Origin of the sequence: Vibrio sp. WZ-1, assembly GCF_052037695.1 — a bacterium.
Lineage (GTDB): Bacteria > Pseudomonadota > Gammaproteobacteria > Enterobacterales > Vibrionaceae > Vibrio.
In genome coordinates this window covers 1-57,671 of record NZ_JBQEQR010000054.1, presented here as the reverse complement: position 1 = coordinate 57,671, position 57,671 = coordinate 1, and the positions used below count along the sequence as shown (strand labels likewise).

The following is a 57,671-nucleotide window of genomic DNA, read 5'->3' as shown; positions in this document are numbered from 1 at the left end:
ACTTTCTCAACGCGTGCTTCGTGCATCTTCTCTTGCACTTCTTCACGTGTTGCACCTTCTTTTACTGCTGCAAGGTTTTCTTTTGCTGTCATTACTGAAGACACTTTCTTAGAAAGGTCAGTAACAAAGCGCACATCACGACCAGTGATAATGCCTACAAGCTCGTTGTTCTCTGTGATTACAGGGAAACCAGCGAAGCCGTGTTTGTCAGTCAGTGCAACCACGTCAGCGATAGTCGCGTCAGGGTTAACCGTTACAGGATCAGAAACGACGCCTGCTTCAAACTTCTTAACTTTACGAACTTCAGCAGCTTGCTGCTCAATAGACATGTTTTTGTGGATAAAGCCAATGCCACCCTCTTGCGCTAGCGCTATAGCTAGACGAGCTTCAGTAACAGTGTCCATAGACGCTGAAATCATTGGGATGTTTAGGGTGATGTTCTTAGTCAACTGAGTGCGAAGATCAGCTGTGTTTGGGAGAACAGTGGAGTGAGCTGGCACGAGTAGTACGTCATCGAATGTCAGCGCTTCTTTGGCAATTCTTAGCATTTGCAATATCTCACAATAATAGGAGTAAAAAGAACAATCCAATCTCATCGTTTCGCATAATGAGGGTAACCAATTTTAGGTTGTTGGCTACATTTGGATTAGATATTGCGGAGGGATTATACGGTTAACGCAATCGCTTGACCACAAATTTTTTAATTTTTTTCTTGCAATTACCCCCTTGCTATGTATTATATTGCCGCTAATTTCCATACTCACGTCTACGGAATTAGCTGTGCTCTCCCAGACCAATCAAAACATCTTCACTGTTTCTCGTCTCAATGCCGAAGTGCGTCTGCTACTCGAAAACGAAATGGGGATCGTCTGGCTTGTCGGAGAGATATCCAACTTCTCAGCTCCCGTCTCTGGTCACTGGTACCTCACTCTTAAAGATTCTCGCGCTCAAGTTAAATGTGCCATGTTCCGTGGTAACAATCGTCGCGTCACTTTCAAACCTGCTAACGGCAATCAAGTTCTAGTTAAAGCACGCCTGTCTCTGTACGAGCCGCGTGGTGACTATCAATTGATCATCGAAAGTATGCAGCCAGAAGGCGATGGTCGTCTGCAACAAGAGTTCGAAGCACTTAAGATGAAACTGGCAGCAGAAGGTTTGTTTGCTCAAACCAATAAGCAGCCTTTACCTGAGCACCCAAAACGCGTTGGTGTGATCACCTCTAAAACCGGTGCCGCACTGTACGATATCCTAGATGTATTGAAACGCCGAGATCCTTCCCTACCCGTGGTGGTTTACCCAACTATGGTGCAAGGTGAAGAGGCTGCTATTCAAATTGCGCAGGCAATCGGCCGTGCAAACAGTCGTGATGAATGTGATGTATTGATTGTTGGTCGTGGTGGCGGCTCGTTAGAAGATCTCTGGTGCTTCAACAACGAAATTCTTGCTCGTACCATTGCAGCAAGTCAAATTCCGATCATCAGCGCAGTTGGTCATGAAGTTGACGTAACGATTGCCGACTTTGTTGCGGACATGCGAGCGCCGACGCCATCAGCGGCGGCTGAATTGGTAAGCCGCGATAACAGCCACAAAGATCAAGCTTTGGTGACTCGCCAACATAAGCTAGCCAGTGCAATGCGTTACTACCTAGCGCAACAAAAACAGCAATCGGCTCAACTGATGCACCGTTTAGAGCGCCAGCATCCAAGCTATCAATTGCAGCGCCAGACGCAACAACTTGATGAGTTGGAGATGCGCTTACAACGCGCAATGCAACGATTTATCACAACGCGCCAACAAGCCGTTGAGCGTAAACATCATCGCTTACAATTGAATTCACCAGTAAAACGTTTAGCAGAGCAAAAATCGAAGCTTGATCGCGCTGAACAAAAGCTAATGGATGCAATGGATCGTAAGTTACTGACCATGCGTCATCAACTGGCAATTGCAGCAGAAAAGCTAGATACGGTAAGCCCATTGGCAACGCTAAAACGTGGTTACTCGATCACTCAAACTGAACAAGGCCAAGTTGTTACGCAAGCGAAAGATGTAAAAACGGGCGACGTATTGGTCACCCGCTTATCTGATGGTGAGCTTCGCTCTACCGTTAACTGATTTTTTGAAACTCAAATCGAACTCGTGATTTCGATTTGAGTTCATTACAACTGTTGCAAAAGTAGTTTGCCGCGCCGCAAGCCTGTAGTTTCTCCAACTCAGCATCACAATCTGGGCAAAACCCTACCTTCTTATAATCCGACTCACATTGATTGCAATGGTATTGTCCCGTCCACTCCAATTCTACATCGCAAGTTGGACAAATATTCGGTTGCATGACTACCCCTAAAAACTTCAATTTACTGACTTATAGTCTAATCATAAGCCAATCTTGTGCTTTGATCTTTATCACGCTCGCTTAGTGCGTTTATTTTGATACATTGCTACATCAGCCTGTTGGATAAGCTGCTGTAACACAGCTCGTTCACTGGCGGTACTGCAAGCAGCACCAATACTGGCCTTAACGCTATATTCTTCTAGCTGGCACACTTGGTTTAGTTCTTCTGCTAAGCGTTCGACAAAAGCTTGATAGGTATGTTGATCCGGGAAACAGCAGAAGCCAACAAACTCATCTCCCCCGTAACGTCCTATCACCGAACATGAACGGAACACCTGTTTCAGATGCTCAGCCACCAACACTAAGACTTGGTCACCAGTCTCATGACCAAAGCGATCATTGATGTACTTAAATTCATCGATATCAACAAAGAAACAGCCAACCACTGCATTGCGACCACATTTTTGGTTAATTTTGCGGTCAACTTCTGTCAACAGAGCGCGACGATTAAAGCAATGCGTGAGTGGGTCTCGGCTGGCATGAAAGTGAAGCTGCTCTTCTAGGCGATACTTCTCCAATGCAACCGCATATAAAGCGGCCAACATTTCGAGCACTTCAAGTTCATAGGGGTGAGGTTCGGAAGGCGCACTACTGTAAACGGCAAATGTACCCAATACATGACCATCCGAAGCAATGATGGGAACAGACCAACATGCACGGAGTTGAGCCTGTTGAGTCAGTTCAAGGAAAGGTGCCCAGTTAGCATGATGATCAATGTCGCTAACCACCACTATTTGCTTCAAGAATGCAGCGGCGCCACATGAACCAATATCTGGTCCAATTGGAACCCCTTCAATGGCTTGGTTATAGAAATCAGGTAAGTGCGGGGCAAATTCCAAGTGCAGTGTGTTGGTATCGGGGTGCAATCGTAGTATGGAAGCTTGCCTCTTCCCAAATAGGTGTTCACTTAACTCAATAACCTCGTAGTTGAGGCTATCACGTTCCATTCCCAGTGCAAGCTTACCCAAAAGACGATTGACTGCTCGGTGAGCATCTAACAGTCTATCTTTTTCCATTGTGGTATATTCATATCGTTATTATGTTTATCAGCCCGAAATATAATAGATCTATAGATATGACACAGGTAACTAACTCATATTATGTGAGCGCGACAGCATAAAAGATCATATGCTGATCTTCGGATATTTCCCTTTTGATCAGCGATCACCCCTTAAAAGAATATTTATATAACCACATACCGAAAGCATAAGTTACATATTCTGCATCTCAATTTTAAACAGCATTAAATACCAATCAAAAGATAAAAGAATCCATAATGCAGAACTTAATAAAAAGATCAAATTTCAAGTTTAGCGTATTACATCGGTGTGCATTTCAATTGTCTGTGAGTCTATTTCCGTCAGTGTTACTTGGATAGAACCAAAGTCACTCAAATGACTCGCATGCGTTCCCCCGCAAGGGATGACAGCAATTTCACCTTCACCTAAATCACACTGCCAGTAACGTGAATCAGTAAGGTGCTCACCATGGCAATCGATGGTGATCGCAGCATCTCTTTTTAGCCAATCTTCCAACAGAACATTCACCTGTTGTTCGATGCTTTTCAAGTCAGACAACATATCTGCACTGTTTAAGCCTCTTTTACGGAGTGTTTTACCTAAACGATAGGTATCCAGACATTTATCTGGAGTAACAAAACTGGTTTCTTGTGCATAGCTGTTGAAGTCGTAATTCCCATGAGGGTCTTTGCGGTCTGCATCTTTACGCCAGTAGCTCTGTGCCAATACTTTATTAAGTGCAAGGTATGCGATATGCCCTGCACTATGTCCACGGCTCAGTGATAGCTGGTACTCTTTGTCGACTTCTAATGACACAACATCACCTACTGCAAGAACTTCCGTTCGTGGTAATACATGGACAACCACAAATACCCACCCTTCGGTGTCACGTTTTACAGGTATTGCAGTTCCGACGTGCAACTCTCCACTAGATAGTTCTACCGCGCCAACCTGACAATCAATCACTTCATATCCAGTAGCTATTGCTGTCAGTGTGCCTTTATCTGCAGGATGATCTGGCCAAATATGGCTCACTGGATGGAAAGGTGTCACTTCTGTGATCACGTAAGTGACTTCTTGTGTAGACTGAACAAGTTGTATTGGCGCTTCCATTTGCCATGTCTGATGACAGAAGCGGGTCTTGGTTGCTGTGATTGTCATGTTTGGAGTTCTTCTAATACATTGCTTCGAGCAAAATCTGCTGATAAAAAAATACCCAAGTCGAAACTTGGGTATTCAGAAAATCTTAGCGATTATTTGTTGCGGTTTTTCACTGCAGACATCATACGCTTGCGCTTACGCTCTTGAGATAGCGTTAGCTTGTTTGTACGGTTCTCGTACGGGTTGTCACTGTTCTGGAAGTTAATACGGATTGGTGTACCCATGATTTCCAACGACTTACGGAAGTAGTTCATCAAGTAACGTTTGTACGAATCAGGTAGATCGCGAACCATGTTACCGTGAACAACAACGATAGGTGGGTTGTAACCACCCGCGTGCGCGTACTTCAGTTTGATACGACGGCCACGAACCATTGGCGGTTGGTGATCATCTGTTGCCATCTTCATGATACGAGTCAGTACAGAAGTACCAACACGTGTTGTTGCTGACTTGTACGCTTCTTGAATCGATTCGAACAAGTGACCAACACCAGTACCGTGCAGCGCAGAGATAAAGTGAATTCGAGCAAAATCGACAAAGCCTAAGCGGCGGTCGAGTTCTTTCTTCACGTTCTCTTTTACATCATTATCCAAGCCATCCCACTTGTTTACAGCAAGTACGATTGATCGGCCTGCATTCAAAGCAAAACCAAGCAAGCTTAAGTCTTGATCTGAGATGTTTTCACGCGCATCGATAACCAATAGAACCACGTTTGCGTCTTCTACGGCTTTCAGCGTTTTAACAACAGAGAATTTCTCAACGGTTTCGTTGATACGACCACGGCGACGTACACCCGCAGTATCGATCAATACGTACTCACGACCATCACGTTCCATTGGAATGTAGATTGAGTCACGCGTGGTGCCTGGCATGTCGTATACCACAACACGCTCTTCACCAAGAATACGGTTTGTCAGTGTTGATTTACCAACGTTTGGACGACCAATGATTGCCAGTTTGATTGGCTGATCTTGTAAACGTTTGAACTCTGCTTCAGCATCTTCTTCAGTGTAATCTTCAATTGCTAGCTCTTCATCTTCGAACTCAGTCAGATCTTCAATCTCACCTTCTTCAGATTCACTTGCCAGTAGATCATCAAAGAATGGCGCTAATGCGCGTTCTAGCAATGCCGTTACACCACGACCGTGTGCTGCGGCAATTTGGTACATATCGTCAACACCAAGTTGCCAGAAGTCGGCACAAGCTGCGTCGGCATCAATACCATCGATCTTGTTTACTACCAGCATTGCTGGCTTTTCGATTTTGCGCAGGTGCGCAGCAATCGCTTCATCCGATGGCGTTAAGCCAGCGCGACCATCAACAAGGAATAGTACTACGTCAGCTTCATCAATCGCAGCTAGCGATTGTTCTGCCATTTTCGTTTCTACGCCTTCTTCTGTGCCATCAATACCACCGGTATCGATAACAATGAATTCGTGTTCTTCACCAAGACGAGCTTGGCCATATTTACGGTCTCGCGTTAGGCCAGGGAAGTCCGCAACCAACGCGTCACGTGTGCGTGTCAATCGGTTAAATAGTGTAGATTTACCTACGTTCGGACGCCCTACTAGAGCAACAACAGGTACCATAACAACCTCTACAATAATCTTTCTTCTGTAGTTATAGGTAACGACTTGCTCGATGCCAAATCAAACCAGCTTTTTACCTATAACCACGTCAGGAATAACTGTTAATAAATAATAATTTCAAACAACAAAACGGCTCCTAACTGTTACCAGCCAGGAGCCGAATGTGAATTATATCACGATATTATTCGTTAATGCTCAGTTTCTTTACATCGCCATTGCGAGTAGTAATGACATAGCCATCAGAAACTGAAACCGGGCCAACCGCAAAGCCACTACTGTCTACTTCTTGCTGGGCAACGAACTCACCAGTAGAGCGATCGAGCCAATGCAAATAACCAAGAGTATCACCGACTACTAAATAGTTATCGATTACTACTGGTGCTGTCAGTTGTCGATACTCAAGTGATGCATTTTCCCACAGTTCAGTACCACTACGCGCATCTACAGCGACCACGTGATCTTTCTCTGTGATAACGAAAATACGGCTACCGTCTGTCGCTAAATCATTTGCAGATGAGTAGTTACGCTTCCATAAAGGTTTAGCAGAACGTAGATCAATTGCAATTAACTGTCCATTGTAACCAACAGTGAAAAGAGTGCCACCCAGTACAATCGGTGAAGAATCAACGTCTACAAGGCGGTCAATTTCTGTTGCCCCTTTCGGCGTTCCGACCGGTTGTTGCCAAATCAATTGGCCACGTTCAACAATCGCTGCAGCTAGTCGACCATTTGCTGTGCCCCAGAACACCCCGCCACCAACAGCTGTTGGTGTGCTATCACCACGAAGGGTTAGGTTTGGAACTTCAGTACTGATCGCCCATTTTTGCTCGCCTGTTAACTGGTCAAGAGCAAACAAAGTGCCACGGCTGGTGTTTACAATAATTAAACCGGAATCAGCAACAGGGTTAGCAAGAACTTCACCACCGACATCAACACGCCATGTTACTTCACCAGTTTCTTGGTCTAAGGCAAATACTTCACCATTTTCAGAGCCAATGTAAACATGATCATAAGCGGCTGTGAGACCACCAGAAAGACGCGCAATCACATCTTGCTCTAAGTCTGTTTGCCACAACGTTTTACCTGTTTCAGGATCCAGAGCTTTGACCAAGCCATCACGACTTGCTACGAACAACTTGTCATAAGCAAAAGCAGGAGATAGCTTTGAAAAGTAATGGCCTACGCCATCACCAATTGAAGTACTCCAATTCGTACTTGGTGTAAACTGATTATCAACCTTCGGTAGCGGCGCCATAATAATGGTGTCTTCTTCGCCAGCACAGCCAGCCAGAATACCCACTGTCATCGCACTCAATAAGGCATGCTTCAAGACTCTTTTCATCCACTGCGGTCCTTATTTTGCGAGATCGTCCAATTTCATTTGCAAGGTTGGGCTTGCATCTGCAGCTTGCTGAGCTTCAGTATAAGCTGTGTAAGCGGCATCTTGATTTCCTTGACGAAGTGCAATATCACCACGTAATTCAGCAATACGACCCGCCCATGCAGTGTCAGTCACTTTGCTCAACTCTGCATTTGCAGCATCAAAGTTACCTTGTTCAGCTTCAATTCGTGCAATGCGGTAGCTAATTAATGGAGCCAGAGCTGCGTCTTTAGTGTTGCTTTGAGCCCATTTCAGCTGCGTTAATGCAGCTGGTAGCTCATTCGCATCGACTTGAGCTTTAGCAAGCTGCATCGCGGCCAACACTGAATACTCTTTCACTTTATTCGAGTCAATAAACGCTTGCACGTCTGCTTGAGCATCAACACCTTTCGCTTGCAGCGCGTTCATTGTTGTTGTGTAGCTCAAAGAAGCCGCTTCACTCGCCTGAACAACAGAATCTTGATAGTAACGCCAACCAAATAGGCCACCTAAACCAACCACGGCACCGATGATTACGGCTTTGCCGTTTTCCTTCCACCAGTCTTTAATTGCTTCAACTTGTTGTTCTTCAGTATCGTAAAGTTCCACTTCCTGTCCTCTTAAAACATGTAAATGGCAGCAGACTGCCATTGTTCCTATTTCGTCGAAAGGCTCCTATCTTGGGAGCCTTGCTATTACGAATTAGGATTTAATCTCTAGCTTATTAAAAGACTTAAATCAGTGCTGCGATCTTCTCAGCAACTTCTGCTTGGTTGTAAGTCTCTTGCTCACCACCCACCAAGTCTTTTAGTACTACGGTGTTATCCGCAACTTCGTTTTCGCCCAGAACTAATGCTACTACAGCACCCACTTTATCTGCGCGCTTAAACTGTTTCTTGAAGTTACCGCCACCGAAGTGACTCATCACGCGAACGCCAGGAACAGCTTCGCGAAGCTGTTCTGCTAGCTTCATACCCGCCATCATGGTGCCTTCGCCTGCTGTTACTACGTAAACATCCACACTGCGACGAACATCTGTTAGCTCAAGTGTTTCGAGCATCAGAACAAGACGTTCTAGGCCCATAGCAAAACCAACTGCTGGTGTTTCTTTACCACCCAATTGCTCTACAAGACCATCGTAACGACCACCGCCACATACTGTGCCTTGAGCACCTAGGCTCTCAGTGATCCACTCAAATACTGTGCGGTTGTAGTAATCCAGACCACGAACTAGACGTTCGTTAACTGTGTATTCGATACCTGCAGCGTCTAAAAGTTCACATAGACCTGCGAAGTGAGCTTTAGATTCCTCACCTAAGTACTCAGAAAGACGAGGTGCATCACCTAAAATAGCCTGAACATCAGGATTCTTCGTATCCAGAACACGCAGTGGGTTAGTATGCATGCGACGCTTACAATCTTCGTCTAGCACATCGATATGTTGCTCAAGGAATGCAACCAGTGCAGTACGGTAGTCTGCGCGATCTTCTTGAGAACCGATAGAGTTAAGCTCAAGACGAACATGTTCATTGATACCTAGCTCACGCCATAGACGTGCTGTCATCATGATAAGCTCAGCATCAACATCTGGACCATTTAGACCAAACACCTCAACACCACACTGGTGGAATTGACGGTAGCGACCTTTCTGCGGACGCTCATGGCGGAACATTGGCCCCATGTACCACAGACGCTGTTCGTCACGGTTGATCAAGCTGTTTTGAATACATGAACGTACACAACCCGCAGTACCTTCAGGGCGAAGTGTTAGGCTGTCTCCGTTACGATCATCAAAGGTGTACATTTCTTTTGAAACGACGTCTGTCTCTTCACCAACTGCGCGGCTGAATAGGTTTGTTTCTTCAACGATTGGCATGCGCACTTCGTTGTAGCCGTATGCGCTCACGGTACTTTTCACTGCGTTTTCAAGCTTCTGCCACAGTGGAGATTGAGTTGGAAGGCAGTCGTTCATGCCTCGGATTGCTTGGATTTTCTTTGCCACAATAATTACCGTCGCTTAGTAACCCGAGCACGCTTACATGCTCGAGCTATGAGATTAATCTTCTTGTTTGATATCGATGCGGTTAGCTTGATCTAATACAGACGCTTTCGCACGGATTTTCGCTTCTAGTTGGTTCACTAGATCATCGTTGTCGAAACGCTCTTTCTGACGTTTGCCGTCTTCGTAGAATGCGCTCTTCTTGTTACTGCCTGCAAGACCTAAATGCGACACTTCGGCTTCACCAGGACCATTTACTACACAGCCGATGATCGACACATCCATAGGTGTGATGATGTCTTCTAGGCGCTCTTCCAATGCGTTTACTGTGTTAATCACATCGAATTCCTGACGTGAACAGCTTGGACAAGCAATAAAGTTAATACCGCGAGAGCGAATACGTAGAGATTTAAGAATATCAAAGCCAACTTTGATTTCTTCTACTGGATCTGCTGCCAATGAGATACGCAACGTATCACCGATCCCTTCTGCTAGAAGCATACCTAAGCCAACAGAGGACTTCACTGCACCAGCACGCGCACCACCGGCTTCGGTAATACCTAGGTGTAGAGGTTGGTCGATCTGTTTTGCCAATAAACGGTATGAATCCACCGCAAGGAAAACATCAGACGCTTTCACACTCACTTTGAACTGGTCAAAGTTAAGGCGGTCAAGGTGATCCACATGACGCATCGCCGATTCCACCAATGCTTCTGGCGTTGGCTCACCGTATTTCATCTGTAGATCTTTTTCCAAAGAGCCACCGTTGACGCCAATACGGATTGGGATGTTTTTGTCACGGGCACAATCAACAACTGAACGAATACGCTCTTCGTTGCCGATGTTACCTGGGTTAATACGCAAACAGTCGACACCATACTCTGCTACTTTCAGTGCAATACGGTAGTCGAAGTGAATGTCCGCAACGAGCGGTACAGACACTTGCTGTTTGATGAGCTTAAAGGCTTCCGCCGCATCCATGGTAGGAACAGAAACGCGTACAATGTCTGCACCCACTTTTTCTAATGCTCGGATTTGTGCGACTGTGGCTTCCACATCAGTCGTGCGAGTGTTTGTCATTGACTGTACAGCAATTGGTGCACCATCACCAATTGGTACATCACCCACATATATACGCGTCGATTTACGACGAATAATTGGAGATTCGTGTTGCATAATATTTATAACGGTAGAGTGAATCTAGCTACTTTGCCTGAAGTATACCCAGAAAGGTCGACAGGTTCACTTGCAAATGTCATTGTCACGGCTTCTGGCGCACCTAAAATCACTTTAAATGGTGCTTTTCCGGCAAGCTCGACATTTTGACCTGGCTTGTGAGTACCTGAAACTAACGTTTTCCCATTAGCATCTTTAACTTGGATCCAGCAATCAGAGGTAAACGTCATTGTCACTGGCGTCATACCCGCTGGAATTACTATTGGTTTTTCTTCAACTTCAACAACTGTAGGCTCTGTTACTGGTTGAGTTAACTCTTCAGTGGAACTGGTCTCTTCTTCATCCACAGCATCGACAACTGGTGTCTCTGTTGCAATTTCAGAAACCATTTCATCAACAATTGGCGCTTCATCTGCTGTGGTTTCAATAGCAACAGTATCCGTTGACACAGTAGGCTCAACATCGAACGTGGCATCATCAACAACTTCCGTTTCAACTGCAGCTTCATTAACCACTTGAGCTAAACTGTTCTCTTGTTGATTTTGCCACCACCAAACCGCGGAAATGCCAGTAATCACTAAAGCAATCGCCCATGTTAGCAACATAATTCGGCTGTTGTGTTTCTCTGTTTTGGTTTTGCGAGAGAAGCTCTGCATCTCCTGCTCTTGGTGTTGCGCTTCACCAGTGGTATCCAGAGCAGAAAGCACTAAGTGCTCATCAACAGAAACCAATTTTGCATAAGAACGTAAGTAGCCACGAATAAAGGTTGCGACTTGATGAGAATCAAATTGGTTGTTTTCGATATCTTCGATGACAGATACACGCAATCTTAGGCGATCAGCAATTTGCTTTTGAGTCATGCCTAAAGACTCGCGCTTATTCTTCAGTAAAGTGCCCGCTTCAATAGACAGCGGAGTTTCATTGTTTTTTTCGTGTTCAGTCATAATGGCGGTAATAAATCTGTTAGGTGGCTAACGCAGTATATTTTTCGTTCTTATTCTTAAGCCTTACTTAAAGATAGCTAGCTTGAACGCGTTAACCAAAATTCTTTTTTGAAACGCTCTGAGGCTGGAATCTGAATGTATTAGAAGACGCAGATTTCAAACAACGTTATGAGACAAACTTAGCGTGCTGTCAGAGCGATAGTAATAAAACAACTTCCATGATAAGCGAATGTTCTAGGAAGACAAAAACTCTTTACTATCAAATTAACAGATAGCTCAAGCTTTTGTCCAAAAAATGACACAAGTTCTCTTTTTTGCTTACCTAATTGATCTCTGATAGAAAAAAATAGCCAGAGTATAAGGCTCTGGCTATTTATCAATTCGTTGCGAGTTAAACCGCTTTCACTTCAATGGTGTCTGCACCACGCGCCGCTTTTAAAGCTGCTGTACGTTTTGTACGGTCAATAACATCACCGACCAACTGACCACATGCCGCATCGATATCATCACCACGTGTCTTACGAACCGTTACTGTGTGCTCGTATTGCATCAGTGTTTTCTGGAAACGGTCGATACGCGAGTTGCTCGGTTTCTTGTAAGGTGAACCTGGGTACGGGTTAAACGGAATCAGGTTGATCTTGCATGGTGTATCTTTCATCAGTTCCGCCAACTCACGTGCGTGGTCCATGTCATCGTTCACATGATCAAGTAGCACGTACTCTACCGTTACTTTACCGCGGTTCGCATTTGAAGACGCGATGTAACGACGAACAGACGCTAGAAAATCTTGGATATCCCAACGATCGTTGATCGGCATGATTTCACTACGTAGCTTGTCGTTTGGCGCATGAAGAGAGATCGCCAATGCTACGTCAATTTTACCTGTCATCTGATCAAGGCCAGATACCACACCTGAAGTTGATACGGTTACGCGGCGCTTAGAAAGACCGAAGCCCAGATCATCAAGCATGATTTCTAGTGCAGGGATAAGGTTCTTCATATTAAGAAGAGGTTCGCCCATCCCCATCATTACTACGTTAGTGATTGGACGACGACCCGTTTCTTTTTGCAAACCGATTTCGCGCGCTGCGCGCCATACCTGACCGATGATTTCAGATACTTTTAGGTTACGGTTGAAGCCTTGTTGAGCGGTTGAACAGAACTTACATTCCAACGCACAACCTACCTGAGACGATACACACAATGTTGCGCGATCTTCTTCTGGGATATAAACCGTTTCTACGTCCTGATCACCCACCTTCATCGCCCATTTGATGGTGCCGTCTGAAGAGTGCTGAGCTTCTGCTACCGTCGGTGCTTTGATTTCACACTTGTGCTGCAGTTTTTCACGTAGCTTCTTGTTGATGTTCGTCATGTTGTCGAAGTCATCAACACCGAAATGGTAGATCCACTTCATAACTTGATCCGCACGGAACGCTTTTTCGCCTAGCTCTTCCGCGAAAAATTGACGCATGCCCTTGCGATCAAAGTCGAGTAGATTGATTTTTTCAGTGGTCATGTTGCCTCTCAATGACTGAAACAAGAATAAGGGCGCGAATTGTACAGCCTTTATGCAGCTACAACAAGGGCTGTAAGACCCTGAGTTTGCTAAGGCATTAAATTCCAACCGATTAAATTTTAGACAATATGTGTAATCAATTCTCAATCCATTTCGGATAATAAAAAGCCTCGGAAAATTCCGAGGCTTAATATTTATATTAGAACAAGATTAACGAGGACAAATCTCTGACTCTGGGAAGAAAAATTCGATTTCACGAGCCGCAGATACCGGACTGTCAGAACCATGCACAGAGTTATGACGCATACTCAACGCATAATCTGCACGGATGGTGCCGCATGCTGCTTCTTCTGGGTTTGTTTTGCCCATTAGCTCACGGTAGCGTGCAATTGCATCTTCACCTTCTAGAACCTGAACCATGATTGGGCCAGATGTCATGAATTCTTTCAGTGCAGGGAAAAAAGGCTTGCCTTCATGTTCTGCATAAAAACCGCTCGCCTGCTCTTCAGTCAGGTGAACCATTTTCGCTGCAATGATACGTAAACCCGCTTTTTCGATACGGTGGTAAATCTCACCAATCAGATTGCGTTCTACAGCGTCGGGCTTAACAATTGAAAACGTTCTTTCTAGAGCCATAAAGTTTCCTTTTTGTACTTGTAATAATAGTTTTATATGAGTGACTTACGTCTCTCTTAGTTATACCAGCACAGACACTAAGTCTGCACTGGTAAAAGTCTTATTTTGTGGCTTGTTCGTTCAGGAATCGAGCAAGAGTACGAACGCCCATACCTGTTGCGCCAGCAGACCACTTATCTGAAGCAGACTTACGGTAAGTGCCTGCACAGTCAAAGTGCAACCAACCTTTCTTGTAATCTTCAACGAAGTAAGACAAGAATGCCGCAGCTGTACTTGCGCCCGGAGAGTAATCACCAGAACTGATGTTAGATAGGTCAGCAAAGCTTGACGGCAGCATGCCACGGTGGAAATCAGCAAGAGGCAGTGGCCATAGGCCTTCTTTCTCTTGGTTTGCCGCCGTTAGCGCTTGATGTGAAAGCTCATCATCAAAGCTCATTAGCGCATGGTAGTCGTTACCTAATGCATTCTTCGCTGCGCCCGTTAACGTTGCACAGTCAATGATCAGCTCAGGTTTTTGCTCACTTGCGTAGATAAGGCCATCAGCAAGAACCAAACGACCTTCAGCATCAGTGTTCATGATTTCTACTGTCTTACCGTTTTTGTAAGTGATGATGTCGCCAAGCTTCAAAGCTCGACCAGAAACCATGTTTTCAGCACAACAAAGGATCAGTTTCACGCGCTTGTTAAGGCCACGCAAAATAGCAAGAGCAAGACCGCCGGTAATCGTACCTGAACCGCCCATATCCGCTTTCATTGCCGTCATAAAGTTTGATGGCTTCAAGCTGTAACCGCCTGAATCAAACGTGATGCCTTTCCCTACTAGACACGCAAAGACTGGTGCATTTTCATCGCCAGTTGGGTTGTAATCAAGTTGCAGCATTGCCGATGTGCGCTCAGAGCCGCGACCCACAGCGTAAATACCTTCCCAGCCTTCTGAAAGCAGATCTTTATCTTTCACGATACGCGCTGTTACTGTGCCCTGAGGTGCAACAGACTTGATGAATTCTGCAGCCATGGTCGCCAATTGACGAGGGGCTACTTCTTCTGCGGTTTTATTGATGATATCGCGAGTAAAGTCTGTTGAGGTGATGCGAGCATGTAGCTCTGCTTGGTCTTGCTCAGAAAGCGCAACCCACTCTAGCGTGCCGTGTTTTTTCGGGTTGCGGTAACCTTGGTGAAAAGCCCAAATGCTTTCCAAATCCCAGTTGTCACCTGCAAGTAGAATTGAGCGAATTCCTTGGCCATCGAGCTGACGCGCTGCACGTTGAACTGCACCAAGATCATGACCTTCACCTAGGTGAATGGTTGTGCCATTCTCAGCAAACGAAAGCAATGCTTTGTCGCCCCAATGTGGTGCCGCTGGTTCTTGGCTTAGAAATACAGACATCTGTGTAGACATGGTTTCTCCTTGTCTTATAACGGCGTTGCCTACGCCTCTTCTTTTTAATAACTATCGGATGTTAGCATTATGTAGGGTAAAAATGTCAACTTGATAAAAAAACGGACCTTAAGGTCCGCTTTTTTTAGTGAGAATTGTTAACTCTGCTGCGTTTTACCGCCGAATCGAGCATTAATCCGCTTCGTCCATCCAGCACAAGATAACAGCTTCTAGAATCTTTTCATTACAATGGTTTGGCTCATCGTCAAACTCATCTAACTCCATGATCCATTGGTGAAGATCGGTAAAACGTACGGTTTTAGGATCTAAGTCGGGAAACTTATCACAAAGCTCAATCGCGATATCGCGAGAATCTGTCCATTTCATTGCTCGTCTTCCTTTTTGCTTCACCCCTATATTGGGGAGATAGTATTAGTGATCTTCCGACGCGTGGTTTAGCGTGTATTTTGGAATCTCAACTACCAAGTCTTCATCGGCCACTTTCGCCTGGCAACCTAGGCGAGACTCTGGCTCAAGACCCCATGCTTTATCTAGCATGTCATCTTCTAGCTCTTCACTCTCTTCTAGCGAATCAAAACCTTCACGAATGATTACGTGGCAAGTAGTACAAGCACATGACTTCTCACACGCATGCTCGATACCAATACCATTTTTCAGCGCTACGTCTAGAACGGTGTCACCAGTGTTTGCTTCCAACACTGCACCCTCTGGGCACAAATCTTCGTGTGGTAATACAATAATCTTAGGCATAACTACTTATCTCTTATATATCATTAACTGACTGACCAGACAGTGCAGCTCGAATTGATTTATCCATACGGCGCGACGCAAAGTCTTGGCTTGCTTTGTCGGTGTCTTTGATGCCTTGCTCAATCGCAGAAACATCGTCGCCATTACGCAGCTCGATCAGCGACTCGATCACTCTTAATAGTTCTTGCTTCTCTGTCTCTGACAGCAATTCATCACCATCCGCCTGCATCGCTGCGATCAAGCCCTCAATAACTCGATCCGCTTCAACACGCTGCTCAGCTAAAGCTCGAGCTTGCATGTCTTCTTTCGCAAAAGCCATTGAATCACGAAGCATGTTCGCGACTTCGTCTTCACTTAAACCGTAAGACGGCTTCACTTGGATTTCTGATTGAACGCCAGTGCTCTTCTCCATTGCGGTCACAGACAACAAACCATCTGCATCAACTTGGTAAGTCACGCGAATATGCGCAGCACCTGCTGCCATTGGTGGAATGCCTTTCAATGAGAAACGAGCCAGTGAGCGGCAGTCATCCACCATTTCACGCTCACCTTGAACGGTGTGTACCGTCATCGCCGTTTGGCCATCTTTGAACGTGGTAAATTCTTGTGCGCGAGCCACAGGAATGGTTGTGTTACGTGGGATGATTTTCTCAACCAAGCCCCCCATGGTTTCAATACCAAGGGACAAAGGAATTACGTCTAAAAGCAGCATTTCAGAGTCAGGCTTATTGCCTGCCAAGATGTCTGCTTGGATACCCGCACCGATTGCAACTACTTCATCTGGGTTAATGCTTGTCAGTGGTGTACGGCCGAAGAATTCGCCAACCATTTCACGTACAAGCAATGTGCGTGTTGAACCGCCGACCATGACCGCTTCGAGTACATCTTCCGCATCCACATCAGCATCTTTCAGCGCACGACGACAAGACATTAGGGTTTTCTTCACTAGCGGACGAATCAGATCTTCGAACTGTTCGCGAGTCACGGAGCCTTTCCAGCCAAATACATCAACATCAACGCTGTCTTGCCCAGAGAAAGCGATCTTCGTCGCTGTTGCAATATTCAGTAGTGCACGGTTCTTCTCAGCAGAAAGCGGCGCTTCTAGGCCTGCTTGCTCCATTAGGTAATCCGCCAATAGGTGGTCAAAATCATCACCGCCTAGCGCAGAGTCACCGCCTGTTGCCAATACTTCAAAGACGCCTTTCGACAGACGAAGGATTGAGATATCGAACGTACCGCCACCTAGATCGTAAACCGCAATCACGCCTTCTTGGCCAGAATCTAGACCGTAAGCGATCGCTGCAGCTGTCGGCTCATTAAGCAGACGTAGCACATGAAGACCCGCCAATTTCGCCGCATCTTTTGTACCTGCACGTTGAGCGTCATCAAAGTAAGCAGGAACGGTAATAACTACGCCAGCCAACTCGCCCCCTAGCGTCTCTTCAGCACGCTTGCCTAGTGCTTTAAGAATGTCGGCAGACACTTCAATCGGGTTTTTGTCACCTTGAGCGGTTTGCAGAATAGGCAGACCGTTGTCGCTTTCTTTAAATTGGTAAGGCAAAGATGGGTAGCGAGCTTGAATATCTTTTAGTGAACGACCAATCAGACGTTTTACCGAAATGATGGTGTTTTCTGGTTCTTGCTCCGCTTTTGCTTTTGCGTCGTAACCAACTAACGCCGTATCTTGCGCGTAGTTCACTACAGAAGGCAAAATACTGCGGCCTTGGTCGTCTGTCAGTGTTTTTGCGTCACCGCTGCGAACAGATGCAACCAAAGAGTTGGTGGTACCTAAGTCGATACCCGCTGCTAACTTGTGCTCATGAGGTGCCGAGCTTTGTCCCGGTTCTGCGATTTGAAGTAGTGCCATGATGGATCCTTGTCGCGCTAACTAGCCGAGGAGTTTGTCTTCAACCAGTTCAATTTCATTCTTTAGCTTGGCAATGAATTTGAGTTTACGAACTCGGTCTGCAGCTTCCGCCCAAAGACCTTGGTCTAGTTCTTGTTCTACACTCGCCAAATGCTGTTTGTACATTTTGCTGACCTTAGAGTCGAAGTCAAAAAGCGCTGATTCAGAATCAGAGCTGTCAGCAATGTCTTCCAGTTCTTCACGCAGTTCCATTTGCTCCATTAGGAACATAGGATCTTGCATAGTTTGTTGCTCACCACGAATTTCTGTGCCGTTTTCTGCCAGAATGTATTCAGCGCGAGAAATAGGATGCTTAAGTACTTGATACGCATCGTTGATTTGCGCTGCTTTTTGAACTGCCATCAAGCGGTCACGCTCAGAAGCGGTCGCAAAATTGTCTGGGTGGAAGCGTTTTTGTAGTTCTCGGAACTGAGAAGAAAGAAGGCTACCATCCAGCTGAAACTGACTTGGTAGCCCAAATAATTCAAAGTGATTCATTAAGATCGGGTCCTAGTAAAGCCTTCTGGACTCGTTTGCCCAGAAGGACAATCAATTAGACGTTGAAGCTTTCACCACAACCACATTCACTTTTTGCGTTAGGGTTGTTGAATTCAAAACCTTCATTCAACCCTTCCTTAACGTAATCCAGCTCAGTACCGTCTAGGTATACTAGGCTTTTCTTATCAATGATGATCTTCACATCTGACAGTTCAAACACTTCGTCTTCTTCGTTTAGATCATCCACAAACTCAAGGACGTAAGCCATGCCGGAACAGCCTGTCGTCTTCACTCCAAGACGCAAACCGATACCTTTGCCTCGGTTATCTAGGAATGCTTTTACGCGACTTGCCGCTGATTCTGTCATTGTGATGGCCATACTGCACCTTAGTCTGTCTAAATTACGTTTTGGAATGGGAGCATTTTAAGGGCTCCCATTATATACGGAATAATTATTCCTGGTGTTTTTTCTTGTAGTCAGCAACTGCTGCTTTGATTGCATCTTCCGCAAGGATTGAACAGTGAACTTTCACAGGTGGAAGTTCTAGCTCTTCTGCAATCTCAGAGTTTTTAATAGATGCCGCTTCGTCGATAGACTTACCTTTTACCCACTCAGTTACTAGTGAGCTTGAAGCGATTGCACTACCACAACCGTATGTTTTGAATTTCGCGTCTTCAATGATGCCTTCTGGCGTCACTTTGATTTGAAGCTTCATTACGTCACCACAAGCTGGTGCGCCAACCATGCCGCTGCCTACTGATGGATCTTCTTTATCGAACGAACCAACGTTACGTGGGTTCTCGTAGTGATCAATTACTTTTTCGCTGTATGCCATGATAAATTACCTCGAATCCTCTATTCAGTCCGTGAGATTAATGGTGAGCCCATTCAACAGTGCTCAGATCAACCCCTTCCTTGTACATATCCCATAGAGGAGACATGTCGCGTAGCTTAGTCACTGCAACGCGGATTTGTTCAATTGCGTAATCAATTTCTGCTTCAGTCGTGAAACGACCAAATGAGAAACGTACAGAGCTGTGTGCCAACTCGTCATCTAGACCAAGTGCACGAAGAACGTAAGATGGCTCTAGACTCGCTGATGTACAAGCACTACCAGAAGATACTGCTAGGTCTTTCAGTGACATCAGTAGCGATTCGCCTTCTACAAACGCAAAGCTCACGTTTAGGTTGTGTGGAACACGCTGTTCTAGGTCACCGTTCACCGTTACTGCTTCTAGATCTTTAACGCCATCTAGAAGACGGTTACGAAGTGCTAGCGCGTGATCGTAATCTTTTTGCATGTCTTCTTTTGCTACACGGAACGCTTCACCCATACCCACGATTTGGTGAGTTGGAAGTGTGCCCGAGCGGAAACCACGCTCATGACCGCCACCGTGCATTTGCGCTTCAAGACGGATACGAGGCTTACGACGTACGTAAAGTGCACCGATACCTTTAGGACCGTATACTTTATGCGCAGACAGTGAAATTAGGTCAACTTTCAATTCTTGAACGTCGATTGGCAGTTTACCCGCAGACTGTGCTGCATCCACGTGGAACACAATCTTACGTTCACGACATAGCTCGCCGATCGCTGCGATGTCTTGGATGACACCAATCTCGTTGTTAACGTGCATGATTGAAACCAGAACAGTGTCTTCACGCATTGCCGCTTGAAGTTTGTCTAGATCAATCAGACCGTTTGATTCTGGCTCTAGGTAAGTCACTTCAAAGCCTTCGCGCTCTAGCTGACGACATGGGTCAAGAACCGCTTTGTGCTCTGTTTTACAAGTGATTACGTGTTTACCCTTCTTAGAGTAAAAATGTGCTGCACCTTTGATAGCAAGGTTGTCAGACTCTGTCGCACCAGATGTGAATACGATTTCGCGAGGATCTGCATTTAGAAGGTCAGCAATTTGCTCACGAGCAGTATCTACAGCTTCTTCTGCCTGCCAGCCGTAACGGTGCGAACGCGAAGCTGGGTTGCCAAATGTGCCATCCATTGTCATGTACTGAACCATTTTTTCAGCAACACGTGGATCTACTGGACATGTAGCGGAATAATCAAGATAAATCGGCAGTTTCATTCTCTACTCCAATGTAAAATGCTGACCGCTAAGAGCGGACGTTTACACCGATGGGCGCGGTGGTTGTATTTTTGTTTGATAACCCATGAGTGACCACCAGATCAATGTCCTGACGATCAGAAATTTCTAAAACTTCGTTGTCTGTCATTAGCTCACCGAGCGTAATGTTATTTAAGAAGTCACTAATGCGAGAGCTTAGGTCACGCCACAATGTATGTGTTAAGCAGCGAGTGCCACCTTGGCAATCGCCTTTGCCTTGGCATTTAGTCGCATCGACTGACTCATCAACGGCTGCAATTACAGTACCAATAGCAATACTGTGCGCGTCGGCGCCAAGTCGGTAACCACCACCAGGACCACGAACGCTGGCAACAAGACCTGCTTTGCGTAATTTTGAAAAAAGCTGCTCTAAGTATGATAGCGAGATCCCTTGACGCTCTGAGATGTCAGCAAGAGGTACTGGGTTTTGTTGCGAATGCAGTGCCACATCCAGCATGGCTGTCACCGCATATCTTCCTTTAGATGTAAGTTTCATACCACACCGTATCCACATGGTTTGTAATGATTAGGATTTTTCCATACCTGACCAAAACGGTCAAGTATTTATTTGACTATATTAGTCAGGTATTCACCCTTACACCTAAAGTGGTTATTAATTGTTCAGAGTTTCTTTTCAATCGCTGTTAGAACACCGCGCAGAATATTCAACTCTTGAGCCTCTGGTCGTGCTCGTGAGTACAAACGACGTAGTTTGTTCATCACCTGACCTGGCTGCTCTTTGCTAATAAATTGGGTCTCGACCATCACCTTTTCAAGGTGTTCAAAGAACATTTCTAGTTCTTTATGACGAGGATACTCTTCAGGCTCACTTGGCGCATATTTACTTTGCTCTAAGTTAAGATGCGCAACGCGAACTTCGTAGCTCAGCGTTTGTACCGCCATTGCTAGGTTAAGTGAGCTATATTCAGGATTAGCTGGAATACAAACGTGGTAGTGACACTTCTGAAGCTCATCATTCGTGAGGCCAGTTCTCTCACGGCCAAAGACTAATGCGACTGGGTGTTTTTGCCCTTCAACAGCAAACTTCTCACCACACTCACGTGGCTCAAGCATTGGCCATTCAAGTGTACGTGAACGAGCACTTGAACCAACCACAAGACCACAATCGGCAATGGCTTCTTCGAGCGTATTTACGACCGTGGCATTTTGAGCGATATCGCCGGCGCCAGCAGCAAGAGCAAGAGTTTGCTCATCGACTTCACATTGCGGATCAACCAATACTAGTTGGCTTAATCCCATGACTTTCATTGCTCGCGCGGCGGAACCAATGTTGCCAGAATGAGAAGTCCCGACGAGTACGATTTTTACTTGATCCAACATCTGTATTTGCTACCTGATTTAAAACCGAAAGATGTTACCATAACTTTCTAACACACCCTAGAGTGAAGCGGGTTTCTATTCGCATTCTCATCAATTGTTTTCGAGCTTTACGATAAAACTAAAACGGTTACTTTTATACGCGAACAAAAAATAACCACTTCCTTTTTCCTTTCACTCTGGTATACTCGCCGCCGCTTTAAATTGTTCTTTAACATCCGTTGGGAAATTCGTATGCATCCAATGCTAAACATTGCTATTCGCGCTGCGCGAAAGGCAGGCAATCACATTGCTAAATCATTAGAAAACACAGATAAAATTGAATCTACGCTAAAAGGCACTAATGACTTTGTTACTAATGTAGACAAAGAAGCAGAAGCTATCATCATCGATACGATCAAACACTCTTACCCAGAGCACTGTATCGTTGCTGAAGAAGCCGGTCTTATCGAAGGTAAAGATAAAGACGTACAATGGATCATCGACCCACTGGATGGCACTAATAACTTTGTAAAAGGTTACCCAACTTTCGCAGTATCTATCGCAGTTCGCTTCAAAGGTAAAACTGAAGTGGCTTGTGTATACGATCCAATGCAAAACGAGCTATTCACTGCACAACGCGGTGCTGGCGCTCAGCTAAACAACGCTCGTATCCGTGTTACTCAACTTAAAGACCTACACGGTACTGTTCTAGCGACTGGTTTCCCATTCAAACAGAAGCAACACTCAGAGTCTTACATCAAGATCGTAGGTTCTCTATTCACTGAGTGTGCTGACTTCCGTCGTAGCGGTTGTTCTGCTCTTGACCTATGTTACGTAGCAGCTGGCCGTGTAGATGGTTACTTCGAGCTAGGTCTAAAACCTTGGCAGATGGCTGCTGGTGAGCTTATTGCTCGTGAAGCTGGCGCAATCCTAACTGACTTCGCTGGCGGTACTGACTACATGAAGTCTGGTAACATCGTAGCTTCTAGCGCTCGTGGCGCGAAATCTATTCTTAAGCACGTTCGCGAAAACGGCAACAGCGCGATCCTTAAGTAAGATTCTGAAGTCATACTAAGCCCGTCACGCTGATGACTTTTGAATAGCCCCGCTCATTGAGCGGGGCTTTTTTTATACCCTAAATTCGATACTGCTTGTGTATGTATTTCAAATACAAAAAAACCGCTGATTGTTCAGCGGTTTTTGTTTTCGATTCTCAATCTGCCTTATGGCATCTCGTCGAACTCGGCACCTTCTTTGTCTACTTGAGGTGGCATCAAGTGCTCTTTCTGGATACCCAGTTTTAGCGCAAGTGCTGATGCTACATAGATAGAAGAGTAAGTACCTACAGTGATACCTAGTAGAAGCGCGGTCGCGAAACCATGAATCATTGCACCACCCTGCATGAACAGTGCAATAACTACAAACAAGGTTGTACCAGACGTAATCAATGTACGGCTCAACGTTTGAGTGATTGACGCATCCATGATGTCTGAAGGTTCACCTTTACGCATCTTACGGAAGTTTTCACGGATCCGGTCGAATACAACGATGGTATCGTTGAGCGAGTAACCGACTACCGTGAGTAGCGCCGCTACGATGGTTAGGTCAACTTCAATTTGCATGAGTGAGAAGACACCCAGCGTGATGATGATGTCGTGCGCCAATGCCATTACTGCACCAGCAGCTAGACGCCACTCGAATCGCATCGATACGTAGATCAGGATACAGATTAGCGACACAAGGATCGCTAGGCCGCCCGCTTCAGTTAGCTCATCACCAACGTTTGGACCTACGAATTCGATACGGCGCATTTCTACGCTTTCACCTGTACCGTCTTTGATTGCGCCAATGATTTGGTTGCCCAGCGTTTCACCAGAAACATCATCACGAGGACGAAGACGAACCATAACATCACGAGCACTACCAAAGTTTTGTACGGTCGCATCGCCGAAGCCTTTCGAGTCTAGAGCTGCACGAATCTCTTCAAGGTTTGCAGGCTGTTCAAAACCTACCTCGATTAACGTACCGCCCGTAAAGTCTAGGCCCCAATTCAACCATTTGGTTGAAAGTGTGAAGATAGAAGCAGCAATCATAATAATAGAGAATACAAATGCTACTTTCGACCAACGCATAAAGCCGATCGTATTTTCTGCTTTTAGAATTTGAAACATATTAATTCCCAGCCTTAGATCGACAATTTATCAACGCGTTTGCCACCATAAATCAGGTTCACGATACAACGTGTACCTACAATAGCGGTGAACATTGAAGTTAGAATACCGATAGATAGTGTTACCGCGAAACCTTTCACCGCACCTGTACCTACTGCAAATAGAATGATTGCAGTGATAAGCGTAGTGATGTTCGCATCGGCAATGGTACTGAATGCGTTCGCGTAACCTTGGTGAATCGCTTGCTGTGGACTGCGCCCATCTCGAAGCTCTTCACGGATACGCTCAAATATCAGAACGTTCGCATCGACCGCCATACCAACTGTCAATACGATACCGGCAATACCAGGCAGCGTCATGGTAGCGCCTGGAATCATCGACATTACACCAATGATAAGAACCAAGTTTGCCATCAATGCAATGTTGGCAATCAGACCAAAGCCACGGTAGTAAAGCAGGGTAAATAACATTACCGCAACCATACCCCAGATACATGCTTGGATACCCATATCGATGTTTTGCTGACCCATTGATGGACCAATGGTGCGCTCTTCAACGATAGAGATAGGTGCGATAAGAGCACCGGCACGTAGTAGAAGTGCTAAGTTGTGCGCTTCTGCCGCAGAGTCAATACCAGTGATACGGAAGTTACGACCAAGAGCCGATTGAATCGTTGCTTGGTTGATTACCTCTTCATGCTTATCAAGGATAACTTTGCCTTCAGGCGTACGACGACCACTGTCTTTGTACTCTGCAAACACGGTAGCCATTAACTTACCGATGTTCTTCTTAGAGAACGCTGACATCTTGTTACCACCTTCGCTATCTAGCGAGATATTAACTTGTGGACGACCGTATTCATCAACACTTGAGCTTGCATCCGTGATGCTTTGACCACCAAGAATAACGCGCTTCTTAAGCACAACTGGGCGACCATCACGGTCCATCTTGATTTCGCTCCCCGCTGGCGCGCGACCACTTGCCGCCGCTGACAGGTCAGCTTTATCATCTACTTCGCGGAACTCTAGTGTTGCCGTAGCACCTAGAATTTCCTTCGCACGAGCTGTGTCTTGAACACCAGGTAGCTCAACTACGATGCGGCTAGCACCTTGACGTTGAACTAGTGGCTCAGCTACACCCAGTTCGTTAACACGGTTACGAAGAATCGTGATGTTTTGTTCAACTGCGTAGTTACGTATCTCTTGTAAACGTTGCTCGGTAAAGGTGGCAATCAACGCGTAACGACCATCAGAATCAGAGTCGACAAAGTTCATGTCAGGGTGATTCTTCTCTAGCGTTGCTTTTGCTTCCGCTAGTTGCTCTTCGTTACGTAGCAAGACTTCGACACCATCTTTACCAGAAGGGCGAATCGCACGATAACGAACCTTAGCTTCACGAAGTTCACTACGGAAAGCTTCTTCTTGTTGCCCAACAAGCTTCTCCATTGCTGCGTCCATATCCACTTCCATTAAGAAGTGAACACCACCACGTAGGTCAAGACCTAGTTTCAGTGGCGACGCACCAATTGCTTCTAGCCAATCTGGCGTAGATGCAGCAAGGTTTAGTGCAACAATTTTATCTTTGCCAAGCGCTTCGCTGATAATATCGCGGGCACTGATTTGAGTATCAGTGTCATTGAAACGTACAAGGATTGATCCATTCTCGAGAGCAATGGATTTATGAGAAAGGTGCTCTTTATCAAGAGCTTTAGTGACAGCATCCAGCGTTGACATATCTACAGAGGCGCCACGCGCCCCTGTAACTTGAATAGCCGGATCTTCACCGTAGATATTTGGAAGCGCGTATAACGCTGCGGTGACGATGGCAAAAAATACCATCAAGTACTTCCATAATGGATAACGGTTTAGCACAGCGAGGATCCTTTAGCTGTTTTATAGAGACTTCAGTGTACCTTTTGGTAGCACTGCAGTTACGAAGTCTTTCTTGATTACAACTTCATTGTTTGCATTAAGCTCAATTGAAATGTAGTCGTTGTCTTCAGCAATCTTAGTGATTTTACCCACTAGACCACCGCTTGTTAGAACTTCATCGCCTTTGCCCATTGAAGACATCAGGTTCTTGTGTTCTTTAACACGTTTAGATTGTGGGCGGTAGATCATGAAGTAGAAGATCACTGCGAACATGCCTAGCATGATTAGCATTTCAAAACCGCCGCCTGCTGGTGCGCCTTCTGCTGCTGCGTGAGCTTGAGAAATAAACATTAAAACATCCTCATTATATTTTATTGATAATCCAACAAGTTGGGCTTTCGTAATTTAGATTCAAGTTTGAGATTAAGTAATAGAGATCACCTTCTCAAAAATAACGTACGTTAGCCTACTTTATTAGCAAAAGCCTCTGGCAACATGCCAAAGGCTTTAATTCTTTTAATCTGTTAATTACTGCTCTTTTGCTAGCGGTGGTACTTCACGACCACGACGCTCATAAAACTCAGTAACGAACTCATCGAAACGATCTTCATCAATCGCCTTACGAATGCTTTCCATCAGACGCTGGTAGTAGCGTAGGTTGTGGATAGTGTTCAGACGAGCACCTAGGATTTCGTTACAACGCTCTAGGTGGTGAAGGTACGATTTGCTGTAGTGCTGACAAGTGTAACAGTCACAGTGCGGATCTAGCGGAGTTGTATCCGTTTTATGTTTCGCATTACGGATCTTGATCACACCACCAGTCACAAATAGGTGACCATTACGCGCGTTACGCGTTGGCATTACACAGTCAAACATGTCGATACCACGACGAACACCTTCAACCAAGTCTTCTGGTTTGCCTACGCCCATTAGGTAACGAGGCTTGTCTTCTGGAAGCTGTGGACATGTGTGCTCAAGGATACGGTGCATGTCTTCTTTCGGTTCACCTACTGCAAGACCACCAACCGCGTAACCGTCAAAACCAATTTCAGTCAGGCCTTTGATAGACACATCACGCAGATCTTCGTAAACACCACCTTGAACGATACCAAATAGGTTGTTCGGGTTTTCTAGCTTATTGAAGTGGTCACGTGAGCGCTGCGCCCAACGTAGCGACATTTCCATCGATTTTTTCGCTTCGTTGTGTGTCGCTGGGTATGGCGTACACTCGTCGAAGATCATTACGATGTCAGAACCTAGGTCTTTTTGGATTTCCATCGACTTTTCAGCATCCATGAAAATCTTGTCGCCGTTTACTGGGCTACGGAAATGAACACCTTTCTCAGTGATCTTACGCATTTTACCTAGGCTGAATACTTGGAAACCGCCTGAATCGGTAAGAATAGGACCGTGCCAGTTCATGAAATCGTGCAGGTCACCGTGCATTTTCATCACTTCTTGACCAGGACGTAGCCATAGGTGGAAAGTGTTACCTAGCAGGATTTCTGCACCAGTACCTTTCACTTCTTCTGGTGTCATACCTTTAACGGTACCGTAAGTACCTACTGGCATGAACGCAGGAGTTTGAACAGTGCCACGTTCGAAGGTCAATTGACCACGACGCGCATTGCCGTTTTTTTTCTTAAGATCGAATTTTAATTTCACGATGCCTCCGGGTGTCAGAGAAACAGTCTGACAATGTATCCAGGGTAGTAAACCCTACTTTAAGGAGCGGTCGCCTTCCGTGCGAGAAACAAAACAGAGGTTCTGATTTGTTTCCTAGCTTACTGCTAGCACTCGTAAATCGTTAGCTTTCTAACCCCTACTAGCCTACCCCGTCACAAGAGAAAGGAACTGTTCTGCACGCCTTAATTGGCGAGACCGCATCAAGTCCCCTTCCCTTTGTAAGGAGAGGGCTAAGGAGGGGTTAAAACATTATGCTGTCTTCTTTTTAATAAACATTGAGTCACCGTACGAGAAGAAACGGTATTTGTTTTCCACCGCATGCTTGTAAGCATTCATGGTGTTCTCGTATCCAGCAAACGCACTGACCAACATGATCAACGTTGATTCTGGTAAGTGGAAGTTGGTGATCAAGCAATCCACCAGCTGGTACTCGTAACCAGGGTAGATAAAGATTTCAGTATCGCCAAAGAATGGAACCAATTCTGTCCCTTTCTTCAGCGCGTCTTGCGCTGCACTTTCTAGTGAACGCACTGATGTTGTACCAACTGCAACGATTCGACCGCCGCGCGCTTTAGTTGCGTTAATCGCATCCACAACATCCTGCGGTACTTCTACGTATTCTGCGTGCATGTGGTGATCGTTAATGTCATCCACTTTTACTGGTTGGAACGTACCCGCACCCACGTGCAAAGTAACGTATGCAAACTCAGCGCCTTTCGCTTTGATTTTCTCAAGCAGAACATCATCAAAGTGAAGGCCCGCCGTCGGCGCTGCAACCGCACCTGGCTTTTGGTTATAAACCGTTTGGTAACGCTCTTTATCCGCATCTTCATCTGGGCGGTCGATGTATGGAGGAAGTGGCATGTGACCAATTTCTTCCAAAATCTCGAGTACCGTCTTATCAGAGTTAAATTTCAGCTCAAACAGCGCATCATGACGAGCCACCATCTCAGCCGAGTATTCATCGTTTTCACCAACCAAGATCGTTGTGCCTGGTTTTGGCGACTTAGAACAACGAACGTGTGCCAGAATGCTTTTCTCGTCGAGCATGCGCTCCACCAGCACTTCTAACTTACCGCCTGATTCTTTACGACCAAACATACGCGCAGGGATAACGCGAGTATTGTTGAAAACCACTAGGTCACCGGCTTGAACTTGTTCCAGCACATCGGTAAACGTGCCATCAATTAGCTCACCAGTATTGCCGTCCATTTGCAGCAGTCGGCTAGCGGTACGCTCTGGCTGAGGGTAACGAGCGATGAGTTCATCTGGAAGGTCGAAATGGAAATCTGATACTTGCATGTTACTTGTCTTATCTATTGGTCAAATCACGTCAAGGACGACGATAAAATTGCGACGAGTTTTTCGCAGCAGACTAGTATATGTTTACATGCTGCAATAGCAAGCAAATCCCCCTAGATTGACTGTAAAAGCTTTCACTAAGAGTGTAATAAAACGTGAAAGTGTCAGGATTAGCACAAATTAAAAAGCAGCGGAGTCCGCTGCTTTTTAATTGGGTTTATTTGATTGACATTTAATCGCTTCGTCTACGTATCCACACGAGTGGAACAAGTAAGCCGAATAGCCAACTACTTAAGCTTCCGCCATCGTCTTCAGAATCTCTGAAGTTACAGTTATTGGTTGCAATCCCATCATGACACTCTCTTTCCGCATCCTCTCGCGCCTCAATGATAAAGTTTGGCTCAATAATGTAACTGACTGGCGGCATATCAGCGGTAACGTAAGACTGTATCCAGTCATAATAGTGGCTTACCTTGGTAAAAAAGCTAGGTATCGTGACAGAACCACAAGTCGGTAGGATAATCGGCCCCCCACTCACAATACCAATTTGTAACCCAGTCACATCATCAATTAACGGACCACCACTATCCCCTTTACAAGCACTATTGCCATACTGCGTCCGATCGTTTGGTTCGAGAACATTAATCTCTGTCGGTAAAGTGCAAAGTTTGGTTTGATTGTTTCTCGAGTTAATCACGCCAGGGTAACTATGCCCAACCTCTAAACGGTTATAGCACTCTTCAATTGGCAAAAATGCACTCGTGGTCTTTTGAAGATACACTGACGGAATTTCAGCTTTTGGCGTCGTTGTTCCCCAACCAAACACAGAAACATTGGGATAACGTTGATTTGTTGTATATTCCTGATTCCAATCAAGATTCAACCTTGCCTCAATCACACTCATATCATCCATGGAAGCCAGTTGTGCAATAGCAGCATTAGTAACTGGGCGATCAAGGTATAGCAGTGCTATATCACTGTCTAGGGCCGTTTGAATCGGTACGACATTGCCTTTTTTATCCAATTTAGCTTTAGCAATTCGAGTGTAATACGGATGAACTACAACGTGAGAAACCGTGTAATAGTTGTCCACTGAAGTATTATTGAGATCGTAAGCTTTAGCAGTAACCGCGAGATCGCCCGGGTTAGTTACGTAATATGAGATCTCATCTATGCCTTGTCCCATCACAACACAGTGCGCTGCCGTCATTACCCATTGCTCAGCAATAAGAGTGCCCCCACAAATTGGAAACTCAGCCATATTGCTCGCTCTAATAGTCACGCGGTCAGCAACATCAAACTCCGCGTCCCCCAATACAATACTATGAACAGATTGGATTGAGAGCATCGCTGCCATGGCAGCCAGAACTTTCTTCAACATTGTCATCTTCAGTCAATAAATCGAGACTGCATCATCCAAAAGTACCCAAAATAGTAAAATTGAATCACTGAGAGATGCGATTAGTCTCTATTGATTGCATACGCGAATGACAAAACTTTTGGAAAAAATGCCAAACAACTCGCATCGTGGGGTTGTCATTAGCTGAGCGATCCTAGAACGAAACCCAGCGTCTTGAGTTCTTTTTAGCGAAATGCCAAATACACTTTGTTACTAAGTTGAGACTGGCCTCTCTATGCTGACATATAGTTTGATTTCCATGTTTGTCCAGCTGAATTTATCTGCGGTTTGATCTCCATCTAAACGACATTTTTTATTAGTGAAAAACGAGTTAGCTCCCAGATATAAATTGGTTTTTTCTCTATATTTAAGAAAAGGACAACACTGCTGGAGGTCTTTATGATCAAGGTTGAAGATATGATGACTCGTAACCCTCATACTTTATTGCGTGAGCACACATTACGCGACGCAAAAAGCATGATGGAAGCACTTGATATTCGACATATTCCGGTTGTTGATGCCAATAAACATTTAAAAGGCTTGGTGACTCACCGCGATATTCTTGCCGCACAAGAATCCTGTTTGCACCCAGATGAGGCGGAACAATCGTTTACTCTCGATACTCCCTTATATGAAGTAATGCATACCAACATCATGACCGCGGAACCAAGAGCGGGCCTGAAAGAAAGTGCCATCTATATGCAAAAACATAAAGTAGGCTGCCTTCCAGTAGTAAATAAAGGGCATTTGGTTGGGATCATTACTGACACGGACTTCGTAACCATCGCTATTAACCTACTTGAATTACAAGAAGAAGTAGAGCCAGAAGAGATCGAGTCCAATGAGTGAGTGGTGCAATACCATTTACGATAACAAAAAGAGCGGCAATTGCCGCCGCTCAAAACATACTCATTTGTTATCTAAGCAGATTATCCGCTGTTGAAGTGTAGCGAGAAAGCTTGCATTTTCTCGCTACCATCGAGTAGTGATTAAAACTGGTCTTCTTCAGTAGAGCCTGTCAGTGCTGTCACTGATGATTGACCACCTTGGATAGTGTTGGTCATTCGGTCGAAGTAACCTGTACCTACCTCTTGTTGGTGCGCTACAAACGTGTAGCCTTTTTCTGCCGCTTCAAACTCAGGACGCTGAACTTTCTCAACGTAATGACGCATACCTTCGCCTTGTGCGTAAGCGTGTGCCAGTTCGAACATGTTGAACCACATGTTGTGGATACCTGCTAGTGTGATGAACTGGTACTTGTAGCCCATATTCGCCAGTTCTTGTTGGAACTTAGCAATGGTTTCAGCGTCTAGGTTCTTCTCCCAGTTGAATGATGGCGAACAGTTGTATGCCAACAGTTGGTCTGGGTATTCTGCGTGAATTGCTTCTGCAAACTTACGCGCTTCTTCTAAACAAGGCGTTGCTGTCTCACACCAGATAAGATCCGCGTAAGGAGCATAAGCCAGACCACGAGAGATAGCTTGGTCAATACCTGCACGAACACGGTAGAACCCCTCTGGTGTGCGCTCTCCTTGGATAAAGTCTTTATCGTATGGGTCACAATCAGACGTTAGTAGGTCTGCTGCGTTTGCATCGGTACGTGCGATTACTAGCGTTGTCGTACCAGCAACATCCGCTGCTAAGCGAGCCGCGACCAGTTTTTGCACCGCTTCTTGAGTTGGAACCAGTACTTTACCGCCCATGTGACCACACTTCTTCACTGACGCCAGTTGGTCTTCAAAGTGAACACCTGCCGCTCCTGCGTCGATCATCGACTTCATTAGCTCGTAAGCGTTAAGTACACCACCAAAGCCTGCTTCTGCATCCGCTACGATTGGTAGGAAGTAATCAATACCGCCTTCGTCTTCTGGCGACTTACCCGCTGACCACTGGATTTGGTCTGCGCGACGGAATGAGTTATTGATGCGCTTTACTACCGATGGCACAGAATCTACTGGGTACAGAGATTGGTCTGGGTACATCGTCGAAGCGGTGTTGTTATCCGCCGCTACCTGCCAACCTGATAGGTAAATCGCTTCAATACCCGCTTTTGCTTGCTGTACGGCTTGACCACCCGTTAGTGCACCAAGACAGTTTACGTAGCCTTTCTTTGAGCTACCATTGACCAGTGACCAAAGTTTGTCAGCACCACGTTGTGCAATTGTGTTCGCTGGCACCATAGAGCCACGCAGTTCTACTACTTCTTCTGCTGTGTAAGTACGCTTTACGTTTTTCCAGCGCGGGTTGGTTGCCCAATCTTTTTCCAGAGCTTCAATTTGTTGGCGGCGAGTTAAGTTAGTCATTGGTCTATCCCTCTTATAATGTGCACTTGTGCATGTGCGTTGAGTTTTCCGTTCTCAGGCAGTACATCCTTATCTGCCTCGAATCTTTCACGTATTGGTTAAGTAAAATTAGTGTTCTAAATCTTTGGGTTAATCCAAGTAGTCATAACCTGGAATGGTTAAAAAGTTGGTCAGTTCATCACTGGTGGTGAGCCTTGCCATCAAGTCTGCCGCTTCCTCAAATCGACCGGCTTGGTAGCGCTGCTCGCCAATTTCTTGCTTCACGACTTCAATCTCTTCTTTCAGATAGAGTTCGAACAGCTCTTTAGTGACCTTCAATCCGTTATCGAGCGACTTGCTGTGTTGAATCCATTGCCAGATAGAAGCACGTGAGATTTCTGCCGTTGCAGCGTCTTCCATCAGTCCGTAAATCGGCACACATCCGTTGCCAGAGATCCAAGCTTCGATGTATTGCAGCGCAACGCGGATGTTGTGGCGCATACCTTCTTCTGAGCGTTCACCCTCGCACGGCTCAAGCAGCTCTGCGGCGGTGATTGGCGCGTCTTCTGAGCGGCTCACATCCAATTGGTTGGTACGCTGCCCCAGTGTGGCGCTGAACACTTCCATTGCGGTGTCTGCCAGACCAGGGTGTGCAACCCAAGTGCCGTCGTGACCGTTGTTGGCTTCTAGCGATTTATCGTTATGGATCTTATCCAACACTTTTTGGTTTTCTTGTGGGTCTTTAGCCGGAATAAAGGCTGCCATGCCGCCCATCGCAAATGCGCCACGTTTATGACAAGTGCGTACCAACAATCTTGAGTAAGCGTTGAGGAATGGCTTGTCCATGGTCACCACTTGGCGATCCGGTAGTACGCGATCTGGGTGGTTTTTCAGTGTTTTGATGTAGCTAAAGATGTAATCCCAACGACCACAGTTCAAACCAACAATGTGTTCTTTCAATGAGAACAGAATCTCATCCATTTCGAATACGGCTGGTAAGGTTTCAATCAATACAGTCGCTTTGATGGTGCCTGTATCCAAACCGAAATACTCTTCGGTGAAATGGAACACTTCGCTCCACCACTTCGCTTCATGATGTGATTGCAGCTTTGGAATGTAGAAGTAAGGACCGCTTCCCTTTTTCAGTAGCGCTTTGTAGTTGTTATAGAAGTACAAGGCAAAATCGAATAGCGCACCTGGAATGATCTGACCGTGCCACGTTACGTGTTTTTCTTTTAGATGCAGTCCGCGAACACGGCAGATCAACACCGCTGGGTCTTCTGCCAGCTGATAGTGCTTGCCATTGCCAGGATTGGTGTAGCTGATGGTGCCATTAACAGCATCACGCAGGTTAATTTGACCATCTAGAACTTTACTCCACGCCGGAGACATTGAGTCTTCGAAGTCTGCCATGAATACTTTTACATTCGCATTCAGTGCGTTAATCACCATCTTGCGATCGGTTGGTCCGGTAATTTCCACTCGGCGATCTTGCAGATCTTGCGGAATTCCAAGGATCTTCCAACTTCCTTCACGAATGTCTTGTGTCTCTGGTAGAAAATCTGGCAGCTCACCAGCATCGATGCGTGCTTGCTTCTCTTCTCGTGCTTCCAGCAACTGTTCAACATGTCCGGCAAATTTTTCACACAGTAGAGATAAAAAGGTTTGGGCTTCAACAGGGAAAATTGCTTGATGTTCAGGAGCAACGACTCCATTCACCTCAAGCATGCCTTGGGTTTGCTTTAGTTGTTGTGTTTTTTGTTCTGTCTGAGCAAGCATAATCATTCATCCTTAACGTGCTTTATCCATCTTGGGCAGTCAGCCTAAAGCTACATTTGTAAGTTATGAACAACAAATTACATCCTTTGATTTGGTGTTCACTTTGCTTCGTTGTGTCTATACCTTGCGCAACCTGAATTGCATTTTCAATCTAGACATAAGTCTTACAAGCCTTTAATTAAGCTAACCCAACAAAGGATTAAGCGAAACCCCTCAAGTAAACAAAACGTTAAATTCAAAGTTTTATTCGGTATCAAACAAGTGTTTGATTTTTGAGTTTAATTTGTAATTATTACGTAATTTAATTACACTAATTTTACAGGCTTTTTTTAAATTCAAACAAGCGTATGAATAGTAAGGCGGAAGGAAATTCCTTGTATTCACAAGGGCTAGGAAGAGAAAATTAAACGCGACTTAAACGCATTACCTAGGAGATTGTGTAAAATTAACATTGTGAAATTTCACTATTTTATGAAAGCTTCATGAAAGTTCATCTGTAAAATTTTACAAGTCAAAGTTCACGCACAGAATAAAATGCTAAAAAGCGCACTATTTCTAGTGCGCTTTTTGATATTAGATTGGGGATAGTAGGCTAATACTAATAGCTAAAGCAGTTCAGAGACGACTTCTGCCAATTGATTGAAAGTGTTAGATCGTGACGAACTCGGACGCCAAACCAAACCAATATCGCGATATGCTTGCTGACCTGGAGGGTCGATCACCACCAAGTTTTGGTTTTGCAGCAAGCCGTGATCAATCGCCATTTGCGGGATAAACGTAGTACCCAGACCATTAGCGACCATCTGCACTAAAGTATGAAGACTGGTTGCGGTGAATGGATTGATCTTCTCTTTATCCGTCAACTTACACGCCGATACTGCATGCTCAGTAAGACAGTGCTCCTTCTCTAATAAGAAGACGGATTCATCTGGTAAGTCCGCATAACGAATCGGCACTGGCACAGAATCCGCTTGATTGGCGCTGATCACCATACGGAATGGATCTTGACCAACCACGCGACTTTCCATTCCCTCTATCTCTACGGGTAGAGCTAGAATCAATACGTCCAACTCACCGTGACGAAGCGCTTGCAGCAAGTTAGTCGTCGTGTCCTCTCTTAATAGAAGGTTTAATTGTGGGAAGCGATAGTTCACCTCTTGAACAAGGTCACACAATAAGAAAGGGGCAATCGTTGGGATACAGCCTACTTTAAGCTGACCTTCCATATCATCGCCTTGGCATAAGCGACCCAATTCAACAAGGTCTTGCCCTTTCGCGAGCAGTTCTCGACCGTGTTGTACCACCATTTCACCGGCTTGGGTAAAGACTAACGGACTCTTCTTATCTTTTTTTTCGTAAAGCGGGCAACCAATCAACTCTTCAAGGTTTTGGATACCTTTACTTAAAGTCGATTGACTGACAAAGCAACGCTGAGCAGCGTCGCTAAAATGTCTTGTTTCGTGCAGAGTGACCAAATAGTGTAACTGCTTCAAGCTAGGCCATTTATTCATAATTCTATTGGTATCTATTGCTGTTCTAGTGATCGAGATAATAGTTTCGGTTTTATCGCTTTTTTCGATGAACTCAATCTATTTATTTCGCTTTTTTCCATACTACAATCTGTACTATAGTTTGTCTCGTACAAACACGGACCAAACCTAAATAACTGAATTAGGTTTGGAGCTAACCAAAATTTTTAGGAGCAAAAAAATGGTACTAGTAGGTCGTCAAGCCCCTGACTTTACTGCAGCAGCTGTTCTAGGTAACGGTGAAATCGTTGACAACTTCAACTTTGCAGAATTCACTAAAGGTAAGAAAGCAGTAGTATTCTTCTACCCACTAGATTTCACGTTCGTTTGCCCGTCTGAACTGATCGCATTCGACAACCGTCTAGCTGACTTCCAAGCTAAAGGTGTTGAAGTAATCGGTGTATCTATCGATTCTCAGTTCTCTCACAACGCATGGCGTAACACTGCTATCGAAGATGGCGGTATCGGTCAAGTTAAATACCCTCTAGTTGCTGACGTTAAGCACGAAATCTGTAAAGCGTACGATGTAGAGCACCCAGAAGAAGGCGTTGCTTTCCGTGGTTCTTTCCTAATCGACGAAGATGGTCTTGTACGTCACCAAGTAGTTAACGATCTACCACTAGGTCGTAACATCGACGAAATGCTACGCATGGTTGATGCACTAAACTTCCACCAGAAGCACGGCGAAGTATGTCCTGCACAATGGGAAGAAGGTAAAGCAGGTATGGACGCATCTCCAAAAGGTGTTGCTGCGTTCCTATCTGAGCACGCAGACGACCTAAGCAAGTAATAGACACTGCCGCCCAAGCTCAATGGGTGTGTTGGTTGGATGTATATATAAAGCAAAAAGCTATAGCGGAAAAACCGCAAACGCCAATCAGTCTAAGTAAAGTCATAAAAAGCCCAGAGTTCTGCTCTGGGCTTTCTTTTTCTCTGCGCTTTTAAAAAGCAAAAGAGGCAAACCTCACGCAAGAAATTTACCTCTATTTCCCTCTGCCTTGGTAAAGATTCTCCCCTTTTGTCCTGCTAGTATTTGTTGTAATTACAATAATTCAGGGCAACCTCGTGAACACTCAACTTGAAGTCTGTATCGACAATATTGAATCTCTCCATAATGCGATTAATGGTGGAGCAACCCGTATCGAGCTTTGCACCTCGCTCGCGTTAGGCGGTTTAACCCCAAGCTACGGCTTTATGCTGCAAGCCGCTAAACGCTCTACCATTCCGGTTTACGCGATGATTCGACCACGCCAAGGTGATTTCTTCTACAACGAAGAAGAGATAGAAATGATGCGCTGGGATATTGAAGCCACCAAACAAGCGGGCTTGGACGGTGTCGTGTTGGGTGTACTAACGCAAGACGGCGATATTCATATGCCGTACGCAACGGCACTGTGTGAATTTGCTCAAGCGCTTGGCTTAGGCGTGACTTTCCATCGTGCCTTTGACCAGTGTCGCGATGCAGAAAAAGCGTTAGAGGAAGTGATCAGCTTAGGCTGTGAGCGTATTTTGACTTCCGGTCTTGCACCTTCTGCACCGCAAGGGATCGATGTGCTTAAAGCCTTAGTTGAGCAAGCGCAAGGACGCATTGCGATCATGGCGGGCGCCGGTGTGAGCGCGGACAATGTTGGTCAGATCGTTGAACAAGCCAAAGTCACCGAAGTGCACTTATCTGGCAAGACAACTCGCCCAAGTCATATGACCTTTATTGCTGAGCAAAGCAAAATGGGCGCTGCCGATGTGGATGACTTTTCGATTCCTGTCACCAACACCGACGCTATCGCGAACATGGTAACAGCTCTCAATTAAGCACTTTCAAATCCCGTCTTTGGTTATTGAATGCTAACATATTGATAACTAAGGACGGGAGGGAACATGGCGAAACTAAAGAAAAAGGAATATGAAGAAGCACTAGAGCAGCTGCAAATTGAATTAGTTAAGCTCCAAGAGTGGGTCAAACATAAAGGACTCAAAGTCGTAGTACTTTTTGAAGGGCGTGACGCAGCAGGAAAAGGCGGCACCATCAAACGTATCACCGAAAAGCTCAACCCTCGCGTCTGCCGCATTGCAGCACTTCCTACCCCAACAGAGAAAGAAAAAACACAGTGGTACTTTCAACGCTATGTTGCTCATTTGCCTGCGGCCGGAGAAATCGTCTTATTCGACCGAAGCTGGTACAACCGCGCAGGAGTCGAGAAAGTAATGGGCTTCTGTACACCAGAGCAATACGAAGAGTTTCTCCGTTCTTGTCCGGAGTTTGAACGCATGTTACTAAGATCCGGTATCATATTGATAAAATATTGGTTTTCGGTTTCAGATGAAAAACAAGAGAAGCGCTTTTTAGAACGTATTAATACCCCGATAAAACGCTGGAAATTTAGCCCTATGGATTTAGAATCTCGTAATCGATGGGCGGAGTATTCGGAAGCAAAAGATAAAATGTTCGCTTATACAGATACCAAAAACTGCCCTTGGTGGGTTGTCCCTTCAGATGATAAAAAGAAGGCTCGACTGAACTGCATCAGCCATTTACTTAGCCAAATAGAGTATAAAGATTTGGAGCATTCGATAATTGAGCTTCCAAAACTAAACAAAGCAGGCTACGTTCGAGCGCCTATAGAAGACCAAACCTTCGTTCCTGAAAAATATTAGAGACATAATATGGCGAAAGATCTGTACCACACGCTTGACCTGAATCTACTCAAAACCTTTATGGTTTTGATGCAAGAGCGAAACATGCGTAAAGCCTCACAGCGTTTATTCGTCTCTCAACCTGCAATCAGTCAAGCACTACAAAAACTCCGTAATCACTTCGATGATGAACTGTTTGTTAAAATCAAAACAGGTCTTGAGCCAACTTCTTTCGCTGAATCTCTCGCCAACGATATTACCCCTCACCTGGATGGCTTAGCTTCGGCAGTTAACCGCTCTCACCAATTTGCCCCTGCGGAGTTAGATAACAAGATTCGAATCGCACTCGCTCCTGTCACAATGACTTGTCTGCCCGGTTTTCTTTTTGAGCAGATCAATTTACTCGCACCAAATGCTCAACTTGAGTTAGTTGGCTGGTCAAACAGCACGGTAGATGAAATATTAAAAGGTGAAACACTTGTAGGAGTGAACTACGAGCTACTCCTCTCAAATAAAGAAATTTATGCACCAAAACTACTCGATTTGAAAGGCCGTATTTTTGTCCGTAAAGATCACCCGATCACCAAATTACATGTCGAGCCAAAAGACCTATCCGGCTATCCAATTGCCTCTTTGATTTCTCCAGGATGGAACGACAAGTTTAGTTATGCTTCTGAACTTCTCACAGGTATGGGCGTAGAGCATACCATTGGCTTTCGCTCAGAAATGATCACGGCAATACTAGATGTGGTCAAGCATACCGACATGTATTTGCCCCACTCTAACTTATTCCCAATAGAGCAATTCCAAGGACTAAGAGCTGTCGATATCACGATAGATGGACAAGCACAAATGAAGTCTATCCATGCTCATATGCATATTCGAAACCGAAATAACCCTCTCCTTCAGTGGTTAGTAGGGCTTATACAGCAAGGCCTAAAACAACAGACTGATAAGATTTAATTATCACCCAGATAACGATAGCTATTTAGGCATAAACACAACTTCTCAATAAGATTGTTACTAGCAAGCTAACTGAAAGGAGTTCAGCTTACCTCGGCAAGGAAGCTTCGTAGTAGATCCCTTGAGAAGTTATATGAAAAAGATCCTCCCTTTACTCACACTCTTCATACCTTTATCGATAAACGCATCCGGGTTATTTATTTCTCCAGAAGTGAAAGTTGGCTCATTTCGTGGCGCTGGTATTCAACTTGGCACTAATGACATTGCAGGCTTTGATGCGCTCTATTTCGATTACTCACGAGTGACCTACACCAGTGGAAACTTTGACGAAACTATCGATGCCTATCGTGTTGGTTTTCAACACATGTTTGACCACCAGCCACAAATGGGCTTTCAAGCCAGTCTTGGTATAGCCAGCTATGATGGCACTTATAGAGAGGAAAGAAGAGATACCACAGGATTGAGTATCGGTGGTGCTTATGTGTATCAGGTAAATCCGCTTCTCTCAGTCAGAGCGGGGGCGGACTTGGATATCTTTAAAGACGACAAAACCCACACGTTTACCGATACAGCAGTCAACTTCTCTGTGGGCTTAGGCCTGCGCTTATAAGGTTACTTCAGTACGTCATCAATGCTTTGATCACCTAGATGACGTACGTCTTTGCCTTTCACAAAGTAGATAATGTATTCACAAATATTTTGGCAGCGATCACCAACACGTTCAATCGCACGCGCCGACCACATGACCTGCAAAATATGTGGAATGTTTTTCGGATCTTCCATCATGTAAGTCATCAATTGACGGATCACTGCTTCGTATTCTGCGTCCAGTTTGTCGTCAAGCTTATGCACCTCTGCTGCGGCTTCCACGTCCATACGTGCAAACGCATCCAGCACTTGATGCAGCATTTGAATTGCTTGGCGACATAAAGGCTCTAGCGATACTTGGAATTGACACTCTTTCGATGATGGACTTTCAATCGCTACATAAGCAATGCGTGTGGCAACATCGCCAATACGCTCAAGGTCCGTGATGGTCTTAATAATCGCCATGATCAAGCGTAAGTCTTTTGCGGTTGGCTGTCGCTTAGCGATAATCCGAGTACAAGCATCATCGATAGACACTTCCATCGCATTCACTTTGTGATCATCACGCACAACTTTACGCGCCAGTTCGATATCTTCCTTGTGTAAGGCTTGGATAGCATACGACAGTTGCTGCTCTACCAAGCCGCCCATGGTAAGAACATGGGTTCGAATCGACTCTAGCTCTACGTTAAATTGTCCTGAGATGTGACGTCCAAAGTGCATGGCTTTTCTTTTAATCCTTGAAAGGTCGCAGCTTAACCGTAACGACCAGTTATGTAATCTTCAGTTTGCTTCTTCATTGGAGAAGTAAAGATCGAATCCGCATCCGAGTATTCAATCAGCTTACCCATATGAATAAACGCTGTATGGTCGCTTACGCGCGCCGCCTGCTGCATATTATGGGTAACAATGACCACAGTATATTGGGTCTTGAGCTCATTGATAAGCTCTTCAATAGTTAAAGTTGATATTGGATCCAATGCTGATGTCGGCTCATCTAATAATAGTACTTCTGGCTCGATAGCAACGGCACGTGCTATGACCAAACGCTGCTGTTGACCGCCAGAAAGTCCGAATGCGTTTTCATGTAGACGGTCTTTAACTTCATCCCACAATGCCGCTGACCGTAACGAGCGCTCGACCGCATCATCCAATGTACGGCGGGTCTTAACACCTTGTAGACGCAGACCATAAACCACATTCTCATAAATCGATTTTGGAAATGGGTTCGGTCGCTGGAACACCATACCAACACGGCGACGCAATGTTGCTACATCCACACTTGGGTTATAGACGTTCTTACCGTGCAAACGAACTTTGCCTGTTACCTTGCACCCTTCAACCAAGTCGTTCATACGGTTAATGCAACGTAATAGTGTTGATTTCCCACAGCCCGACGGGCCGATAAATGCTGTCACACGGCCTTTAGGGATACGCATGGAAATATCATGCAACGCCTGAGCCTGACCATAGAAAAGATTAAGGTTCTCAATTGAGATAGCCGTTTGTTCATCCGTTAGGTTATGCACATCCAGCGGAGGCTCATAACCCAATGTGTTGTCAAAGTTAAACATGCTTAATCTTGTCCTAAAGTTCTGTATTTCTCGCGCAAATTATTACGAATGCTGATTGCTGTTAAGTTTAGTCCGACAATCACCGTCACGAGCAAGAAGGAAGTCGCGTAAACCAATGGACGCGCAGCTTCGATATTTGACGTTTGGAAACCGACATCATAAATATGAAAACCCAAGTGCATGAACTTTCTGTCCAAGTGCACATATGGGAACTGCCCATCCACAGGCAAGCTAGAAGCTAACTTCACAACCCCAACCAACATAAGTGGTGCTACCTCACCGGCTGCACGAGCAATCGCGAGAATCAAACCGGTAATGATCGCAGGGGTTGCCATAGGCAAAACCACTCGCCACAACGTTTCAAACTGCGTTGCACCCAAGGCTAACGAACCATGACGCACGGAACTAGGAATACGAGTTAAGCCCTCTTCCGTCGTTACAATCACAACCGGCAGCGTCAAGACAGCCAGTGTCAATGCTGACCACAACAAGCCTGGAGTACCAAAGGTTGGTGCCGGCAAACGTTCAGCATAAAAGATGTTATCTATCGAGGCTCCGATGGTGTAAACAAAAAAGCCCAAACCAAATACACCGTAAACAATCGAAGGGACACCGGCAAGGTTGATAACCGCAATTCGAATCACCCTAGTCAGAGCATTATTCTTCGCGTATTCATGCAAGTAGATAGCTGCAACCACACCCAATGGCATTACAATTATTGACATGATGATAACCAAGAATACGGTACCGAAAATCGCAGGGAAAACACCACCTTCCGAGTTTGATTCTCTTGGATCTTCTGACAGGAATTTCCAAACTTGTTTGCCCCAATGCACAATCTTATCAGGCAATGACATTTGGTTTGGATACCAGTAGTCCAAAATGTCTTCAAGCGGTATTGCCACTTGCGTTCCTGTCATGTCTTCCACAATTAACGCATAATCAGAAAGCCCAAGACGCAAACCGTCAAGTTGAATATTGAGCTTAGCGAGCTCCTTTTCAATTTCGACCTTACGTTTATTATTCTTAGTTAGAAACTCTTCGGTTATAGTGCCGTTGAGTTCATGCTTGCGCTTATCTAATCGCAATTGCTCTAACTGCCAGCCTAAACTTTTCACCTGGTCATCCACCAGCGCATCAACTTCTTGGCGAATGGTTTCTGCATCATCCAACTTTTTGTTCAGTAGATTTTGGATGTTGGTTTCGTAACGAGTTTTACCATCTTGAAAAGCGACAAACCTCCCAAAAAAATATCCACCGCTGCTACGTTCAATGACAGCCCACTCATCAGGCGTTGTTGGATCATCTAACTGCATTCTCAGCACAGAGATAAAGTCTGCTGGATACAACTCTCGGTTTGCAATTTTGATATTCAGACGCGTCGCAAATTCTTCGTCATCTTCTAGCTTATTTGCCGCCTCTTCAGGTAAGTAGCTCCGTGGAACAAAACTACGCTCATAAACTTGACCAACCAAGATCGCGTTTTCATGCAATACCTCGTCTTGCACTGGTGTTACTGCTGCCACATGCCATTGATAAAGCGGCGCAGGCCAGAAATATGTTAGCCCTTTCCAACCTATCAATAACAATAAACCTAGGACAGAAAGTAAACTAATACTGACAGCTCCCCCAGTTAACCATATCCAAGGTGCGCCAGAACGAATCCAATTTAACATGCTACTACTCGCTCTCTAGTTACGTTACAACGCACGATATTTATCTCTTAGTCTTTGACGAACCAGTTCAGCCAGTGCATTCACAGCAAAAGTGAAAACAAACAGAATCAACGCTGATAGAAACAATAATCGATAATGCGAACTGCCGACTTCCGATTCAGGTAATTCAACCGCAATGGTTGCCGATAAACTGCGTAACCCTTCTAGAACATTCCAATCCATCAATGGCGTATTGCCTGTCGCCATCAATACAATCATGGTTTCACCCACAGCGCGACCAAGTCCCATCATGATCGCTGAGAAAATACCCGGACTGGCTGTCAGTAATACCACATAAATAAGTGTTTGCCATGGCGTTGCACCCAGTGCGAGAGAGCCGTCTGATAAATGCTTAGGTACGGAGAAAATTGCATCTTCCGCAATCGTAAAGATAGTCGGTATAACCGCAAACCCCATCGCTAGCCCTACTACTAGCGCATTACGTTGATCGAAACCAATACCATGGTCAGTGAGGAACAAACGCATATCACCACCAAAGAAGGCTTGCTCAATCTCTGGGGAAATCCAAACACCGAAGGCAATCAGGATCAAGATCAATGGCATGAGTACTAATGCATGCCAACCATTGGGCATTCGATTACGTATTGGCTGAGGAATCAACGCCCACAAACCACCCATCACCATAGTGCTAAGCGGTAAGATAAATAGCATCACGATGACAGTAATAAGGTGATCTTCAACAATAGGTGCAAACCAAAGTCCAGCTAAGAAGCCAATAATCACCGTTGGTAATGCCTCCATCAGCTCTATCGACGGCTTCACCACTCGTCGCATACGAGGCGACATAAAGTAGGCAGTGTAAATTGCTCCAAGTACCGCTAGTGGCACAGAAAATAACATCGCGAACATCGCCGCTTTGATGGTACCGAAAGCAATCGGAACTAAGCTGAACTTGGCTTCAAAGTCATCACTTGCTGAGGTTGATTGCCAGACAAACTCTGGCTCTGGATAACCTTCATACCACACTTTTTGCCACAAAGAAGACAAAGAGACTTCTGGGTACGGGTTATCAACAAACGCGACATTCAATTCGTCGTTTTGCCATGTAATCAGGTAGCGCTCGTTATTCGACATTCCTGCCATCACTGGCGCTTGTTTGTAGGCACGCTTAAACAGCACCAATTTCTCACTGGTGGTGTAGTGGCTTTGCAACGTACCGTTGGTGTAAAAGCTGTAGAAACCTTTGCGGTGTGAATCGGGAAGTAAATACTTCAGCTCAGACGCCAACTTAAAGTCACGAATGTGAGTCAACGTTCGCTGGTCACTCTGCAACGTATCAAACCATTGCGATACGCGACCATCGTTATGCGTAACGAGCAGAGAATACGCCCCAGCCAGCAAATCCATCGTTCTCACAGAGTGCTTTTTATCCCCCTGAGTCAGATCGATCACTTCACGCACTGTAAACTTGTTTTCACCTTTTACGAGAACAATCAGTTCAGAACCATTACGCAAATATAAGTTTTTGCCATCTGGGGTTAATAGCATTTGATCCGGGGCATCAAAGCCAGAAGAAAAAGTGTAATCAATGGTAATCGGCGTTGTACTTAACAATGGTGACACTTGCCAACGCGCTTTAAGCAAACCACTTTGAGTCTGCCATATTAAAGTTGGGTTTTGTAACGATGGACTAAAAGCAAACTGCGTTACCGGATCATTCACATCCGTTAACTGCATATTCATACTAGAATTAAAAGAGATCACTTCTGGTGGACGAGTATTTTCTCTCAACGTCGCGTTAAATTCTGGTTTGAAGATATCGGCTTTACCTTGTTCATCCACTAGGCCATACCAGCCCAACCCCGGAGCCGATTGGGCAAACGCAACAGGATCATGGACTATCTGTTGAGTAAACAGCGCCGGCTTATTGGGATCATCAAGAGAAAGAAAGTGAACCTCACCGGCCTGAGTCAACACCAAACCGATTTGAGAGTAATCATCGACAGAAATAGCAAGTGGCTTACCACTGTAAGTAATTCGTGAGGCATAATTGGTTTCGATCTCTGCATCAGAAAACAGAGGAATGATCACCAATGCAAGGTAAACAAAAATCAGCACTAGGGCAGCAAGGACACCGACACCACCTGAGGTCACTGCAAAGCGGACTAAACGATCTTTAATCAATCGCTTCTTATCTTTTTCCTGCAATGAAAACTCGGCTTGTGCCATTGATCTCTCTACCCTTTTTTACTTAGTACTAGAATATGTCGTTAAGATGACAATTATATTACAGATCACATTAAACAACTGAAAAGAATACAACTCTTGTACAGATCGTAGTATGAAATAAAACTGTAACGTAAACCTCATAATGTTCAGGCTCATCATTTTGTATCTAACAGATGAGTATGGATTTACTTCATTTTAGGCTAGGTAAGGTTATGAGCGCAGAAAAACTCTATATAGAAAAAGAACTTAGTTGGTTGTCTTTCAACGAACGAGTACTACAAGAAGCCGCTGATAAAACCGTTCCTCTGATTGAACGTATTCGCTTTCTTGGGATCTTTTCTAACAATTTAGATGAGTTTTATAAAGTGCGCTTTGCAGACGTAAAACGTCGGATCTTAATTAGCCAAGAAAGAGGTGATAGTGATAACTCTAAGCACTTGTTAACTAAGATGCAATCCAAAGCATTGAGGTTAAATGAGCAGTTCGATGAGCTGTATAGTGAATTAATTCGTGAGATGGCTAGGCGTCGTATTTTCTTAGTCAACGAGAATCAACTTGATGATACCCAAAAGCGTTGGATCACTAAGTACTTCCGTAAAGAGGTAATGCCACATATCACGCCACTGTTGATCAAAGATGACATAGACGTATTGCAGTTCCTTAAAGACGAATACGCCTACATTACCGTTGACCTGCGCAACGGCGATCAATCTCAGTACGCTCTAATTGAAATCCCAACCGATCACTTACCTCGTTTTGTCATGCTGCCTGAAAAAAAAGGCAAACGACGTAAAACAATCATCTTACTTGATAACATCATTCGCTATTGTCTTGATGAGCTATTCAAAGGTTTTTTTGAATACGATGAACTCAATGGTTACGCAATGAAAATGACGCGCGATGCTGAATATGACTTGCGCTTTGAAGTCGAATACAGCCTCCTAGAACAAATGTCTGAAGGGGTAAACCAACGCCTCACGGCCTTGCCTGTACGCTTTGTTTATGAGCGTGACATGCCACAAAAAATGCTGAGCTTCTTGTGCAATAAACTGGGGATATCTAGTTACGATAACCTCATTCCAGGTGGTCGCTATCACAATTTCAAAGACTTCATTAATTTTCCCAATGTGGGGCGTGACTACCTAGAAAATAAACCGATGCCACCAATGAAGTGTGCCGACTTTGAAGGTTACGCCAACAGTTTTGAAGCAATCAAAACAAAAGACATACTGCTGCATTACCCTTATCACACCTTTGATCATATCTCAGAATTGGTTCGCCAAGCGTCCTTTGATCCTAAAGTTCTAAGTATCAAAATCAATATCTATCGCGTGGCGAAAGACTCCCGTTTAATGAACTCTTTGATCGATGCGGTACACAATGGCAAGAGTGTCACTGTTGTTGTGGAGCTACAAGCCCGCTTCGATGAAGAAGCTAACATCGAATGGTCCAGAATACTGACAGAAGCGGGAGTGCATGTTGTCTTTGGAGCTCCAGGCCTTAAGATCCACTCCAAGCTACTACTAATTAGTCGTCGCGAAGAGGGCGAAATTATTCACTATGCCCACATTGGCACCGGAAACTTCCATGAAAAGACCGCTCGCATCTACACAGACTTTTCCTTGTTAACGGCTGACCAGGAGATCACTGACGAGGTACAGAATGTATTCGGTTATATAGAAAACCCTTACCGTCCGGTTAAGTTTAACCATTTGATTGTTTCTCCACGTAACTCTCGAACACAGCTATATCGCCTTATTGATGGTGAAATTGTCAATGCGAAAGCAGGAAAGAAAGCGGCATTGACCATCAAAGTGAATAACTTGGTCGATAGAGGCATCATCAATAAACTCTATGGTGCCAGTAATGCAGGGGTAAAAATCAATATGATCATCCGCGGGATGTGTTCTTTGGTACCAGGGATTGAAGGGGTGAGTGAAAACATTCGCATTATCAGCATTGTTGACCGCTTCTTAGAACACCCTCGCGTGATCATCACCCATAATGCTGGTGACCCGCAAGTTTATATCTCGTCTGCAGACTGGATGACACGGAACCTCGATCACCGCATTGAGGTTGCAGTACCAATCCGCGATCCTCGTTTGAAGCAAAGAGTTATTGATATTACTAACATTCACTTTACCGATACAGTAAAGGCTCGTTTGATAGATAAAGAGATGAGCAATAACTACGTGCCACGCGGTAACCGTAAAAAAGTTCGCTCACAAGTTGCTATCTACGACTATCTTAAACATATAGAAAAGCAAATAAGAAAACAAAAAGCAGATGCCTCAAATACTTGAACAAGATGTACGCCATATAGCTGCGATTGACCTTGGTTCGAACAGCTTCCATATGGTGGTGGCGAAAGTTGTTGGAAGTGACCTGCAATTAGTTAGCCGCCATAAACAACGAGTGCGCTTAGCTGCGGGACTCGATTCAGAGCTAAACCTTAGCCATGCTGCGATGGAGCGAGGACTCGAGTGCCTTGCTATGTTCGCCGAGCGCTTACAGGGTTTTGAAACTTCAAACGTAAGAATCGCAGCCACCCACACATTAAGACGCGCCAACAATGCTCACCTCTTTATTAAGCGAGCCAAAGAAGTTCTGCCTTTCCCTATCGAAATCATTCCTGGTGAAGAAGAAGCTCGCCTTATCTACCTAGGGGTGGCACACACTCAAGCGGAGTCAAACTCTAAATTGGTGGTCGACATCGGAGGCGGAAGTACCGAGATGATCATAGGCCAAGAGTTCGAACCAGAGCTTCTCAACAGTAAGCAAATGGGTTGTGTGAGCTTTACCGAGCAGTTCTTCAACAATGGCAAACTGTCGAGTAAGAACTTCAGCAAAGCAATTCTCGCCGCAGAGCAACGCATGGAATCCATTGCCTCAAAATACCGTAAGAAAGGCTGGGATATTGCTCTTGGCTCTTCCGGCACTATCAAAGCAATAGGCGAAGTGTTGATTGGTTTAGGTTATGAAGACGGGCTGATCACCAACAAGCGTTTAGGTAAACTTATCGACACACTATGTGAGTTTGAATCGATTGATGGTATTGAACTGGTCGGCCTTTCCGACGAACGCAAGCCCGTCTTTGCCGCTGGTGTAGCTATATTGTCTGCGATCTTCCAATCGCTAAAAATCAACCAGATGTTTTTCTCCGATGGTGCATTACGAGAAGGCTTGCTCTATGAAATGGAAGAACGCTTCGCGCGCTCTGATATTCGTATGCGCACCACAGAAAACCTCGCCAAACAACATCGCGTCGATATCGAACACGCTGCTCGGGTAAAAGGTAATGCTCGTGAACTGCTGTGCAACGTTCGCTCTGAACTAGGTATCAAGAAGAAAAGTGAGCTATTTGATTTGCTTGAATGGGCAGCTCTGCTTCATGAAGTTGGCTTAAGTATCAGTCTGCGCGGCTTTCATCGCCACTCATTCTACATTCTGCTGCATTCAAACTTGCCAGGCTTCAACCGTGAACAACAATTGGTGCTGGCAACTTTAACTCGTTTTCAACGTAAATCCCTTAAGTTGAATGAGTTTCCAGAGTTTAACCTCTATAAACAAAGCGACATCATTAACTTAATCAAGATTCTGCGCCTGGCCATCGTGGTGAACGGTCAACGCAATGATGACCCGCTGCCAGAGCTGACACTATCGATACAAGAAGATAAGTGGGTACTTACCTGCGTAGAAGAAGATTGGCTAGAGAATAACAAACTGCTCGATGCTGACCTGCAGGAAGAGCAGCAACGCTGGGAAAGCGCTGGGTGGGAATTAAACTTCTAAAACTTCAAGCTCAATGAAGCAAAGAATAAGGTCAGCTTATAAGCCGACCTTTTTTAATTCCTCTGCGGCAAAGTCAGCAGTAATCGGAACATAACCATCTTTCGCGACCAGCGCTTGCCCTTGGGCAGAGAACATAAAGCGAATGAATTCCGCTTCGATTGGACTTAGCGGATAATCCGGATGTTTATTCACGTAAACATATAGGTAACGTGATAGTGGGTACTTACCTGAAATAATATTTTCACGCACTGGACTAACGTAATCCGTACCTGTTTTTGCAATCGGTACGAGACGAACCCCCGCCACTCGATAGCCAACGCCAGAGTAACCAACACCACTAATTGTAGAAGCCACAGACTGTACTACTGATGCCGAGCCTGGCTGCTCATTCACACGAGTTTTAAAGTCTCCACCGCATAGGGCGTTACTTTTAAAGTAACCATAAGTACCTGATACAGAGTTACGCCCAAACAGCTGCAAGTTTCGCTTTGCCCAATCCGCTTTGATACCGAGATCTCGCCAGTTAGTGATAAACGTACTTTCACCACAACGCAACGTCGCAGAGAACATCGCATCCAACTGATGGAAATTCAGCCCTTTAATCGGGTTATCTTGATGCACAAAGATGCCAATTGCATCAATCGCGACACGAAGCGCGGTTGGCTTGTAACCATGAACGCGTTCGAATGCTTCAATTTCACGCATGCGCATAGCACGGCTCATTGGACCGAATTGTGCCGTTTGTTCTGTTAAAGCAGGTGGTGCCGTCGATGAACCAGAAGCTTGCACCTGAGCATTAATGTTTGGGTAGATAGACTTAAACTCTTCCACCCAAAGCGTGGTCATCCCCGCGAGTGTATCCGAGCCAACCGAAAGCAAGTTACCCGCAATACCCGTTGTCTTCTGATAACTAGGCAGCGGTTTATCTTGTGCAAAAGCCACACTAGAGAGAACCAGCGTGACTAGCGTGATTTTCTTGATTGCGTTGGATAAGACACTCATGACTTCACCACCAAACGACTTGGCAGAATGAAGGAAAACTTACTGCCAACGCCAACTTCACTGTGGATTTCTAGGTGAGAATCGTGGTGGCTTAATGCGTGCTTCACGATGGCTAAGCCAAGACCACTGCCACCGGTGTCTCGTGAGCGAGCTTTATCAACGCGATAGAAACGCTCGGTCAATCGATGTAAGTGTTGTGGCTCAATACCATCACCGCTGTCTTCTACTTCTAAGCAAGCACCTTGCGCGGTTTGATACCAACGTACATTGATATGCGCACCAGGAGGCGTATATTTCACTGCATTGTATACCAAGTTAGAGATCGCACTACGAAGCTGGTCATCATCACCAAGCACACGCAGATTGGAATCGACATCGAACTTCAACTGATGCTGATCATCGCCACTTAAGCTTATGGCCTCCTTCTCTAGCACTTCTAACATGCTAGGTACATTGACCACATCTTCCAGTTCATGCATTGGTGCCGCTTCAATCTTAGAAAGCGTCAGAAGCTGATTAACCAAGCTGTTCATGCGATTGAGCTGCTCTGTCATCACACCATGCGCTTTGGTCCACATTGGGCCGACGATCATGTCTGGGTCTTCCGTCATCTCAAGATAACCTTGCAGTACCGTCATCGGTGTACGAAGCTCATGAGATACGTTAGCGAAGAAGTTACGACGCATACCTTCAAGTTGTTTAAGCTGACTCACATCACGCACCACCATCAGGTGTTCACCTTCGGTGTAAGGCACGATACGTAGCTCTAACATACGTTCGACGTTCAATGGGGAGCGCATTTCTAGCGGCTCGGAGAAGTCTTGCTTGTTGATGTACTTTATAAAATCTGGAGTACGAATTAGGTTAGAAATAGGTTGTCCAGAATCTTCCGGCCAGTGGAAACCCAAAAGGTGCTGTGCAAGCTTGTTACACCACACAATGTTACCTTCAGCGCGAAATACCACCACCGCATCCGGCAGTGATTCAGCACCATTACGGAAACGGCGAATTAAGTTGGTGAGCTCTTTGCGTTTGCGACGCTGACGTTGCTGCAAGCGGTACAAACCGTTAAACAACGATTCCCAGTTACCACTGCCAGAAGGCGGTGTCAGACGTTTTTCATCCCACAACCAAGCCGACAAACGAACTTGATTATGTAAATGCCATACAAGCTGCAAAGCCGTGGCAGCCAAAAGCAACCACGGCATATAACCGAATATCCAACCTATGATCACCCACGGGGTGTAAAAAAAAGCCAGCTCCCAGGCCAGCTTTTTCCAAGTCAATCTTTCAACCACTCATTACTCCATAAATGGTATTGATAAGCTGCTAACGATGTTATGCCTTTGTCGAGAAACGGTAACCTGCACCACGAACGGTTTGAATCAACTTGTCATGGCCAGCCATTTCAAGTGCTTTACGTAGACGACGGATATGCACATCAACGGTACGATCTTCTACATAAACATTAGTACCCCAAACGTTGTTTAGCAGTTGTTCTCGACTGTAAACACGTTCTTGATGGGTCATAAAGAAGTGCAGCATTTTGAACTCTGTTGGCCCCATATCGACCGCTTCATCATTTGCGGTAACACGGTGAGAAACAGGATCTAATTTTAGACCTTGGACATCAATCACATCTTCAAGTGCAGTCGGTGTCACGCGGCGAATTACCGCTTTAAGACGAGCAACCAGCTCTTTTGGTGAGAAAGGTTTAGTGATGTAGTCATCAGCGCCGACTTCTAAGCCGCGAACCTTATCTTCTTCTTCACCACGAGCGGTGAGCATAACAACAGGAATGTTACGAGTTAACTCTTCACGCTTCATGTGTTTGATGAAATTGATACCGCTACCGCCTGGTAGCATCCAGTCTAGTAACACTAAATCTGGGAAGGGTTCAGCCAATTTGGTTACCGCAGTATCATAATCTTCTGCTTCTACTGCTTGATAACCTTTCTGTTCAAGCACGAAGCAGAGCATTTCGCGAATCGGAGCTTCGTCTTCAACAACCAGAATCCTTCTAGACATAATTGAATAACCTTATGTGAGTTGAGCTAATGAATTTCAAGGACAAAGCGCCCCTCTATGCATAAGCATTATTACCACCAATTATGACACTTTTGTGACCTTTGAAAACAAATTTTCATATAAGTTTCTTTTGAGATTCATCATGATCTTTTTCAATTCAATTAGGACAACGCCGGGAAAATTCCCTATGATTAGTCCCTTGTCATCAAGCCTAGAGAAGATTTATGTGGTTTAAAAACTGTCTGGTATACCGCGTTAACCGCGAGGTTAACTTCAACGCCGATCAACTGGAAACGCAACTAGCCGAGTTCCGATTCACGCCTTGTGGCAGCCAAGATAAACAAAAGTTTGGCTGGGTTAGCGCGATGGGTAGAAATGGCGACATGATGACGCACGTTTCTGAAAACCGCATTCTGATTTGCGCCAAGAAAGAAGAGAAGATGCTACCTGCTTCAGTGATCAAAGATTCACTAAACGCAAAAGTAGAAGCAATGGAAGCACAAGAAGGTCGTCCTCTTAAAAAGAAAGAGAAAGACAACCTAAAAGATGACATCGTAATGGATCTACTGCCACGTGCATTTAGCCGCAGCAGCCACACTTACGTACTGATCATGCCAAAAGAAGGCTTCATCCTTGTTGATGCAAGCAGCTATAAAAAAGCAGAAGACGTATTGGCGCTATTACGTAAGACAATGGGTAGCCTGCCTGTTGTACCAGCAATCCCTGAAGTTGCGATCGAAACGACCCTAACTGAATGGGTGAAAACGGGCGACACGCCACAAGGCATCACAATGATGGACGAAGCAGAACTTAAGTCTGTGCTAGAGGAAGGTGGTGTGATTCGTTGTAAGAAGCAAGAACTGACGACCGATGAAATCCGCAACCACATCGCTGCAGATAAAGTGGTGACTAAGCTAGCACTAAACTGGCAAGATCGTATCGAATTCATCATGGCTGAGGACTCTGGCATCAAACGCCTTAAGTTCTCTGATGAACTAAAAGATCAAAACGATGATATACCACGTGAAGATCAAGCTGCTCGCTTCGACGCAGACTTCTCTCTAATGTGTGGTGAGTTCAGCGCTTTCCTACCAAACCTATACGAAGCGCTAGGCGGTCTGCCAAACCCTAACGCTTAATATCGAACAAAGATCAATCACAACGCCCTCACTTATTTTGAGGGCGTTTGTTTATCCAAACCATAATTCTCCTAGTCACAGGTCACATTTTGACGTAAAATTTGCGCCCCATTTCCATGAGGTGGATTTGGCCTGACTTGTGATCAGATACTAAGAGAATTGAGCAATGACAACAGAGAAAGCATTCGTACCAGAGCTACTGTCTCCAGCAGGTAGCCTTAAAAACATGCGTTACGCATTCGCCTACGGCGCAGATGCAGTATACGCTGGCCAACCTCGCTACAGCCTTCGCGTACGTAACAACGAGTTCAACCACGAAAACCTACAAATCGGTATCAACGAAGCGCATGCCCTAGGCAAAAAGCTTTACGTGGTATGTAACATCCAACCGCATAACTCTAAGCTTAAGACTTTCATCCGCGACCTTAAGCCAGTGGTAGAAATGGGCCCAGACGCACTTATCATGTCTGATCCAGGTCTTATCATGATGGTTCGCGAAGCGTTCCCAGAAATGCCAATCCACCTGTCTGTACAGGCGAACGCAGTAAACTGGGCAACTGTGAAGTTCTGGGCAGCTAACGGCGTTGAGCGTGTGATCGTTTCTCGTGAGCTTTCTCTAGAAGAAATCGAAGAAATTCGCGAGCACTGTCCTGAAACTGAACTAGAAGTTTTCGTTCACGGTGCTCTATGCATGGCTTACTCTGGCCGCTGCCTACTTTCTGGTTACATCAACAAACGTGACCCGAACCAAGGTACTTGCACTAACGCATGCCGTTGGGAATACAAAGTAGAAGAAGGCAAAGAAAACGACACAGGCCAAATTGTTGAAGCATTCGATCCAAACGAAGCTCAAGCAATCGAAGTTGCAGACGAACGTCCTGAAACGACGATCGGTCGCGGCAAACCAACTGACGAAGTTGTACTGCTTTCTGAAAGCCACCGCCCAGAAGAAAAAATGGCGGCGTTTGAAGATGAGCACGGCACTTACATCATGAACTCGAAAGACCTACGTGCAATCCAACACGTAGAACGTCTAACTAAGATGGGTGTTCACTCTCTTAAAATTGAAGGTCGTACTAAGTCTTTCTACTACTGTGCTCGTACAGCTCAGGTTTACCGTAAGGCGATTGATGACGCAGTTGCTGGTCGTCCATTTGATGAAAGCCTAATGGGTACGCTAGAAAGCCTAGCTCACCGTGGTTACACAGAAGGTTTCCTACGTCGTCACACTCACGACAGCTACCAAAACTACGATTACGGTTACTCTGTATCTGATGCTCAGCAATTCGTTGGTGAGTTCACTGGTAAACGTCGTGGTGACATGGCGGAAGTTGAAGTGAAGAACAAGTTCATCGTTGGTGACAGCCTTGAACTAATGACGCCAAAAGGCAACGTAATCTTTACGCTAGAAGCGATGGAAAACCGTAAGTCAGAATCAATTGAAGACGCAAAAGGTAACGGCCACTTTGTATTTATTCCAGTTCCAGAAGACATGGATTTGGAATACGGTCTGTTGATGCGTAACTTAAATGCAGGTCAGGATACCCGTAACCCAACTGGTAAGTAATCATGGCACTACTTATTACCGATAAGTGCATCAACTGTGATATGTGTGACCCAGAATGCCCTAACGGTGCAATTACGATGGGTGACAGAATTTTCGAGATTGATCCTGCTCTTTGTACAGAATGCAAAGGTCACTACGAAAAGCCAACATGTCAGTCAGTGTGTCCTATTACAAAATGCATTATTACCGACCCAAATCATGTAGAAACTGAAGAGCAATTGCTAGAGAAGTTCGTGATCATTCAAGGGTTAGCGTAAACGAAAGAGGTTCAACTTTGTATCCAAAGTTGAACCTTTTTTTAACCCGACTTCTCGATAGGATAGATATTGCAAAACATCTCTTTCTCAAAGTTATACTCCAAACGAGAACGCCAGTCTGAAGCATTTGAAACCGGCACCAAATAAAAGTTCTCCCTGCTAGTGTCAGTAACGAATGCCATCCCATACTGCATTAACTCATAATGAACATCACTAACGAACCCAGGGTCTAAACGCTGCCTACCAGTAAGATGATTAATATCATCTCTTGAAATAGAAACACCTGTCTCTTCACCGCTAAATCTGTGTCTCAGCCATCCCGCAAATTCTTTTGCACAAATCATTGTCATGGTCTTGTCCTTGATTTACTCTGCGACGGGCAACAAGCCACTCAGCCCACCTATTAATATTGTCTGCAAAGCCACTTCCATTGCCAACTGACAGACACGAAGCTAAGTAATCAGAGAGTCGTCAGAATTAGTTCTGTTTGAAAACAAAGAAAATGGGACAAACCACCATAAGCAACTGTTTTCTAAAAACTTAAATGCAATACCACTCAAATAACTTAGGCTATTTTTTGTACTAATATTATTCACTGTAGACAAAAGTGTGATGATTCTCCAGTTTCATAACCGAGATATGACAACACCATATTCATTAGTTCATTGTAATAAGTGGAGTGCACTTGGCTGGAGTTAGCTTTCTCTTTTTCTGAACTGGGGGAGGAGCATTTACTTTCTTTGTTGTTTCTGGAGGCGTGGCTTTAGGCTTCCAACTTGCAAGTTCCGCCCCACACCCGTCACCAACAGGAGGGGGAGCTTGATCCACGCAGTTAGGACTGGAATCGGGACAAGCTAACCTAACATGGAAATGATAATGATGCCCCCACCAAGGGCGGATCTTACGCAGCCACGCTCGCTCACGGCCCTCTTCCTGCATACACAATTGCTCTTTAATTACTGGATGAACAAAGATCCTAGCAACATCTTCACTTTGAGCCGCACTACGAATAATTTCAAAGTGTCGCACCTCCCAGCGATGTTCTAAGATTTGGTATTTTTTTAGATCCACCACACTCATTGGCCTAGGAAGCTGCAGTTCATTATACGACAAAGGTTCATCGGCTAGACGCAACCAAATATCGATATCTAAACCTGTTTGGTGACTGGAGTGACCAGAAGAAAAACGCCCACCACGCGCTAAAGATAAATCTCCGATGAGCAAGGTTGTATTAAGGTCTTGGTTTGCTTTTTTAGCGAGGCCTTCGATAAAACCAATAGTATGTGGATGCCCATAGTAACGCTTCGTGCGACTACGTAAAACCTGATAGCCGATGCCATCTAAAGGAAGAGGTAAAGCACCATCTAGACATCCATTGGCATAACTACCAATAGAAGAGGAAAAGTTATTTGTGGGACCAGGAACCTGCTCCCATGGAGTCGCATGAGCAAAAGCTGAGAACAAAAAACTTAGATAAAAAGAAAGACTCAGCTTCATCGCGCTTATTCCTTAATAGTGCTCACCATTATCATAGTAGCCTTTTGGGGAGAGGGCTGAGAAAATTACCGCAACATCGATATCTTCACCTGCAATGCCACGGACTTGTTGGGTGATTGCTTTAGCAACTTTATCCTGTGTTTCCTGACCACGGTCGAACCACAGTACCTCAACAAAAGGGTAAGCAGCACTTACTTCACCTTCACTAAAAAATGTACTGTAAATGTATTCAAAAGTGAAATCCTCACGAGGACAATCCATTAGCGGCTGTAACTCGTCAGTAAGAGGCTTTGAGAGTGCTTGAACCGCTTGAGGCTCGACCGCTCTAAATCGAAGATGTGGCATAAAATTGCTTCCTAATTATTAGAATTAAGCGCCGATAATAGCAGGAACTCAGATTCTTATCACCCTAGTGGTAATAGTATATATCAAGAGAAATGCGATATCAGAAAATGAGAAATTTGAGGACGAGAGAAGACTAAGCATGATAAAAAGCTCTAGTATTTTTCCTAGCGCCTCAATTAAAGAGCGGATAAATAGCTGGTACTTTGAGAAATTAAACCGAGATGATGTAGAAGTGAGGAGCACAGTACTCGCGGTGCTTATGCTTAAAAAACGACAGATGTAAAAAAGGCCTCAGCATTTCTGCTGAGGCCTTAAATATGGCAGGGGTGGAGAGATTCGAACTCCCAACACGCGGATTTGGAATCCGCTGCTCTGCCAATTGGAGCTACACCCCTGTTGTTCGTGTTTAATGAGACGACTCTCGAATAAAATGGCGGAGCGGACGGGACTCGAACCCGCGACCCCCGGCGTGACAGGCCGGTATTCTAACCAACTGAACTACCGCTCCGCACTGGTTAGACATTTAAGTCTAAATTTGAAGCCTGGCGATGTCCTACTCTCACATGGGGAAA

At 45.1% G+C, this 57,671-nt stretch carries 53 protein-coding genes, 2 tRNA genes and 1 pseudogene (1 of these 56 running past the window's edge); 13 read left to right on the top strand and 43 right to left on the bottom strand.

Going from position 1 to position 57,671, the window contains the following annotated elements; genetic code table 11:
* Positions 1-548, bottom strand: the start of a protein-coding gene (gene guaB / locus ACTS60_RS04720; protein WP_010446193.1) for an IMP dehydrogenase. The gene continues 916 nt to the left of window position 1, outside the view; only the first 548 of its 1,464 coding nucleotides appear in the window; its start codon is at positions 546-548; its stop codon lies off the left edge, out of view.
* A 232-nt stretch (positions 549-780) separates the two neighbouring features.
* Here guaB and xseA point away from each other — a divergent pair, with 232 nt between their 5' ends.
* Positions 781-2,112, top strand: a complete 1,332-nt coding sequence (gene xseA / locus ACTS60_RS04715) for an exodeoxyribonuclease VII large subunit (RefSeq protein WP_440887320.1) — start codon at positions 781-783, stop codon at positions 2,110-2,112.
* On the opposite strand, the gene ACTS60_RS04710 is transcribed toward xseA, so the two are convergent.
* The 21 genes from ACTS60_RS04710 to trmJ all read right to left on the bottom strand — a co-directional run bounded on the left by ACTS60_RS04710 (position 2,105) and on the right by trmJ (position 21,813).
* Positions 2,105-2,329, bottom strand: coding sequence for a zinc ribbon domain-containing protein (locus ACTS60_RS04710; protein ID WP_143692039.1), 225 nt, complete (start codon positions 2,327-2,329; stop codon positions 2,105-2,107). The genes xseA and ACTS60_RS04710 overlap by 8 nt on opposite strands.
* Positions 2,330-2,400: 71 nt before the next feature.
* Positions 2,401-3,405 (bottom strand): GGDEF domain-containing protein, encoded by a 1,005-nt coding sequence (locus ACTS60_RS04705; RefSeq protein ID WP_440887319.1) that lies wholly within the window; start codon positions 3,403-3,405, stop codon positions 2,401-2,403.
* Positions 3,406-3,699: 294 nt separating this feature from the next.
* Positions 3,700-4,569: an alanyl-tRNA editing protein gene (locus ACTS60_RS04700; protein WP_440887318.1), complete on the bottom strand. Its 870-nt coding sequence runs from the start codon at positions 4,567-4,569 to the stop codon at positions 3,700-3,702.
* A 92-nt stretch (positions 4,570-4,661) separates the two neighbouring features.
* A complete protein-coding gene (gene der / locus ACTS60_RS04695) occupies positions 4,662-6,158 on the bottom strand; it encodes a ribosome biogenesis GTPase Der (RefSeq protein ID WP_440887317.1) in 1,497 nt (498 codons plus the stop codon).
* A 181-nt stretch (positions 6,159-6,339) separates the two neighbouring features.
* Positions 6,340-7,500 carry an outer membrane protein assembly factor BamB gene (gene bamB, locus ACTS60_RS04690; protein WP_440887316.1) on the bottom strand — a complete coding sequence of 387 codons (1,161 nt, stop codon included), beginning with the start codon at positions 7,498-7,500 and terminating at the stop codon, positions 6,340-6,342.
* Between the two features lie 12 nt (positions 7,501-7,512).
* A complete protein-coding gene (locus tag ACTS60_RS04685; RefSeq protein WP_440887315.1) occupies positions 7,513-8,127 on the bottom strand; it encodes a YfgM family protein in 615 nt (204 codons plus the stop codon).
* A gap of 124 nt (positions 8,128-8,251) precedes the next feature.
* A complete protein-coding gene (gene hisS / locus ACTS60_RS04680; protein ID WP_010446176.1) occupies positions 8,252-9,520 on the bottom strand; it encodes a histidine--tRNA ligase in 1,269 nt (422 codons plus the stop codon).
* A 54-nt stretch (positions 9,521-9,574) separates the two neighbouring features.
* Positions 9,575-10,693, bottom strand: a complete 1,119-nt coding sequence (gene ispG / locus ACTS60_RS04675; RefSeq protein WP_005424674.1) for a flavodoxin-dependent (E)-4-hydroxy-3-methylbut-2-enyl-diphosphate synthase — start codon at positions 10,691-10,693, stop codon at positions 9,575-9,577.
* Between the two features lie 5 nt (positions 10,694-10,698).
* Positions 10,699-11,637, bottom strand: a complete 939-nt coding sequence (gene rodZ / locus ACTS60_RS04670; protein ID WP_440887314.1) for a cytoskeleton protein RodZ — start codon at positions 11,635-11,637, stop codon at positions 10,699-10,701.
* Positions 11,638-12,028: 391 nt separating this feature from the next.
* The gene (locus ACTS60_RS04665; RefSeq protein WP_440887313.1) at positions 12,029-13,156 is read right to left on the bottom strand and encodes a bifunctional tRNA (adenosine(37)-C2)-methyltransferase TrmG/ribosomal RNA large subunit methyltransferase RlmN; all 1,128 of its coding nucleotides are present in this window, start codon (positions 13,154-13,156) and stop codon (positions 12,029-12,031) included.
* Between the two features lie 210 nt (positions 13,157-13,366).
* Entirely contained in the window at positions 13,367-13,792 is a 426-nt protein-coding gene (gene ndk / locus ACTS60_RS04660) for a nucleoside-diphosphate kinase (RefSeq protein WP_440887312.1), read from the bottom strand.
* 100 nt (positions 13,793-13,892) lie between these two features.
* Positions 13,893-15,191, bottom strand: coding sequence for an aminopeptidase PepB (pepB, locus tag ACTS60_RS04655; RefSeq protein ID WP_440887311.1), 1,299 nt, complete (start codon positions 15,189-15,191; stop codon positions 13,893-13,895).
* Positions 15,192-15,362: 171 nt separating this feature from the next.
* Complete coding sequence (iscX, locus tag ACTS60_RS04650) at positions 15,363-15,557, bottom strand: Fe-S cluster assembly protein IscX (RefSeq protein WP_005424887.1); 195 nt, start codon at positions 15,555-15,557, stop codon at positions 15,363-15,365.
* A 45-nt stretch (positions 15,558-15,602) separates the two neighbouring features.
* Positions 15,603-15,941 carry an ISC system 2Fe-2S type ferredoxin gene (gene fdx, locus ACTS60_RS04645; protein WP_005424889.1) on the bottom strand — a complete coding sequence of 113 codons (339 nt, stop codon included), beginning with the start codon at positions 15,939-15,941 and terminating at the stop codon, positions 15,603-15,605.
* Positions 15,942-15,954: 13 nt separating this feature from the next.
* Positions 15,955-17,808 carry a Fe-S protein assembly chaperone HscA gene (hscA, locus tag ACTS60_RS04640; RefSeq protein ID WP_440887310.1) on the bottom strand — a complete coding sequence of 618 codons (1,854 nt, stop codon included), beginning with the start codon at positions 17,806-17,808 and terminating at the stop codon, positions 15,955-15,957.
* A 21-nt stretch (positions 17,809-17,829) separates the two neighbouring features.
* Positions 17,830-18,345: a co-chaperone HscB gene (gene hscB, locus ACTS60_RS04635; protein WP_038887866.1), complete on the bottom strand. Its 516-nt coding sequence runs from the start codon at positions 18,343-18,345 to the stop codon at positions 17,830-17,832.
* A 55-nt stretch (positions 18,346-18,400) separates the two neighbouring features.
* Positions 18,401-18,724 carry an iron-sulfur cluster assembly protein IscA gene (iscA, locus tag ACTS60_RS04630; protein WP_005424893.1) on the bottom strand — a complete coding sequence of 108 codons (324 nt, stop codon included), beginning with the start codon at positions 18,722-18,724 and terminating at the stop codon, positions 18,401-18,403.
* Positions 18,725-18,797: 73 nt separating this feature from the next.
* A complete protein-coding gene (gene iscU, locus ACTS60_RS04625) occupies positions 18,798-19,181 on the bottom strand; it encodes a Fe-S cluster assembly scaffold IscU (protein WP_005424883.1) in 384 nt (127 codons plus the stop codon).
* 37 nt (positions 19,182-19,218) lie between these two features.
* On the bottom strand, positions 19,219-20,433 hold the full coding sequence (locus tag ACTS60_RS04620) for an IscS subfamily cysteine desulfurase (protein WP_088881286.1): 1,215 nt from the start codon (positions 20,431-20,433) through the stop codon (positions 19,219-19,221).
* A gap of 28 nt (positions 20,434-20,461) precedes the next feature.
* On the bottom strand, positions 20,462-20,968 hold the full coding sequence (iscR, locus tag ACTS60_RS04615) for a Fe-S cluster assembly transcriptional regulator IscR (RefSeq protein ID WP_010446153.1): 507 nt from the start codon (positions 20,966-20,968) through the stop codon (positions 20,462-20,464).
* A gap of 125 nt (positions 20,969-21,093) precedes the next feature.
* Positions 21,094-21,813: a tRNA (cytosine(32)/uridine(32)-2'-O)-methyltransferase TrmJ gene (trmJ, locus tag ACTS60_RS04610; protein WP_440887309.1), complete on the bottom strand. Its 720-nt coding sequence runs from the start codon at positions 21,811-21,813 to the stop codon at positions 21,094-21,096.
* 231 nt (positions 21,814-22,044) lie between these two features.
* On the opposite strand from trmJ, the gene suhB reads away from it, so the two are divergent.
* Complete coding sequence (gene suhB, locus ACTS60_RS04605) at positions 22,045-22,848, top strand: inositol-1-monophosphatase (RefSeq protein WP_440887308.1); 804 nt, start codon at positions 22,045-22,047, stop codon at positions 22,846-22,848.
* A gap of 167 nt (positions 22,849-23,015) precedes the next feature.
* Here suhB and secF read toward each other — a convergent pair whose 3' ends face one another.
* From secF to ACTS60_RS04575, 6 genes are all read right to left on the bottom strand, one after another.
* A complete protein-coding gene (gene secF, locus ACTS60_RS04600) occupies positions 23,016-23,963 on the bottom strand; it encodes a protein translocase subunit SecF (RefSeq protein ID WP_440887307.1) in 948 nt (315 codons plus the stop codon).
* 14 nt (positions 23,964-23,977) lie between these two features.
* A complete protein-coding gene (secD, locus tag ACTS60_RS04595) occupies positions 23,978-25,834 on the bottom strand; it encodes a protein translocase subunit SecD (RefSeq protein ID WP_440887306.1) in 1,857 nt (618 codons plus the stop codon).
* A 21-nt stretch (positions 25,835-25,855) separates the two neighbouring features.
* Positions 25,856-26,185, bottom strand: a complete 330-nt coding sequence (gene yajC, locus ACTS60_RS04590) for a preprotein translocase subunit YajC (protein ID WP_010446143.1) — start codon at positions 26,183-26,185, stop codon at positions 25,856-25,858.
* A 177-nt stretch (positions 26,186-26,362) separates the two neighbouring features.
* Positions 26,363-27,499, bottom strand: a complete 1,137-nt coding sequence (gene tgt / locus ACTS60_RS04585; protein ID WP_009697666.1) for a tRNA guanosine(34) transglycosylase Tgt — start codon at positions 27,497-27,499, stop codon at positions 26,363-26,365.
* Positions 27,500-27,769: 270 nt separating this feature from the next.
* A complete protein-coding gene (gene queA, locus ACTS60_RS04580; protein WP_440887305.1) occupies positions 27,770-28,822 on the bottom strand; it encodes a tRNA preQ1(34) S-adenosylmethionine ribosyltransferase-isomerase QueA in 1,053 nt (350 codons plus the stop codon).
* A 232-nt stretch (positions 28,823-29,054) separates the two neighbouring features.
* On the bottom strand, positions 29,055-30,203 hold the full coding sequence (locus ACTS60_RS04575; protein ID WP_440887304.1) for a S1 family peptidase: 1,149 nt from the start codon (positions 30,201-30,203) through the stop codon (positions 29,055-29,057).
* 417 nt (positions 30,204-30,620) lie between these two features.
* Here ACTS60_RS04575 and ACTS60_RS04570 point away from each other — a divergent pair, with 417 nt between their 5' ends.
* Positions 30,621-31,070 (top strand): CBS domain-containing protein, encoded by a 450-nt coding sequence (locus ACTS60_RS04570; protein ID WP_440887303.1) that lies wholly within the window; start codon positions 30,621-30,623, stop codon positions 31,068-31,070.
* A 140-nt stretch (positions 31,071-31,210) separates the two neighbouring features.
* Here ACTS60_RS04570 and aceA read toward each other — a convergent pair whose 3' ends face one another.
* From aceA to ACTS60_RS04555, 3 genes are all read right to left on the bottom strand, one after another.
* The gene (gene aceA / locus ACTS60_RS04565) at positions 31,211-32,524 is read right to left on the bottom strand and encodes an isocitrate lyase (protein WP_104025849.1); all 1,314 of its coding nucleotides are present in this window, start codon (positions 32,522-32,524) and stop codon (positions 31,211-31,213) included.
* 129 nt (positions 32,525-32,653) lie between these two features.
* Positions 32,654-34,282, bottom strand: coding sequence for a malate synthase A (aceB, locus tag ACTS60_RS04560; RefSeq protein WP_440887302.1), 1,629 nt, complete (start codon positions 34,280-34,282; stop codon positions 32,654-32,656).
* Positions 34,283-34,887: 605 nt separating this feature from the next.
* Positions 34,888-35,793: a hydrogen peroxide-inducible genes activator gene (locus ACTS60_RS04555; RefSeq protein WP_440887301.1), complete on the bottom strand. Its 906-nt coding sequence runs from the start codon at positions 35,791-35,793 to the stop codon at positions 34,888-34,890.
* A gap of 199 nt (positions 35,794-35,992) precedes the next feature.
* On the opposite strand from ACTS60_RS04555, the gene ACTS60_RS04550 reads away from it, so the two are divergent.
* From ACTS60_RS04550 to ACTS60_RS04530, 5 genes are all read left to right on the top strand, one after another.
* Positions 35,993-36,601, top strand: coding sequence for a peroxiredoxin C (locus tag ACTS60_RS04550; RefSeq protein WP_440887300.1), 609 nt, complete (start codon positions 35,993-35,995; stop codon positions 36,599-36,601).
* 275 nt (positions 36,602-36,876) lie between these two features.
* Complete coding sequence (locus ACTS60_RS04545) at positions 36,877-37,620, top strand: copper homeostasis protein CutC (RefSeq protein ID WP_440887299.1); 744 nt, start codon at positions 36,877-36,879, stop codon at positions 37,618-37,620.
* A 66-nt stretch (positions 37,621-37,686) separates the two neighbouring features.
* The gene (gene ppk2, locus ACTS60_RS04540; RefSeq protein ID WP_440887298.1) at positions 37,687-38,463 is read left to right on the top strand and encodes a polyphosphate kinase 2; all 777 of its coding nucleotides are present in this window, start codon (positions 37,687-37,689) and stop codon (positions 38,461-38,463) included.
* Between the two features lie 9 nt (positions 38,464-38,472).
* The gene (locus ACTS60_RS04535; RefSeq protein WP_440887297.1) at positions 38,473-39,405 is read left to right on the top strand and encodes a LysR family transcriptional regulator; all 933 of its coding nucleotides are present in this window, start codon (positions 38,473-38,475) and stop codon (positions 39,403-39,405) included.
* Between the two features lie 133 nt (positions 39,406-39,538).
* Positions 39,539-40,015: a hypothetical protein gene (locus ACTS60_RS04530; RefSeq protein WP_440887296.1), complete on the top strand. Its 477-nt coding sequence runs from the start codon at positions 39,539-39,541 to the stop codon at positions 40,013-40,015.
* Between the two features lie 2 nt (positions 40,016-40,017).
* On the opposite strand, the gene phoU is transcribed toward ACTS60_RS04530, so the two are convergent.
* The 4 genes and pseudogenes from phoU to ACTS60_RS04510 all read right to left on the bottom strand — a co-directional run bounded on the left by phoU (position 40,018) and on the right by ACTS60_RS04510 (position 45,472).
* Positions 40,018-40,716, bottom strand: coding sequence for a phosphate signaling complex protein PhoU (gene phoU, locus ACTS60_RS04525; protein ID WP_440887295.1), 699 nt, complete (start codon positions 40,714-40,716; stop codon positions 40,018-40,020).
* A gap of 32 nt (positions 40,717-40,748) precedes the next feature.
* Positions 40,749-41,567: a phosphate ABC transporter ATP-binding protein PstB gene (pstB, locus tag ACTS60_RS04520; RefSeq protein ID WP_010446113.1), complete on the bottom strand. Its 819-nt coding sequence runs from the start codon at positions 41,565-41,567 to the stop codon at positions 40,749-40,751.
* Positions 41,568-41,569: 2 nt separating this feature from the next.
* Positions 41,570-42,946: pseudogene (gene pstA, locus ACTS60_RS04515) on the bottom strand (phosphate ABC transporter permease PstA); the annotation flags it as partial.
* A 321-nt stretch (positions 42,947-43,267) separates the two neighbouring features.
* Positions 43,268-45,472, bottom strand: a complete 2,205-nt coding sequence (locus ACTS60_RS04510; RefSeq protein ID WP_440887294.1) for an ABC transporter permease subunit — start codon at positions 45,470-45,472, stop codon at positions 43,268-43,270.
* A gap of 212 nt (positions 45,473-45,684) precedes the next feature.
* Here ACTS60_RS04510 and ppk1 point away from each other — a divergent pair, with 212 nt between their 5' ends.
* Both ppk1 and ppx read left to right on the top strand, forming a co-directional pair.
* Entirely contained in the window at positions 45,685-47,775 is a 2,091-nt protein-coding gene (gene ppk1 / locus ACTS60_RS04505; protein WP_440887293.1) for a polyphosphate kinase 1, read from the top strand.
* Positions 47,759-49,264, top strand: a complete 1,506-nt coding sequence (gene ppx / locus ACTS60_RS04500) for an exopolyphosphatase (RefSeq protein WP_440887292.1) — start codon at positions 47,759-47,761, stop codon at positions 49,262-49,264. The genes ppk1 and ppx overlap by 17 nt, the downstream gene beginning before the upstream one ends.
* A gap of 36 nt (positions 49,265-49,300) precedes the next feature.
* Here ppx and ACTS60_RS04495 read toward each other — a convergent pair whose 3' ends face one another.
* Genes ACTS60_RS04495 through phoB form a run of 3 tightly spaced genes read right to left on the bottom strand, consistent with a single transcriptional unit; the run spans position 49,301 to position 52,294 of the window.
* Positions 49,301-50,266, bottom strand: coding sequence for a PstS family phosphate ABC transporter substrate-binding protein (locus ACTS60_RS04495; RefSeq protein ID WP_440887291.1), 966 nt, complete (start codon positions 50,264-50,266; stop codon positions 49,301-49,303).
* Positions 50,263-51,564, bottom strand: a complete 1,302-nt coding sequence (gene phoR / locus ACTS60_RS04490) for a phosphate regulon sensor histidine kinase PhoR (protein ID WP_440887290.1) — start codon at positions 51,562-51,564, stop codon at positions 50,263-50,265. Before phoR ends, ACTS60_RS04495 begins: the two co-directional genes overlap by 4 nt.
* Positions 51,565-51,604: 40 nt before the next feature.
* Complete coding sequence (gene phoB / locus ACTS60_RS04485; protein ID WP_010446098.1) at positions 51,605-52,294, bottom strand: phosphate regulon transcriptional regulator PhoB; 690 nt, start codon at positions 52,292-52,294, stop codon at positions 51,605-51,607.
* A 224-nt stretch (positions 52,295-52,518) separates the two neighbouring features.
* On the opposite strand from phoB, the gene rdgC reads away from it, so the two are divergent.
* The 3 genes from rdgC to ACTS60_RS04470 all read left to right on the top strand — a co-directional run bounded on the left by rdgC (position 52,519) and on the right by ACTS60_RS04470 (position 55,257).
* Complete coding sequence (rdgC, locus tag ACTS60_RS04480; protein WP_005445276.1) at positions 52,519-53,433, top strand: recombination-associated protein RdgC; 915 nt, start codon at positions 52,519-52,521, stop codon at positions 53,431-53,433.
* Positions 53,434-53,599: 166 nt separating this feature from the next.
* Positions 53,600-55,000, top strand: a complete 1,401-nt coding sequence (gene trhP / locus ACTS60_RS04475; protein ID WP_440887289.1) for a prephenate-dependent tRNA uridine(34) hydroxylase TrhP — start codon at positions 53,600-53,602, stop codon at positions 54,998-55,000.
* A 2-nt stretch (positions 55,001-55,002) separates the two neighbouring features.
* Positions 55,003-55,257 carry a YfhL family 4Fe-4S dicluster ferredoxin gene (locus ACTS60_RS04470; protein ID WP_009843102.1) on the top strand — a complete coding sequence of 85 codons (255 nt, stop codon included), beginning with the start codon at positions 55,003-55,005 and terminating at the stop codon, positions 55,255-55,257.
* 41 nt (positions 55,258-55,298) lie between these two features.
* On the opposite strand, the gene ACTS60_RS04465 is transcribed toward ACTS60_RS04470, so the two are convergent.
* The 5 genes from ACTS60_RS04465 to ACTS60_RS04445 form a co-directional block, all read right to left on the bottom strand.
* Positions 55,299-55,607 (bottom strand): hypothetical protein, encoded by a 309-nt coding sequence (locus ACTS60_RS04465; protein WP_440887288.1) that lies wholly within the window; start codon positions 55,605-55,607, stop codon positions 55,299-55,301.
* 307 nt (positions 55,608-55,914) lie between these two features.
* Entirely contained in the window at positions 55,915-56,754 is an 840-nt protein-coding gene (mepA, locus tag ACTS60_RS04460; protein ID WP_440887287.1) for a penicillin-insensitive murein endopeptidase, read from the bottom strand.
* Between the two features lie 12 nt (positions 56,755-56,766).
* Positions 56,767-57,099: a DUF1904 domain-containing protein gene (locus ACTS60_RS04455; RefSeq protein ID WP_010446084.1), complete on the bottom strand. Its 333-nt coding sequence runs from the start codon at positions 57,097-57,099 to the stop codon at positions 56,767-56,769.
* A 318-nt stretch (positions 57,100-57,417) separates the two neighbouring features.
* Positions 57,418-57,494, bottom strand: a tRNA-Trp gene (locus ACTS60_RS04450).
* 36 nt (positions 57,495-57,530) lie between these two features.
* Positions 57,531-57,607: transfer RNA gene (locus ACTS60_RS04445), tRNA-Asp, on the bottom strand.
* Positions 57,608-57,671: the final 64 nt, after the last annotated feature.

Excerpts from the sequence above, each read along its gene's own strand:
- ACTS60_RS04455 (WP_010446084.1), bottom strand. The coding sequence starts at position 57,099 with ATGCCACATCTTCGATTTAGAGCGGTCGAGCCTCAAGCGGTTCAAGCA.
- ppk2 (WP_440887298.1), top strand. The coding sequence starts at position 37,687 with ATGGCGAAACTAAAGAAAAAGGAATATGAAGAAGCACTAGAGCAGCTG.
- queA (WP_440887305.1), bottom strand. The coding sequence starts at position 28,822 with ATGCAAGTATCAGATTTCCATTTCGACCTTCCAGATGAACTCATCGCT.
- hscB (WP_038887866.1), bottom strand. The coding sequence starts at position 18,345 with ATGAATCACTTTGAATTATTTGGGCTACCAAGTCAGTTTCAGCTGGAT.
- ACTS60_RS04570 (WP_440887303.1), top strand. The coding sequence starts at position 30,621 with ATGATCAAGGTTGAAGATATGATGACTCGTAACCCTCATACTTTATTG.
- ACTS60_RS04705 (WP_440887319.1), bottom strand. The coding sequence starts at position 3,405 with ATGGAAAAAGATAGACTGTTAGATGCTCACCGAGCAGTCAATCGTCTT.
- ACTS60_RS04495 (WP_440887291.1), bottom strand. The coding sequence starts at position 50,266 with ATGAGTGTCTTATCCAACGCAATCAAGAAAATCACGCTAGTCACGCTG.
- trmJ (WP_440887309.1), bottom strand. The coding sequence starts at position 21,813 with ATGTTGGATCAAGTAAAAATCGTACTCGTCGGGACTTCTCATTCTGGC.
- iscR (WP_010446153.1), bottom strand. The coding sequence starts at position 20,968 with ATGAAACTTACATCTAAAGGAAGATATGCGGTGACAGCCATGCTGGAT.
- mepA (WP_440887287.1), bottom strand. The coding sequence starts at position 56,754 with ATGAAGCTGAGTCTTTCTTTTTATCTAAGTTTTTTGTTCTCAGCTTTT.
- ACTS60_RS04535 (WP_440887297.1), top strand. The coding sequence starts at position 38,473 with ATGGCGAAAGATCTGTACCACACGCTTGACCTGAATCTACTCAAAACC.
- ppk1 (WP_440887293.1), top strand. The coding sequence starts at position 45,685 with ATGAGCGCAGAAAAACTCTATATAGAAAAAGAACTTAGTTGGTTGTCT.
- trhP (WP_440887289.1), top strand. The coding sequence starts at position 53,600 with ATGACAACAGAGAAAGCATTCGTACCAGAGCTACTGTCTCCAGCAGGT.
- iscX (WP_005424887.1), bottom strand. The coding sequence starts at position 15,557 with ATGAAATGGACAGATTCTCGCGATATCGCGATTGAGCTTTGTGATAAG.
- fdx (WP_005424889.1), bottom strand. The coding sequence starts at position 15,941 with ATGCCTAAGATTATTGTATTACCACACGAAGATTTGTGCCCAGAGGGT.
- phoU (WP_440887295.1), bottom strand. The coding sequence starts at position 40,716 with ATGCACTTTGGACGTCACATCTCAGGACAATTTAACGTAGAGCTAGAG.
- der (WP_440887317.1), bottom strand. The coding sequence starts at position 6,158 with ATGGTACCTGTTGTTGCTCTAGTAGGGCGTCCGAACGTAGGTAAATCT.
- ACTS60_RS04470 (WP_009843102.1), top strand. The coding sequence starts at position 55,003 with ATGGCACTACTTATTACCGATAAGTGCATCAACTGTGATATGTGTGAC.
- ACTS60_RS04700 (WP_440887318.1), bottom strand. The coding sequence starts at position 4,569 with ATGACAATCACAGCAACCAAGACCCGCTTCTGTCATCAGACATGGCAA.
- aceB (WP_440887302.1), bottom strand. The coding sequence starts at position 34,282 with ATGCTTGCTCAGACAGAACAAAAAACACAACAACTAAAGCAAACCCAA.
- hscA (WP_440887310.1), bottom strand. The coding sequence starts at position 17,808 with ATGGCACTACTTCAAATCGCAGAACCGGGACAAAGCTCGGCACCTCAT.
- ACTS60_RS04550 (WP_440887300.1), top strand. The coding sequence starts at position 35,993 with ATGGTACTAGTAGGTCGTCAAGCCCCTGACTTTACTGCAGCAGCTGTT.
- ACTS60_RS04620 (WP_088881286.1), bottom strand. The coding sequence starts at position 20,433 with ATGAAACTGCCGATTTATCTTGATTATTCCGCTACATGTCCAGTAGAT.
- pstB (WP_010446113.1), bottom strand. The coding sequence starts at position 41,567 with ATGTTTAACTTTGACAACACATTGGGTTATGAGCCTCCGCTGGATGTG.
- ACTS60_RS04465 (WP_440887288.1), bottom strand. The coding sequence starts at position 55,607 with ATGACAATGATTTGTGCAAAAGAATTTGCGGGATGGCTGAGACACAGA.
- suhB (WP_440887308.1), top strand. The coding sequence starts at position 22,045 with ATGCATCCAATGCTAAACATTGCTATTCGCGCTGCGCGAAAGGCAGGC.
- ACTS60_RS04555 (WP_440887301.1), bottom strand. The coding sequence starts at position 35,793 with ATGAATAAATGGCCTAGCTTGAAGCAGTTACACTATTTGGTCACTCTG.
- iscA (WP_005424893.1), bottom strand. The coding sequence starts at position 18,724 with ATGGCCATCACAATGACAGAATCAGCGGCAAGTCGCGTAAAAGCATTC.
- ndk (WP_440887312.1), bottom strand. The coding sequence starts at position 13,792 with ATGGCTCTAGAAAGAACGTTTTCAATTGTTAAGCCCGACGCTGTAGAA.
- ACTS60_RS04575 (WP_440887304.1), bottom strand. The coding sequence starts at position 30,203 with ATGTTGAAGAAAGTTCTGGCTGCCATGGCAGCGATGCTCTCAATCCAA.
- rdgC (WP_005445276.1), top strand. The coding sequence starts at position 52,519 with ATGTGGTTTAAAAACTGTCTGGTATACCGCGTTAACCGCGAGGTTAAC.
- rodZ (WP_440887314.1), bottom strand. The coding sequence starts at position 11,637 with ATGACTGAACACGAAAAAAACAATGAAACTCCGCTGTCTATTGAAGCG.
- pepB (WP_440887311.1), bottom strand. The coding sequence starts at position 15,191 with ATGTCTACACAGATGTCTGTATTTCTAAGCCAAGAACCAGCGGCACCA.
- ACTS60_RS04665 (WP_440887313.1), bottom strand. The coding sequence starts at position 13,156 with ATGACCACTGAAAAAATCAATCTACTCGACTTTGATCGCAAGGGCATG.
- ACTS60_RS04510 (WP_440887294.1), bottom strand. The coding sequence starts at position 45,472 with ATGGCACAAGCCGAGTTTTCATTGCAGGAAAAAGATAAGAAGCGATTG.
- phoB (WP_010446098.1), bottom strand. The coding sequence starts at position 52,294 with ATGTCTAGAAGGATTCTGGTTGTTGAAGACGAAGCTCCGATTCGCGAA.
- ispG (WP_005424674.1), bottom strand. The coding sequence starts at position 10,693 with ATGCAACACGAATCTCCAATTATTCGTCGTAAATCGACGCGTATATAT.
- iscU (WP_005424883.1), bottom strand. The coding sequence starts at position 19,181 with ATGGCATACAGCGAAAAAGTAATTGATCACTACGAGAACCCACGTAAC.
- secF (WP_440887307.1), bottom strand. The coding sequence starts at position 23,963 with ATGTTTCAAATTCTAAAAGCAGAAAATACGATCGGCTTTATGCGTTGG.
- ppx (WP_440887292.1), top strand. The coding sequence starts at position 47,759 with ATGCCTCAAATACTTGAACAAGATGTACGCCATATAGCTGCGATTGAC.
- aceA (WP_104025849.1), bottom strand. The coding sequence starts at position 32,524 with ATGACTAACTTAACTCGCCGCCAACAAATTGAAGCTCTGGAAAAAGAT.
- bamB (WP_440887316.1), bottom strand. The coding sequence starts at position 7,500 with ATGAAAAGAGTCTTGAAGCATGCCTTATTGAGTGCGATGACAGTGGGT.
- ACTS60_RS04710 (WP_143692039.1), bottom strand. The coding sequence starts at position 2,329 with ATGCAACCGAATATTTGTCCAACTTGCGATGTAGAATTGGAGTGGACG.
- yajC (WP_010446143.1), bottom strand. The coding sequence starts at position 26,185 with ATGTTTATTTCTCAAGCTCACGCAGCAGCAGAAGGCGCACCAGCAGGC.
- ACTS60_RS04530 (WP_440887296.1), top strand. The coding sequence starts at position 39,539 with ATGAAAAAGATCCTCCCTTTACTCACACTCTTCATACCTTTATCGATA.